Annotated in this window: 35 protein-coding genes and 3 tRNA genes (2 of these 38 only partly in view); 15 read left to right on the forward strand and 23 right to left on the reverse strand. The window is 46.4% G+C overall.

The window, feature by feature from the left end; genetic code table 11:
* Positions 1 to 286: the final stretch of a WcaI family glycosyltransferase gene (locus MYF79_RS27910; RefSeq protein ID WP_247811157.1), read on the forward strand. The gene continues 953 nt to the left of window position 1, outside the view; the window shows 286 of its 1,239 coding nt (coding positions 954-1,239); the start codon falls outside the window, past its left edge; its stop codon occupies positions 284 to 286.
* Here the strand turns inward: MYF79_RS27910 and MYF79_RS27915 are convergent.
* The 5 genes from MYF79_RS27915 to MYF79_RS27935 all read right to left on the reverse strand — a co-directional run bounded on the left by MYF79_RS27915 (position 270) and on the right by MYF79_RS27935 (position 7,769).
* The gene (locus tag MYF79_RS27915) at positions 270 to 1,004 is read right to left on the reverse strand and encodes a hypothetical protein (protein WP_247811158.1); all 735 of its coding nucleotides are present in this window, start codon (positions 1,002 to 1,004) and stop codon (positions 270 to 272) included. The genes MYF79_RS27910 and MYF79_RS27915 overlap by 17 nt on opposite strands.
* 483 nt (positions 1,005 to 1,487) lie before the next feature.
* Entirely contained in the window at positions 1,488 to 4,118 is a 2,631-nt protein-coding gene (locus tag MYF79_RS27920) for a glycoside hydrolase family 2 protein (RefSeq protein WP_247811159.1), read from the reverse strand.
* 409 nt (positions 4,119 to 4,527) lie between these two features.
* Positions 4,528 to 4,941, reverse strand: a complete 414-nt coding sequence (locus MYF79_RS27925) for a hypothetical protein (RefSeq protein WP_247811160.1) — start codon at positions 4,939 to 4,941, stop codon at positions 4,528 to 4,530.
* 92 nt (positions 4,942 to 5,033) lie between these two features.
* Entirely contained in the window at positions 5,034 to 6,455 is a 1,422-nt protein-coding gene (locus tag MYF79_RS27930; RefSeq protein ID WP_247811161.1) for a HEAT repeat domain-containing protein, read from the reverse strand.
* A gap of 48 nt (positions 6,456 to 6,503) precedes the next feature.
* Entirely contained in the window at positions 6,504 to 7,769 is a 1,266-nt protein-coding gene (locus MYF79_RS27935; RefSeq protein WP_247811162.1) for a Gfo/Idh/MocA family oxidoreductase, read from the reverse strand.
* A gap of 515 nt (positions 7,770 to 8,284) precedes the next feature.
* On the opposite strand from MYF79_RS27935, the gene MYF79_RS27940 reads away from it, so the two are divergent.
* Complete coding sequence (locus MYF79_RS27940; protein WP_247811163.1) at positions 8,285 to 8,701, forward strand: MauE/DoxX family redox-associated membrane protein; 417 nt, start codon at positions 8,285 to 8,287, stop codon at positions 8,699 to 8,701.
* A 30-nt stretch (positions 8,702 to 8,731) separates the two neighbouring features.
* A complete protein-coding gene (locus tag MYF79_RS27945; protein ID WP_247811164.1) occupies positions 8,732 to 9,778 on the forward strand; it encodes a hypothetical protein in 1,047 nt (348 codons plus the stop codon).
* A 412-nt stretch (positions 9,779 to 10,190) separates the two neighbouring features.
* Here the strand turns inward: MYF79_RS27945 and MYF79_RS27950 are convergent, their stop codons facing one another.
* From MYF79_RS27950 to MYF79_RS27960, 3 genes are read right to left on the reverse strand one after another with little or no spacing between them, the layout of a single operon-like run.
* Complete coding sequence (locus MYF79_RS27950; RefSeq protein WP_247811165.1) at positions 10,191 to 11,600, reverse strand: TlpA family protein disulfide reductase; 1,410 nt, start codon at positions 11,598 to 11,600, stop codon at positions 10,191 to 10,193.
* Positions 11,590 to 12,945, reverse strand: a complete 1,356-nt coding sequence (locus MYF79_RS27955; RefSeq protein WP_247811166.1) for a RagB/SusD family nutrient uptake outer membrane protein — start codon at positions 12,943 to 12,945, stop codon at positions 11,590 to 11,592. Before MYF79_RS27955 ends, MYF79_RS27950 begins: the two co-directional genes overlap by 11 nt.
* A 16-nt stretch (positions 12,946 to 12,961) precedes the next feature.
* Positions 12,962 to 16,501: a SusC/RagA family TonB-linked outer membrane protein gene (locus MYF79_RS27960; RefSeq protein WP_247811167.1), complete on the reverse strand. Its 3,540-nt coding sequence runs from the start codon at positions 16,499 to 16,501 to the stop codon at positions 12,962 to 12,964.
* Positions 16,502 to 16,942: 441 nt separating this feature from the next.
* Between MYF79_RS27960 and MYF79_RS27965 the strand changes: the two genes are divergently transcribed.
* A complete protein-coding gene (locus MYF79_RS27965) occupies positions 16,943 to 17,476 on the forward strand; it encodes a sigma-70 family RNA polymerase sigma factor (protein WP_247811168.1) in 534 nt (177 codons plus the stop codon).
* A 42-nt stretch (positions 17,477 to 17,518) separates the two neighbouring features.
* The gene (locus MYF79_RS27970) at positions 17,519 to 18,664 is read left to right on the forward strand and encodes a FecR family protein (RefSeq protein WP_247811169.1); all 1,146 of its coding nucleotides are present in this window, start codon (positions 17,519 to 17,521) and stop codon (positions 18,662 to 18,664) included.
* A gap of 155 nt (positions 18,665 to 18,819) precedes the next feature.
* Here the strand turns inward: MYF79_RS27970 and MYF79_RS27975 are convergent, their stop codons facing one another.
* The 5 genes from MYF79_RS27975 to MYF79_RS27995 all read right to left on the reverse strand — a co-directional run bounded on the left by MYF79_RS27975 (position 18,820) and on the right by MYF79_RS27995 (position 25,076).
* Complete coding sequence (locus tag MYF79_RS27975) at positions 18,820 to 19,029, reverse strand: hypothetical protein (RefSeq protein ID WP_247811170.1); 210 nt, start codon at positions 19,027 to 19,029, stop codon at positions 18,820 to 18,822.
* A gap of 71 nt (positions 19,030 to 19,100) precedes the next feature.
* Positions 19,101 to 20,186 (reverse strand): sensor histidine kinase, encoded by a 1,086-nt coding sequence (locus tag MYF79_RS27980; protein ID WP_247811171.1) that lies wholly within the window; start codon positions 20,184 to 20,186, stop codon positions 19,101 to 19,103.
* Between the two features lie 51 nt (positions 20,187 to 20,237).
* Positions 20,238 to 20,798: a chemotaxis protein CheB gene (locus MYF79_RS27985; RefSeq protein ID WP_247811172.1), complete on the reverse strand. Its 561-nt coding sequence runs from the start codon at positions 20,796 to 20,798 to the stop codon at positions 20,238 to 20,240.
* Between the two features lie 26 nt (positions 20,799 to 20,824).
* Positions 20,825 to 21,646, reverse strand: a complete 822-nt coding sequence (locus tag MYF79_RS27990) for a CheR family methyltransferase (RefSeq protein WP_247811173.1) — start codon at positions 21,644 to 21,646, stop codon at positions 20,825 to 20,827.
* A 16-nt stretch (positions 21,647 to 21,662) separates the two neighbouring features.
* Complete coding sequence (locus MYF79_RS27995) at positions 21,663 to 25,076, reverse strand: response regulator (RefSeq protein WP_247811174.1); 3,414 nt, start codon at positions 25,074 to 25,076, stop codon at positions 21,663 to 21,665.
* A 410-nt stretch (positions 25,077 to 25,486) separates the two neighbouring features.
* On the opposite strand from MYF79_RS27995, the gene MYF79_RS28000 reads away from it, so the two are divergent.
* The 6 genes from MYF79_RS28000 to MYF79_RS28025 are packed head-to-tail and all read left to right on the forward strand — an operon-like array spanning position 25,487 to position 35,194.
* Positions 25,487 to 25,873 (forward strand): PleD family two-component system response regulator, encoded by a 387-nt coding sequence (locus MYF79_RS28000; protein WP_247811175.1) that lies wholly within the window; start codon positions 25,487 to 25,489, stop codon positions 25,871 to 25,873.
* Between the two features lie 50 nt (positions 25,874 to 25,923).
* The gene (locus tag MYF79_RS28005; RefSeq protein WP_247811176.1) at positions 25,924 to 27,051 is read left to right on the forward strand and encodes a HEAT repeat domain-containing protein; all 1,128 of its coding nucleotides are present in this window, start codon (positions 25,924 to 25,926) and stop codon (positions 27,049 to 27,051) included.
* 7 nt (positions 27,052 to 27,058) lie between these two features.
* A complete protein-coding gene (locus MYF79_RS28010) occupies positions 27,059 to 28,516 on the forward strand; it encodes a glycosyltransferase family 2 protein (protein WP_247811177.1) in 1,458 nt (485 codons plus the stop codon).
* A gap of 42 nt (positions 28,517 to 28,558) precedes the next feature.
* Positions 28,559 to 30,055 carry a glycosyltransferase family 2 protein gene (locus MYF79_RS28015; protein WP_247811178.1) on the forward strand — a complete coding sequence of 499 codons (1,497 nt, stop codon included), beginning with the start codon at positions 28,559 to 28,561 and terminating at the stop codon, positions 30,053 to 30,055.
* Between the two features lies 1 nt (position 30,056).
* Positions 30,057 to 32,924, forward strand: coding sequence for a tetratricopeptide repeat protein (locus tag MYF79_RS28020; protein ID WP_247811179.1), 2,868 nt, complete (start codon positions 30,057 to 30,059; stop codon positions 32,922 to 32,924).
* A 20-nt stretch (positions 32,925 to 32,944) separates the two neighbouring features.
* Positions 32,945 to 35,194 (forward strand): DUF4838 domain-containing protein, encoded by a 2,250-nt coding sequence (locus MYF79_RS28025; RefSeq protein WP_247811180.1) that lies wholly within the window; start codon positions 32,945 to 32,947, stop codon positions 35,192 to 35,194.
* A 91-nt stretch (positions 35,195 to 35,285) separates the two neighbouring features.
* Here the strand turns inward: MYF79_RS28025 and MYF79_RS28030 are convergent, their stop codons facing one another.
* Positions 35,286 to 36,824, reverse strand: coding sequence for an alpha-N-arabinofuranosidase (locus tag MYF79_RS28030; protein WP_247811181.1), 1,539 nt, complete (start codon positions 36,822 to 36,824; stop codon positions 35,286 to 35,288).
* A 346-nt stretch (positions 36,825 to 37,170) separates the two neighbouring features.
* On the opposite strand from MYF79_RS28030, the gene MYF79_RS28035 reads away from it, so the two are divergent.
* Together MYF79_RS28035 and MYF79_RS28040 are read left to right on the forward strand one after the other, a co-directional pair.
* Positions 37,171 to 37,246 (forward strand) — tRNA-Gly (locus MYF79_RS28035).
* Between the two features lie 140 nt (positions 37,247 to 37,386).
* Positions 37,387 to 37,462, forward strand: a tRNA-Gly gene (locus MYF79_RS28040).
* A 581-nt stretch (positions 37,463 to 38,043) separates the two neighbouring features.
* On the opposite strand, the gene MYF79_RS28045 is transcribed toward MYF79_RS28040, so the two are convergent.
* On the reverse strand, positions 38,044 to 38,244 hold the full coding sequence (locus tag MYF79_RS28045; RefSeq protein ID WP_199652726.1) for a hypothetical protein: 201 nt from the start codon (positions 38,242 to 38,244) through the stop codon (positions 38,044 to 38,046).
* A gap of 51 nt (positions 38,245 to 38,295) precedes the next feature.
* Positions 38,296 to 39,321 (reverse strand): glycosyltransferase family 2 protein, encoded by a 1,026-nt coding sequence (locus tag MYF79_RS28050; protein WP_247811182.1) that lies wholly within the window; start codon positions 39,319 to 39,321, stop codon positions 38,296 to 38,298.
* Between the two features lie 96 nt (positions 39,322 to 39,417).
* Between MYF79_RS28050 and MYF79_RS28055 the strand changes: the two genes are divergently transcribed.
* Both MYF79_RS28055 and MYF79_RS28060 read left to right on the forward strand, forming a co-directional pair.
* Positions 39,418 to 40,587 carry a sensor histidine kinase gene (locus MYF79_RS28055; RefSeq protein WP_247811183.1) on the forward strand — a complete coding sequence of 390 codons (1,170 nt, stop codon included), beginning with the start codon at positions 39,418 to 39,420 and terminating at the stop codon, positions 40,585 to 40,587.
* Between the two features lie 65 nt (positions 40,588 to 40,652).
* Positions 40,653 to 40,736, forward strand: a tRNA-Leu gene (locus MYF79_RS28060).
* 60 nt (positions 40,737 to 40,796) lie between these two features.
* Here MYF79_RS28060 and MYF79_RS28065 read toward each other — a convergent pair.
* The 7 genes in view from MYF79_RS28065 to MYF79_RS28095 are tightly spaced (at most 32 nt apart) and all read right to left on the reverse strand, a layout consistent with a single transcriptional unit that may run on beyond the window.
* A complete protein-coding gene (locus MYF79_RS28065; protein WP_247811184.1) occupies positions 40,797 to 45,254 on the reverse strand; it encodes an amino acid adenylation domain-containing protein in 4,458 nt (1,485 codons plus the stop codon).
* 17 nt (positions 45,255 to 45,271) lie between these two features.
* Positions 45,272 to 45,955: a thioesterase II family protein gene (locus tag MYF79_RS28070; protein WP_247811185.1), complete on the reverse strand. Its 684-nt coding sequence runs from the start codon at positions 45,953 to 45,955 to the stop codon at positions 45,272 to 45,274.
* Positions 45,952 to 47,820, reverse strand: coding sequence for a class II aldolase/adducin family protein (locus MYF79_RS28075; RefSeq protein ID WP_247811186.1), 1,869 nt, complete (start codon positions 47,818 to 47,820; stop codon positions 45,952 to 45,954). The genes MYF79_RS28070 and MYF79_RS28075 overlap by 4 nt, the downstream gene beginning before the upstream one ends.
* 2 nt (positions 47,821 to 47,822) lie before the next feature.
* The gene (locus MYF79_RS28080; protein WP_247811187.1) at positions 47,823 to 54,896 is read right to left on the reverse strand and encodes an amino acid adenylation domain-containing protein; all 7,074 of its coding nucleotides are present in this window, start codon (positions 54,894 to 54,896) and stop codon (positions 47,823 to 47,825) included.
* 10 nt (positions 54,897 to 54,906) lie between these two features.
* Complete coding sequence (locus MYF79_RS28085; protein WP_247811188.1) at positions 54,907 to 56,298, reverse strand: serine hydrolase domain-containing protein; 1,392 nt, start codon at positions 56,296 to 56,298, stop codon at positions 54,907 to 54,909.
* 32 nt (positions 56,299 to 56,330) lie between these two features.
* Positions 56,331 to 56,657 carry a helix-turn-helix domain-containing protein gene (locus MYF79_RS28090; RefSeq protein ID WP_199652733.1) on the reverse strand — a complete coding sequence of 109 codons (327 nt, stop codon included), beginning with the start codon at positions 56,655 to 56,657 and terminating at the stop codon, positions 56,331 to 56,333.
* A gap of 3 nt (positions 56,658 to 56,660) precedes the next feature.
* A protein-coding gene (locus MYF79_RS28095) for an FAD/NAD(P)-binding protein (protein ID WP_247811189.1) crosses the window boundary here: on the reverse strand, positions 56,661 to 57,671 show its 3' portion. The gene runs 372 nt beyond the window's last position; the window shows 1,011 of its 1,383 coding nt (coding positions 373-1,383); its start codon lies beyond the right edge, outside the window; its stop codon occupies positions 56,661 to 56,663.

A 57,671-nucleotide genomic window follows, 5' to 3' on the forward strand; every position in this document is an offset into this window, starting at 1 on the left:
CGGCGATCTGGTCATGCCGTCAAAGCTGACCACTATACTGGCCGTAGGCGGCCTGGCAGTGGTAACTGCCAATGAACATACCAGTTTACATTCAATTGTAAAGGAGAACAATATCGGGATCGTAACAGATGCAGAAAACCCTGAGGCATTGAAGGAAGGCATCTGCCTGGCAATTAACAAAACACAAGAGCATATCACCAGGAATGCCCGGGAATATGCTCTCAATTATTTGGCTATAGATAAAATAATGTCCCGTTTAGATCAGGCCATTAAGGCTTCCACATAATGTTGGCGCCACCGGTAGTATTCGTAGCTCCGTTGTTGGTGGAAGTGAATTTCACATTACAGAAGCTCACCATCGTGGTTGTACCGTTCAGTGCTACATATACGGTACCTTCAGTAGCCGTAAAAGGCGACTGGGTGGTAACGTTGAAGGTGATCCTCGCTTTACCCCCGCTGATAGTGCCTGTACCTGATTCCACTGTGTATTGCCCTTCAGCAGGAGGCTGATTGCCGGGAAATTCAAAATTAGCCAGGGCGAGACCACCGTTGTCTGCCTGGATCAGGTAGTTCGTACCGGCTACCATTCCCTGTACCCTGGTGAAAGACACCTGCGTAACCTGGTTGATCTTTAATACGTTACTATCCAGGCCACAGGGATTCCATGGTCCGGTTACAATAATAGAGCCTGAAGAAACGGTATAGGTACATCCGCCATTTGTTACCACGCTAAGCGTATATACCTGGTTCCCTTTGGGAGGATTCGGTATTTCCGGAGCCTTCTCGTGAGATACAAAACCGTTTGGTCCTTCCCAGGTATAGCTTTTAGGTTCAGCGATACCGAAAACAGATAATTTCAGGACATCATTCTGGCCCAGGGGAGCGTTAGAATTGATAACAGGATTCTGGGTAGGACATGTGGTTTCTTTACCATTGCCTCCGCCGCCACATCCTACTAATAACGCTGAGATACCAATAATTAGTAATAAGAAATATTGCCGCATTGCTGAATATTCATCAAAACTTTTAATATTATTACGATAGTATTTCAAACAATATTTTGAAATAAGATTCCGTTTAATTGGTTTCATTGGGATACACCTGCCGCTGGCCGACCAGCTCCTGACATTCCGGATACCGGAAAAAGCTACTAAATCAGATAAAAACGACAATCTCAATGTTGGCATAATACTTGGAATAGGTGTAAACCGAGTAATAAATATAGTAAATAGTTTATTTATTAATATTTTTTTATATTAATAATACAATAAGACCATATCAGTTTACCAGACAGAAAAACCATGTAATACCTATCATTAACAATGACTTGTGAGCGCCAAAAAGGCTCATAAACTTTTTTCACTTTTAGTGGACCGGGATACCCATTCCCCGTCCAAAAAGGTAAAAAATACCCCTTTTCAGGTAAAAAACGAAAAGGGGCCGGAATGGTATTTCCGGCCCCCAGGCATCAAAAAAAGTTATCTAGACTACTTACCAATATTAATAGTTTGTTCCGCCAGGTTCCACCCGGAAACGGTAACAACTGCATTGCTGCTTTTCCCGATCGCTTCTCCACTGATTGTCACGATCTTCTCTTCACCCGGCAGGACAGATACATAGTTGTCATTATAGAAAACAGGCAGGATACGCTTCTTCGTTTTGCTATCTACCAGCGACACCCGGTTGAAGAAAGCGATCGGCCCATTGGCTGGATTGCTGATCTTCACCCTAATACTATCAGCACCAGCCTTTTGCGCTACGATCTGTACCCTGGCTGCCTCCATTTTCTGCAGTCCGGAGTAATTGCCGGTGCTGTCAGGGAACCAGTACAGGTTATCGTCAATGATCTGCTGGTCTTTGTCCCTTAAACGGGCTGACAGGAACATCCCTTCCTTCGCCCCCATTTTTTCAATCGCTCCCTTCACAGAGAGGTATTTCTGGAGTGATTTAGGGCTGATCTCAGCAAACACCTGGGTAATCTGTTTTTTCTGCCCCTTCATGTCATAGGCATTCAGTTCCAGCATTACATCGGTATAGTATCTGAAGGTATTATTGACCGTATATATATTACCATCTGTCGGATTGCACATCACATGCACCAGGGCCGCCCCTGTACGGTTACCATACAGGCAGGCATTGGGATCGAGGTAGTAATCATACATCTGTCCGCGCAAAGCAGTCCAGGGGTTCTGGGTTTTCCAGATGATCACGCCGGTGTACCAGTCCCACATATGAGCGCTGAAACCTTCCATCAGGCCGCGGTACTGGTCATAGTTCACCAGCTGCGCCTTGTTGGCAAAGTCCTTAACATCTTTGGGTTTGCCATATGGGTCTACAAAGTCGAAATAAGGGATGTACTTATGATAATCCCATACGGAGTCCACTCCCCCTTTTATGTTCTGCGGTACTTTCATATTGGCCGCCGGGATGAAACGCTCCAGTGATTCATAGTCGCCTACTCCCACAGATCCTACTTCTGAATTGAAAGGGAATGTTCTTTCGTTCCAGAAAACAGACAGGGGCTGGATATTGTAAGGCCCATCTCCATTACCACCTAAAGTATTGTAAGACATACTGTCTGTGTTGGAATAATGGAAGAAGAAGCGGGTATTATCCAGTGATGGCAACAGGGAATCTTTGATAGCTGCCAGGATATCGACCGGAGGTGTGATCTCGTTACCACCGCACCAGAAAGCCAGTGAAGCATGGTTGCGCAGCATTTTGATCTGGTCAGCCACTGATTCAATGAACAGGTTATGATCGTCCGGGTAGCGGCGGCGCGTCCACTGATCTTCTTTCTTCATAGGATCCACCCATCTGCCGTTACAATCGCCCGACATCCAGAAGTCCTGGAATACCAGCAGACCGTATCTGTCGCAGGCTTCATAAAATTCCGGTCTTTCGGTCAGGCTTCCTCCCCAGATGCGGATGAGGTTCAGGTTCATATCCCTGTGAAAACGTATTTCCGCATCATAGCGTTCCCTGCTGAAGCGGAACATGGCGTCGGAGGTGATCCAGTTACCACCCTTAATAAATATCTTCTGGCCGTTTACTGCCACTTCACGGCTATTGGTATGTGCATTCCAATAAGTCTGTATTTCCCTTACACCAAAGCTGACATCTTCTGTATCGTCCACACCGGCATTATCTGCAAATTCCAGCTGGAGCTTGTACATATCCTGCGGGCCATAACCGCTTGGCCACCAGAGCTTCGGCTCTTTCAGCTCCATATCGGGCAATTGCACAGTAGTGGTAGCATGCGGAGCCAGTGTCACCTTGCGGGAAACGGTATTGCCGGCCAGCGTATAACGCAATGTACCCTCAATGCTTTTTGCCGTTGCATTTTCCAATGTAGCTCCCACAAGGATATTGGCAGGCGCCTGTTTTCCATCCGGTAGTCTTACACCAGGCACTTTTGTGATGACCTGCGGATCTTTGATACGGACAGCGCCGGTTTTCTCAATGGTCACTTTATCCCATATACCGGTATTACGGTCACGCATTGGCTGGATCCAGTCCCATCCTGCTGTATACTGGGGACCAACATTCTTTGCAATGGTTCCATCGCCACCCTGGCCGCCATTAGGATTGCCTACCACAGCCGGAGGATATACCACCACGGCCAGGCGGTTCTTACCGTCTTTTGCCAGCCATTGCGTAATGTTATAGGAATGACGCAGATATGTTCCAAAATGGGTCTTTGCGTTCAGACGATGGCCGTTCAGGTAAATATCACAACCATCATTTACACCCCTGAAGTGCAGCCAGACCTGCCCGTCGGCGCCCGGTTGCTGTTCACTGAAATCTTTTACGAACCAGTAGGTGTAATGATCCCTGCCCGTTGTATAAATATCCGGGATCTGCTCATTATTCATCCCATAGAAGGGATCAGGCACCAACTTGTTGTTCAGCAGCGTGGTCAGCACTGTACCGGGTACAGTGGCCGGCAGCCAGCCGGAAAGCTTGTAGGATGGTGCAGAAAGCGCTTCTCCTTTTACAGTGACTTTGGCAATATTGTTACATTGCCATCCACTGTTCAGTTCATATTGGCTTTGTGCTGCCAACGGTAAAAAAGGTGCTAATAAAAGACCTGTTGCATTCAATAATTTCCGAACCATAATGTGCATGAGAGTTTATAGGTAGTGAATCCCCCTTGTTCACTATTCAGACAAAAATATAGGTTGAAAGTTCAAATTCAAAATACAGAAGGGCGAATATTGGATAGACGGTAAGAGAAAAAAACCAGGAGCAATAATGCACCATCATTTGAGAATTCACTATTACCTGCAGAAAGGATATTAAGAAAAATGCTGGTATAAGACTAAACCAGCAACTGTTTAAACCTACAACTGTTATACTATGCTGTTAAATGCATAAATAAACTTTCACAAAGATACAGCAGTATACAAGCGAAAAGCAGGCACTTTCCGCTTGTATACTGCTTACCTGAAGGTTAGCTGTTCATAGGCATAAAAAAAGGGAAAAGCGATATGATCACCTTTCCCCTTTCGTATAAACTACTATTTATTATGGAATAGGAGCCGAGTCTACAAGTACAACCTTTACAAAAGTTGTCGAATTAGGAGCGGGAATCGTAGCTCCGTCAGCGCCCTGCACCTCGAGGAAGATACTACCGGTGGTATAAGTGTAGATATAGGTAGATCCGTTGTACACATCGGGAATAGGTTCCCAGAGCTGCTTATTTCCGGATATATATACGAGTATACCACTGTTCTGATTCACATCGTCGTCTAATTCATCGATTGGAAGTTCTGCCATCCAGGTATGGGTATTGTTATTGAGTTTCCATGCTGAGGATTGTACTTCAAAAATGATAGTCCGGTTGGGTTGAACTACTTCCTGTTGGATGATTTCTTCCTTTTTACAACTAGTGAACAATATCCCCAACATCAGCATTGGCAGCAGCAAGAGTGATTTCATAATAGAGTCGATTGACAGTGATTAATATAGATTGATATTATAAACAGTTCGAGATATGATTTAAATATCAAATAGGATGCCACAAACTGGTTTTACAGTCCGATAGCCGTCAATGTTGACTTTGCAGCCTGTACTACTACCGGATCGGGGCTATTCAGCAGGAGCCGGATAAAGCGCTCCTGTCCTACCGCCTGCTTCTGTGCCAGTAACTGCAAGAGCATCACCTGTACAGATGGAGGCGCATGCTGCATAGATACCGCGATATGGCCAGGTACTTCACTACTTCTGATGGTCATTAAAACATCTCCTATTGCTTTTACCTTGGATGTATCTGCTGTTTTCATCGCCACCAGCAGAGGACTAAGCATCTCTATACTTTGTAATTGCCCTGCTGCATTGATCGCAGCCATTCTTACCTGGGGATCACTATCCTTTAACGCTTTTGTAAATAAAGATATTGCAGCACGCTGTTTACTATCTGCCAGCATATTAATGATCGCGGCTTTTTTGCCGGCATCTACACGCTCCGCTTTTTGTATCCAGCTCTCTGCATTCGCTGCATTCATAATCCTTTTGGCGAATGACAGCGCAGCGGCACTATACTCATGATCTTTACTGTCTGCCGCTATCATCAAGGTACTATTGGCATCGTAATCCAGCACATCTGCAACAATTTTCAAAGCGGCAATACGAACATGCTCCAGGCTGTCGCCCTTGCATCTTCTCAATATATTTGTAGCGGCATTCATTGCAGGAGTGGTAGGCCACTGATGTCCCAGGTTTGCGACGAACAATAAATATGCTGCTGTTGCGCCTGTGATATCATAACCATATCCTACCTTCTCTGCAGCCGCTTCCAGTACGGGCGCCGTATCTCCACCAACTATATTCGCCAATGCAAATAAAGCGGTTCTTCTCAACACGGGATTGTCAGACTTCGCTCTTTTAATAATAGCGTTTTCTGCAGCCAGATACCGCAGATCTCCCAATGCTTTTATCAGGCTGATCTCGCAGGCTCCTTCCTGCGCTTTCTCCAAGGCTGCTTCCATCGCTATCAATGCTTCCGAACCACCTATGTGCATCAATACGCGGATAGCAGCATCACAAAAACGGGGCTGTAATAAATATGGCTTCAATACCGGCACTATGCGCTTGTCGCCAAAAAACTGCAGCTGATCGATCAGGAATATTTTATTCTCTGACTGCGTAGATAATTTCAATGCTTTCGACCAGGCTGTCATGGCTGATTGACGCAGTTCTTCCCGGGAAGTTGCTGATATATATACAGCATATCCTGACAAAGCATATTGCAAGCGGGTGGTATCGCCTTTACCGGGCGCGTACAACATTAACGCCATTTCAGTCAGTCCTGCGGTACCTAAGGATCTTATCTGCATCATACAGCTGTCCAGCTGCTGCTGATTGCCTGCCGGCAATTGTTTCAGTATACGGCTGATCCTGGCTGCATAAGGATGCTGCACCTGTTGTGCATGCACACTCATGTAACCAAGCATGAAAATTATGGATAGTAATTGCTTCATCATGTTCATATATCAAACCTGCTAAGACCAGAACGTACGTGCCGGTGGATCAATTAAACTATTGGCGCCCTCGTCATGCAGGAACAATTGTTTTTCCGGATCAAATGCAAGGGAACGTCCTACCTGCAATGCGATCTTCCCCATATTCACGAGTGTGCAGGAGCGATGTCCGTTCTCTTCATTCAGTGCAAACCTGCGCCTCTCCTGCACGGAAGTAATAAAATCTGTTACCTGTGGCGGCAGGTCAGGGTAGGCAGCCAGCTTTTTCTCCAGGTCTGGTATATCTGAACGGAAACCGGGATATAACTTACCCGCGGGCCCCTCGATAAACGCGGCCTTTTCATCCTTTCCTTCCCCGTCCAGAATGATGCGGCAACCATCTTTGTAGATGTAGATAATACGCGACCAGGTACCCACCGCATCAGGATGCTGTTGGGGCGCCTCTACTTCCACAGATACAGGGCTTGTATCGTCTTTGCCCAGTATGTATTGTACAGGGTCCAGGTAATGTTGCCCCATATCTCCCAAACCACCTCCGTCATAATCCCAGTAACCCCTGAAGGTCTGATGTACCCTGTGCGGGTGATAAGGCTTGTATGGCGCGGGGCCCAGCCAGCGGTCGTAATTCAGCTCTGGTGGCACCGGCGTAGGGGGAAGAGCAGTCTTCCCTGTCCACTGCTGCTTCCAGTCAAAGCCTGTGTGGCGGCTCAGCGTTACCGTCAGCGGCCATCCAAGCAATCTTGCATTCACAAGCTTTTTGATGGGCTTTACAGGCGTATTCATTCCATAGAAATTATCCGTAAAGCGGAACCATGTATTCAGGCGAAACATCCTACCGAATTGCTGTACCGCTTCTATAACCCGTTTTCCTTCACCGATGGTGCGCGTCATCGGTTTCTCACACCAGATATCCTTTCCCGCACGGGCCGCCTCAATGGCGATTGCTCCGTGCCAGTGCGGCGGGGTGGCAATGTGTACAATATCTACTTCCGGCAATTGTATCAGCTCCCGGTAATCGTCAAAAGTTTTCACCCCCTCTCCCAGCATTTGCTTTGCCTCCTGCAGATGCAGCCTGTCCACATCACAGATGGCCACCACCCTTGTACCACCATATCCGAAATGTACTTTTCCCATCGCACCGGTGCCAATCACCCCTTTGGTCAGCTGATCGCTGGGGGCCAGGTAACCACGGCCCAATACATGACGGGGTACAATAGTAAAAGCGGCTACCGTGCCAAGACTGTTCCTCAGGAAAGACCTTCTGGACTGGTTCTTTTTCTGTTCCATCACCATGGTTAAAATTGAATACTAAATGGCAAGATATAAAAATGATTTTGCAAGTGTGAATTTCTGTGATGACCGGGATCTCCAATATCATTTACCGTAAATTTTTTCTATATTCGTCCACGTACCGAATTGTAACACAACATAGTTACGCGGTGACAAACCCTTGTAATAACCCATAAACCACATATTTCCCCGAAATCTTTCACCATTAATACACAACCCATGCCGTCTCTTATCCAAATCCCTGTTGCCCGGAAAGGGAAAGCCCTTAAAGGCAGTTCCACAGCAATGCCAGTAGTAAGTATACCTGTTTGCAAAGCCCATTTTAAAGTCCATTCCCGTCTTTATAAAACTGAAGCTGACTACCGCTATTCATGGTGGCCGCATCATGCGTTTGGTCAATATAGTGCTAAACGGGACCGCTATCAGCAATTGCCGGAGAAATGAGCTGCTACCCCTCCGTTAAGAATAGCACCGGCACATAAATACCAATTACGACAAAACATCGACTAGCTATGTTAAAAAAATCACTGCTTGAATTGCCAGCGGTCCTGCTGACGATCCTGTTTACTTATGCCAGTATCAGCAAATTGCTACAGTATAACACTTTCAGGTTCCAGTTGGACCAATCACCCTTCACAAGCGCTTACGCTGGTTTTATTGCATGGTCAGTTCCGGGCATCGAGTTAATTACCACTGTCTTACTCCTGTTTCCGGCCACAAGGTTGAAAGGGTATTATCTTTCCTATGGACTGATGTTCTTATTTACCGTATACATTTATGCGATCCTGCATTTCAGCTACTTCGTGCCCTGCTCCTGCGGTGGTATATTATCCCGCATGAACTGGGAACAACATCTTGTATTCAATATCATCTTTACAATCATCGCACTCGCAGGTATATTTACTTTTCCTTTCAGGTCCAGAGCATAAATACATCGCCATTTAAAAGACACAACTTCCATGAGAACCAGAATATCTGTAGTATTGCTTGCCACAATAATGGTATTGGGCTTAATGTTCATTATCGTCCGCAAGTCCCGTCAGCCTTACGAAATAAAACACGGTTTCAACAGGCTATTTACTTCCGGCAAACCTTTAAAGCTGATTAAAAAATTATCGGCAGCGTATCCTCTCTATAGTGCGGGTTACAACGATAGCAATATATATTTTCACACAGACGATCCGCATATCATTGCTTACACAGATACTGCATGCAGTACTATAAAAACAATTCATCTTCCGATAGACAGTACCGCCAGCAAGGGACTGGCCAATGCATTCAGTACATATGTCAGGTATCCTGAAGCATTCATTTTTGCATATAACCTGGCGGCCATCCTTGTGTATGATTTGCAGACGGGCACACAAACCACGATTCCTACGCCGTCCAATTACAGCAACGCGGTACAGATATCTGATTCCGCTTTCATACTGAAATATTTCACAGGCGACTCTACAGATCAGTCATTCTGCAAGCTTAATATTTACACCAAACAGCTTACAAAAGCGGAGCGGCTCACAGAAGACCTTTCGTCCGGCGGCATGCTGCTCTATAACGATCAGGATGTCTCCTGTTACTACATCCATCATTATAATAACCGTATCACCATATTCGACACCGCCTTCCGCTCCCTACGCGCAACCCATACCATCGATACTTTTACACAAAGCCAGATCGAATATATCAGCCGGAATAAAACAGGCAGCAGTGAGGTATTGTACAAGCCTGATGGCACACGCATGCTCATTAACTATCTAAGTCAGCTGTACAGGGGCCATTTATACGTTAACAGTCTGATCAAAGCGGATAATGAAACCTTACTGACAGATCAATCAGCAACGGTTATTGACATCTACAGTACTAATATGGACAAGTATATGGAGAGCATTTACATTCCAGTTCCCCGCAAGCAACATCTGAAATCGTTTCGTATCTTTGGCAGGAAAATACTAGCTACATATACTAACCAACTTGCCCTTTATGAGTTCCCCGGCCTGAGCAAATGAGAATGCCGAATGGCAAAAAGAGGCTTGTCCCGAATGGATTAAAAATCACTCCGGATTCATCGTGAAATCTACACGCCAGCAATGCCGTGTCAGACAAAATTATAACCCAAATGAAAAATCTGAGAATAAACCATGTCGTGGTGGTTTTATTGCTGAGTGCTGCCAGTGCATTTGCAACGCATAGACAAGCGAACGCGATCATGTTATGCAATACAATACCCAGTTCTTCCGGCCCGAGCATAGACAATGAATGCGCTTACTCACCGTCTCTCCCGTGTTGTTATATCGCCGCCGGTAGTACCGCTCAGTTTGTGATCCAAACCCAAAACGGAAACATTGTCACTATCAGGAGAAATACTTCATCTATGGTGACAATCTATGGCATCAGGCAATAGTTACCACAACCTGATGCTTACAGGTCTTCTATCAATAAAACATCAACTAATCGCTCGCCTTCAAGCAGCGCAAGCCCATATTTGCCTAATTCCCTGTTTAGTGAGGGTATATCGTTCATCCTCGCGGTTATATTTACATCCACTTTGGATGTAAAATGGGTTTCGTCCACTATGATAGCAGATTCCAGCCCGCTATAGGGCGTCGTTTTGCTGCCTTCATTAAATGTCCTGATATGCTCAGTCAACAGTGAAAAATCTGCATTCTGTAACTTTAAATAATACATATTGCCTAATACATAAGGCTCGCCACCTTTTGTTCCAAGCCTGCTACTGTCCACTAAGGAGAGAATGTAACATGACACTTTCCGCCGGATGAATTTTCCTCTGACACCAAAATACCTGTAAAGATCTTCTTTCATTTTATCCATCAGGAATCCCCTGCCCTTTCCGGCAATAATCAGGTCGTAACAATACATATCGGCGGTTGTGTCTGGCGCCTGTTTAAAGTCTACTGTCAGCTTATGTAATATCTCCGCATCTCTGACATTAAAAAAAACTCTGGGCACCGTCACTAATTCCTGCTCCCATATTTCCTTACCCATCTTCCCATATGCAAGCCGCATCATCGTTCCCAGGGGAAGGTTCCATATACGGATCCTCCTCTCTGCATAAATACCGGCGTAGTCAATCGCTGAACTGGGGGGGTACTTCCTGTTATATCCACTTAGCATAGAGTATCCTATCAATCCTCTTATGGAATCGTTCAACATAAATTTCTCCGCAATATCAGCCTCCTGGTAAGAGTATACAGCGGCATGCCCGTGAGGAAGAACATTCACTTCCTTATTTATCGCAGCCAATGATTCTCCACGGGTTAACAAAGCGATATTATCATCGTTCAGAGCTTCATATCCGGTAATGGCCTTTACTACTCGATCTTTATCTATCCAGATATAGTGTGGGATATACTTATGTGGAAATACAAAAAACAAACTATCATTTACATTGTTATCAACACCACGGGCAACGGTCAGCAGATTAAAACCCTGGTACCGGATATCCTCAAATAAACGGGCTACTTTAGGGAGGCTATCACTTGTAACTGTAATTATCTGAAGCTCATTTTTATATTTATCCTGGATATGCTGTAATTTCGGGAACTGTGCCAAGCAGGGCTGACAAAAAACAGCCCAGAAATCAATTAATAAAGCCTTTCCACTAAATGCTGATAAGCTGACTTCCGTATCCTTATAATTAAGCACCTGCTGCAGTTTATAATCCGGAACAACTGCACCAATGCCAAGCGGTGCCGATATCGCTTTATAACCTTCAAAAGGTTCCTTCTCCTGTGCAGGCAAAGACAAATAACTTAGCGACACAAGCACTGATAACAGCAAATATTTAAGCATCTCTCTCTTATCTGACATTCTGTTCTATACCACTATAACTTATTTCATCCGCGGGAATCGGATATACATAACGCACGTCATTGGGAGGTAATTCATAGACTGAACCATTCACTATCCTTTTAAGCGTTTTGGCAAACCTGGTGTCCTTGTTCAAACGTCTCAGGTCGAGCCAACGCAGCCCTCTGAACAACAATTCCTTTCTTCTTTCAACCAGTATTTTTCTCAATGCGTCATCCGGATCTGATGCTGTCATATCTGCATAAGTGCCTGTCTTCCATCTTGTTCTCAGTAAAGTATTCAGGTCTTCCATAGCATGTGCAACATCTCCCATTCTGGCATAACATTCTGCCCGGCTGATATACATCTCATCAACGCCTATTCCTCCAAAATGCTGAAAGCTATTTCCGCTATAAGTACCTTTAAACATCTTTATACCGCCCGCCCCATCTCTGAAAAAAAGTACCTTTCGAAGGTCATTATCCTGGTATTGCCTGTACAAAAGAGAGTCAACAATCATAGTAGCCATCCGGGTCAACCCATTACCTGAAAGTTTCGCATAGAACAATACGTCATCATTAAACTCATCAAAAGGCAGTCCGGCATCGGGATCAATCGTATTATAATCCAGCAGCTCATGATAAATTGACAAAGACAGGTCAGCATTTTTCAGCGCTTCCTGGTAATTTCCCAAACTAAGATATATCCTTGCCAACAAACCATAGATCACGGCTTTGGACGGCCGGGTTTTAAAAGTAGTGATATCCGGTAAAAGTTCTGCGGCAACTGCGAGATCTGACAGTACCTGTTCGTAGGTAGCCTTGACACTTGCGCGCTGATAAATTACCTCCATTTCCGATTTTAATCTTAATGGGATACCCGGATCGGTAGCCGCAGTAGCACTGTCATATGGCTTACTGAATTCTTCTGCCAACGTGTAGAAAGATAATGCCCGGAAAAACAAGGCAGCGCCTTTTACGTTATTATAAGCAGCAGTTCCTTTGCCGGTTGTCAGTTTTTCTAATCCTTCCAGGACGAGATTACAATAGTTTATCCTTACGTAACCATTAGCCCAGTCAACCGCGATATCTTTCACCGGAAAAATATCCTTTCCCCATATATACGCATTTCGATCACTGTTTAATACAAGCCCGTTGTAGGTGGCGTCTGTTATATAATAATTATCAGCACCGGCTTCTCCATAAGAGGGAATATAAGCGTTCAATATATCCGTGTAGTCAATCATTGCCTGAAAATCAGCCACTGTCTGAGGAATAACCATAGACTGATCCGGCTTTATATCCAGCTTTTCTGTACATGCCGACAATAAAATGATGGCACTCGTAAATAATATACGATTAATCATATTAACATATTAACGGTTAGAACTTTGCATTACACCCCAGGGAAAAAGTCCTTGGCGCAGGATAGCCCATTACATAATCCGGATCCAGCCCGGCCTTATTAGCCTTCCAGATAATACCGACGTTATTGGCATATAAGTATAGTTGTATATCTTTGATGCCGGTTTTACCCAGCAGTGAGGGGTTGAATGAATAACTTAATCTCAGGTCTTGTAAACGTATATGATCTCCCTTTTCAACAAGCACACTTGAGTACTGGTAGAAGTAATCTCTGCTGGGATCTCCGGGATATGTCATGGAAGGTACATTTGTATGTAGTTCATCTCCGGGCCGCTGCCAACGGGAGGAATAATCTTTATGCGCTCCCGACCAGCTGCTAAATAAACTATTGTACAGGATAGAAGACCGTTTGAAATAATATCTCAGCTTATAAGCCAGGTTAACCGATAAGGTGAAATGCCGGTATGAAACCGTATTGCGCACTGCACCAAAAATTGTAGGACGTGCAGAACCATGATAAAGAATATTACTTTCATCTTCGCTGCCCAATATTGCATTGTAATCTTTGCTTACCTTTCCGGCCAGATAACCCTGTGGATCCCCATTATGTGGGTCCAGCCCCGCCCATTTATAGCTGTAAACACCATACACAGGCTTACCAACGAATGGAATTAAAACAGATCCTGTACCATCGCCACTGTAAACAGCTCCCCTTATGCCTTTAAAATAATTGTACCGGGTTATTTTATCCCAATTATAACTAAACAAAAAATCCGTTGTCCAGCTAACCCTCCTGTTGATGTTATAGGATGTCAGGCTGATATCCACTCCTCCTCCGCTCATATCAGCAAAATTCCCTTTGAACATGGTTGTTCCGGTTTGCATTGCAATAGATTGCTCCCCTATCAGATCATCTCCCTTTTTCCGGTAATACTCAATACTGCCACTCAGCATCCTGTTCCTCATTTCGAAGTCTACTCCAACATTGAGTGTTCCGATCTTCTCCCATCTCAGCCTTGAATTTGGACGATTAGCAATACCAGCCTGCGGTAGTCCGGCTATATTGCCAGTATTCCTGTATATTATCGCTAATTGCCCATAAAGGCCAGGATCAAGGTTCCCGTTATACCCATATGTTGTCCTTATTTTCAGATATGGCAGCCAGTCAGATTTGTAGAATCGCTCCCTGCTTACTTCCCATCCCACGCCAGCAGACCACAAAGGCACTCCTTTCTGGTTGGTATTTACGCCCCAGATATTGCTCTGATCAAGACGCATACTGGCTGAGACAATATATCTTTCATTAAGCGTGTAAGCGGCGTTACCAAAATAAGAAATAAAGTCATTGTTGTAGCGGGTCGTTATGCCTCCACCGGGAATATATCCTCCTGCTCCAAGGTAGCGGTAGGCGTCATAATATCTGGTGTAATCAATCTGATTATTGTAAGAAAGATTCTCTTTGTTGTACCCGTAATAAATATAACCGTTTTCCTTTGTAACCGTTTCTCTTTGTTCAAAACCGGCAATAGCGGCAACATTATGCTTCCCTGCAAAGGTTCTGTTGAAATTCAGTTGCGCCCTGTAGTTATTGCTGGTAAGCTCTCTGTTACTTTCTTCCAAGATGCCCCCAATGGGTATAGGGTGTGTCACATTATTTGCATCAACCTGCGTGAACAGATTGATCAGGTTCCGGGTATAATATGTTTCCGTGCTATTATAGTATTCTGTTTTGCCTATCTGCTTTTCAAACTGGTATCTTATTTCTGCATTTAGTCCTTTGACGATATTTATTTTCATCCCCGGATTAAGCCTGATATGATATCTTCTTTCCGCATTGTCAATTGTCTTCAGTTCGTCCAATGGCCGGTATGTCCAGTCTAATAAACCGTCGCCATGCAGCTGACTGATAAAGCTATACCGGAAATCTTTAGGCAAGGGTAAGGCATTACCATTAGCATCTGCCAGTTGTGCGTATGGATAATAAAGGTCTTTCCCTCCCGCCGGAGTAATAGCAATACGGCCTATGTCCATGTTTGCTTTATTCATTACAAACGAAACACCTGACGATAGCTCTACCCTGTCCCATAAATGAAACGTGCTGTAATTATTGATCGTAAAACGGCTGGATGCATCTGTTACTTTATTGTTCAATATCCTGTCATACCCTACTGACAGCAGGTAAGCCGATTTATCTCCTCCACTGCTGATGTTCACTGCATACTGCTGACTGACGCTGTTCCTGTAAAAATATTTTTTGTAGTCCCTTCTGATATCATTCTTCTTAAGCTGATCAATGTCTGCATCTGCTTCGGCCGCAGAGATCAGCCCACTTCTCTTTTTATCCAGCAGGTCCACAACAGGAGAAATAACCGGATAGCTGTAATCATTGGAAAGATCCGCATCATAAAATCCCTTGTCGAACAAATACTTTTCAACATCAATAAATTCACTGGAACCCAGGAAAGCAGGATTATAAAAAAGGTTGGGCTTAGCGCCTATGGTAACATTCGTATTTGCTTCCACCTTCAGTGCCTGATGCAGTTTTCCTTTTTTTGTAGTGATCACGATCACGCCATTGCCTGAAAAAGCCCCCCAGATAGAGGCTGCAGCCGCGTCTTTGAGGATCGTGACGTTTTCAATATCATTAGGGTTCAGCAGGTTAATGTCGCCGGTGAAAGGAAAATTATCCACTACTATCAGGGGCTGTGCATTCGCAAGAATGGTGCTTCTGCCCCGTATTGAAATGTAGGCTTCATTCGAATAAGGCGGAATATTCTTATTAGGGAACAACACACCGCTGGTAACACCTTCCAGCCGTTCAAGTATAGTAGGGCCTACCCTGCGGTTCAGCAACTGATTGTTTACCTGCACGAAAGACCCCGTTGCCCTTTCAGCAGGTATCTTTTGATAGCCATTGCTTCTGACCGCCACCACAGCAAGATCGGTGATCACAGGCTCTAATACGACACGAAGCACAGCGGCAGGTTTTATGCTGATCGCCCGGGTTTTAAACCCCGTATAACTGATCCTCACAATACTGTCAGCGCCGGTATTATTCAAATAAAAAGCGCCTTTCTCATTCGTTCTTGTTCCGCTCTTGCCGGCGCCGGGTATATTTATAGTAGCGCCTTCCAGGGGCGTACCATCCGGCATGGTAACAATTCCGCGGATGGCTGGTGCTTCATTTTTCTTTGCAGGTGCATCCTCATCTGCAGCTTTCTCTTTTCTGAAAATACCGATCCTGTTCATACGTACCTCCCAGTCATAACCACGGGACGCCAGCAATTTCTCCAGCACTTGTGTCAGGGACACACTGCTTTCATGCACGCTTATTTTGATCCGGTCATTAACAGTTTGATTATTGTAGAAGAAAGTATATCCGGTTTCACGGCTTATGATATTGAAAAGATCAGCAAGAGTAATGTTCTCATATTGCAGGGATATTTTTCGCTGAATGTTTTTATCCTGGGCATGGACAGGAAGAACAGTAAAAGGGGAAATGAGCAAAACAATGACCCAGAGGCCATACTTTATATGGTCCCGACAACAGTGAGACATAATCATCAGTAATTATAGTGGTCAATAAAACGTTTACTACAATTGCACAATGCCTGAAACTGACTAACGCATAAGTATTGTAAATTTAGTGTGACATCTTATCCAAAAAAGCTTTAGTGGCCGGATAGCTTTTTTTGAAAACGAGAAAACCGCTAATTTGTTTTTAGCGTATATGTACTCAGTGCCATAACAATCTCAATAAAAGACATCCACGATTCCAAAGCGCACGCAAGGACCTAAAAGACAAGCATTTACAGCACGGTAGCATTGTTTACGTACTTATCTCAACGACACATTCACAAATCATTAACATGAGTACCCATAAGTTAATTTCAAAATAACATTTATGTCTTTAGTACTTTCGCCCCACTTTCTTAATAAAAAAACAAACTGTATCTGGGGGATCAGCATAACATTCGTAAATAGTAAAGGGTTTATATAATGCGTCATGCGAATACTAACGATCTGCCTCTTGCAGACGATAATGTTACATACGAGAATATATTTCAGAACCATGCAAAGGCACTGTGGGCCGAAGCCTACCGGCTGTTAAAAGACAGTCAGGACGCCAAAGACATTGTTCAGGAGCTGATCATAGAAATATGGGAAAAGCGCTCCCTGTCGAATGTACAAACCAATGTACGCTCCTACCTGTTCCAGTCCCTCCGTTATAAATGTTACCGCTATATTAAAACGAAGGACACAGAGGAATGTAAAAAAGATGCATGGTCATTCTCGCAGGATTTTGCTACCAAAGCAGAAACCAGCATAGAGAAGGAAGAGTTGAAACGCATCATCTCTGCTGCGATCAAAACACTCCCTTTGCAGTCGTCCAACATTTTTACCCAGGTTTTTATTGAAGGTAAAAAAAGAAAGGAAGTAGCACTGGACCTGGGCCTCTCCATCAATACCGTCAATGTTCACATCTTTACTGCCTGTAAAAAACTACAGGAGAAACTGAAAAAGATCCTGTAAGCACTAAAGCTTTTATACTGGTATTGTCACAATGAGAAGTACATGGAGAGTAGATCTGACATACATGAGTTATTAATGCTTAAGCTGACAGGCGGTCTGAGTAAAGACCTGCAGGAAGAAGTCGATGCATTGATTGAGGGAGACCCTGAGGTAAAAGCAGCCTGGAAACATCTCCGGGAATATTACCTCCTGCATGCAGCACGCAGGGCGGATTTTGACAGTATCTCGGCTGACGATATCATGTCTGGTGTAAAGGACAGGGTATTTTCCCCGCAGCCCCGGCCCGCCGTCCGTAGCGGGAAATGGATCATAGCCGCGGCAGCCGCCCTTCTTGGTGCAGGAATATTCATATACGCCATCACAAAAACCAACCATTCCTCTAAAGTCCTGTCTGCCGTTCATAAGAACATTCCCGCCAAAAGTGTTTACCTTGAGCTGCAGAATGGCCAGATTATCGACCTCTCCGGCGGCGAACAATATCAAAAGACGGAGGATGGGCAGGTTACACTCAATAACAGCAGGAACACCCTCACGTTCATAGCAGACAGGAACAACAGCGGACTGAATAAACTGATAGTACCCAGCGGTAAAGAATATTCCGTAAGGCTCTCTGATGGTACGGAGATCCGGATGAATTCCGGCAGTACCCTGCAGTTTCCCTTCGGATTCGCAGGTAGCTCCAGGGAAATATCCATTACCGGGGAAGCCTATATAAAAGTTGCGGCAGCGGCAGCCCAACCCTTCACAGTGCACACGCCTGATGCCACCATACAGGTATTGGGCACGGAATTCAATGTTAACACATATAGTCCGGGTAAAGCCGCCGTATCCCTTATCCAGGGCGCGGTGAAGGTACTTGCAGGCAGGCAGGAAGCCATACTTCAACCAGGGTTCCAGCTGGAATATACTACTCAAAATGGCATCAATACGCATCCATTTGATAAAAACGACGTACTTTCATGGCTGGAAGGAAGATACGACTTCAGGGAAACACCGCTTAGTGAGATAATACCTATACTGGAAAGATGGTATGACGTAAAGATCGTGACAGACCATCCTGCTGTAGCTGATAAGACATTTACTATGCTGATCAGAAAACCAGAGGGGATTCAAGCCTTCCTGGAAATGCTGAAAGTAATCCGTGGTGCAGACTATTACTATAAAAATGATACTATACATATTAAGTAGTACCGCCAGGCCATAAGGCCCCCAGCGAATACTATTACCTTCGTTTACGAACAATGCAAAATGAAATACCGGTACTTTATTCCTTTAGTGCCGGTTTTTTTTGCCCTTTTTTGTCCTGCCGTAAACGGTATATCTTAATACTTATTCCAGTAATATCAGTAAGCGGGAGGTTTTTTAGAGGATTCCTCAGGATTTTCCAGGCGCTCATCCAGCTGCTCGTCGCTCAATTCCCACTCTGCCTCGTCGGTGGCTGACTCCGTTTCATCAAAAGCTCCTCCGGACCCGGTATGTACTATTTCTTCTTCTTTACCGGTATCTGTTGACTGTTCATTGTCCCTGTCCTTAAATAAATAAAAATCTATCATACACATGTTGAATTGGCTATTCCTATCATTCAACATTTAATTTATGAAATTTTTTCCTTACCTGATAGCTTTTATCGCCTCCATTGGAAATAAAAAACACTTCCCTCCCCCAGTTTCGACTCCACCCATACCTTTCCGCCCTGGGTTTCCACCAGCAATTTCAGGATGTTAAGGCCTATACCAGTGCCTTTGTCGTCGTCATTGTCCACTTTTTCGAACAGGCGGAAAATGCGCTCATTGTCCTTTTCCTCGATGCCGGGACCATTATCCTTAACGAAAAATTCATAAAAATCCCCGTCCGGTCTTCCCCCTATATAGATCTCCCCTGCCGGTTTGTCGCCATATTTAATTGCGTTCGTCAGCAGGTTCTGGAACACCTGCTGCAATTTCTGCCTGCTGGTATGGAGCACCGGCAGCCCCTCCTCTATCTCGATCTTGATGTGCGGTGGCGGGAACAGGTATTTAACCAGTTGCTGCAAGAGCTCTCCGACATCCACATCTTCTTCCATATGCCGGAACTGGTGCTCCCGGCTGTAATCCAGGATGGCCGTGATCATATCCGCCAGCTGGGAAGTGGCGTTGATGGCCATATTCGTATATTCAGTCAGGAAAGGCGATTTGCAGATATCTTCTTCCTCCTTCATCAGCATCAGCAGGCCGGTGATGCCGGAAAGCGGCGATTTCAGGTCGTGCGCCACCACATGCATAAACCGCTCCAGCTGACCGTTGATCAGCTCCTTATCTTTCAGGGCCTGCCTTAATTCCATCTGGTACAGGTACAAACGCTCAAAGACATCTACTTTGGCGCGCGTCATATTGATGTCTAAAGGTTTATACAGATAATCCACCGCCCCTTTCTCAAATCCCTTCAGCATATGATATTCGTCCTTGTTGATGGCGGTTACAAAAATGATCGAAATATCCCGCGTTTTTGGATTTGTCTTTAGCAGCCGCGCTACTTCAAATCCATCCATATCGGGCATCTGCACATCCAGCATGATCAACCCGATCTCTTCGTTCCTTAGTACCTGTTTTAATGCCTCATTTCCGGATGTGGCATGCAGAAAAATCCTGTTTTCAGCAAGCAGCATCTGTTCTAATGACAGCAGGTTCTCCATTCGGTCATCTACCAGCAGAATCGTAAATTTCTTAGTCATCTCTTATTCTTTTAACGGCTACACTGAGGGTATATACGAAATAAGCCACATTTACGTTTCACCAATTATGATTTTCTTAATGTCTTCAATAGATAATGCCTGCACGCCCTCACACATTTCAATGGCCGATTGCGGCATCGCATCAAATGCTGCCGTCTGAGGGTCCTGCACAATACCCTGTCCTCCGGCGGCAATGATCTGACATAAACCAGCAGCGCCATCCTTATTTGCTCCGCTGAGCAAAATACCCAGTGTTCCCGGACCATAAACATCGGCAACACTGCTAAAGGTCATATCAATAGAGGGACGGCTATAATTGACCAGTTCGGAATAATCCAGCATGAATGTCTTCTCTGCTTCCACCATCAGGTGATAATTCTGCGGGGCAAGATAAATACAGTGTTCCTTCACCGGTTCTTTATCTTCCGGCTCAATGATCCTTCTTTTGGACGATAATAAACGTCCCATCTCACTCCGCACGTTACGAAGACGATGTAATACAATGATTACAGGGGCTGCAAGATGATGGGGCACGGCGTCGAGTATATCAGACAGTACAAGCAGACTGCCGGCTGAGCCTCCGATGGTAATAACGTCAAATCTTTTCTTCATAAAGTGACTGTCAATAATAAAGCCTGCTACTCTCTGCGCCGGTATATCTTATGATGTGCATGCACTGTCTCAAATTTACCATGAATGTCAGCAAAACGCATCGTCTCTTTCAGTCCCATTGCCAGGTAGCCCCTTGAGGACAAACTGTCAAAAAACAGCTGCAATACCGAGTTCTGAAGTTCCCTGTTAAAATAAATAAATACATTTCTGCAGCAGATCAACTGGAACTCGTTAAAAACCTTGTCTGTTACCAGGTTATGCTGAAAGAAGGCAATGTGCCGGCGCAGTTCTTTTTTAATAAGCACATTATCGTACCGGGCCGTGTAATAATTGGAAAAGTCTGCCAGGCCACCTGACTGAATATAGTTCTGGGTGAAATCCTTCATATTATCCAGGGGCAGAATCCCTGCTGCTGCCCGTTCCAGGTTAGCGGGGTTCAGATCTGTTGCATATATCTTTGTCCTGCTTAACAATCCTGCTTCCTGTAAAAGGATCGCCATCGAAAAAACTTCCTCTCCGGTAGAACAACCTGCATGCCATATTTTAATATTGGGGTAGGCAGCAAGTTTAGGTAACACCTGTTCACGTAAAGACCTGTAAAATCCGGGGTCCCTGAACATTTCCGTCACATTCACCGTAATGTACTGTATCAGTCGTGAAAATAGCTCCTGATCGTTTACCAGCCTGTGTTTCAGCTCAAAAACGGATTCCAGCCGCATATGTCCCATGAAACGGAGCAAACGCCGCTTGATGGATGCCTGTGCATAGCCGGTGAAATCGTACCCGTATTGTAACTTAACAATGTTGATAATATCCAGGAAATCTGCATTTGAGATAACCTCCTTCATAGGAAACAATAAGGTTTTACACCATCCATACACGTATTAAAGACAACAGCTTACTGCTATCGATCGGTTTTGCAATATAGTCGGAAGCGCCCGCTGCAATACATTTCTCCCTGTCGCCCGCCATCGCTTTGGCCGTCAGCGCTATCACCGGCAGCTGTTGATGGCGTATATCGGCCCTGATACGCCGCATGGCCTCATAACCGTCCATCTCCGGCATCATAATATCCATCAGCACCAGGCGGATATCCTTATGCATTTCCAGTTTTTCAAGCGCTTCCTTGCCATCGGCGGCTGTGATGACATCCATACCCTGCTCCTCCAGCAGCGCACTAATTGAAAAAACATTCCGCATATCATCATCGGCCAGCAGTACCTTTTGTCCTGACAGATCCTTCTCGGATACCGTTATGCCTCCTGACTGCCGGGGAGTTACTTCCTTCAGTTTGTACAAAAAGAGTTCCAGCTCGTCCATCAGCCTGTCGGCAGAAAAGGTAGAGTTCCTTACAATAGCTGCTGCTTCTTTTTTCAGTTTCAGCTCATCTGCTTCTGAAATATCATGATCAAGATATACAATTATAGGCATGCCTTTGTTGCCTGCCAGCTGCCTCAGCTTGTGCAGTTTTCCGATGCCGGCCTCTATATCCGTTCCTGCATCCAGTATCACCGCATCATAGCTCTTCTGTTGCAGCTCGCTGGCTGCGGCTTCCTGGTTTTCCACATGATTGTATTGCGTCTGCAACTGCCGTTTATCGCTGAGCGACTGTAAGGAAGGATGATGCAGCAGTACGCCGTCAGACACGACCAGCACCTTCTTAAAACGCGCCTGCAACTGCTCGCTGATACCGGAGAACACCGACTCCATATCAGTTACCTGCAATGGCTTCTGCGTATAACCTTCCACCTTATCCCTGACCTGGATCGATATTTCTCCTGCCGAGATAACGTGTACGAGTATATGCTTAAGATCTTCATTGCTCTTCAGGATCTTCAGGATACTATTCCCATCTATCAATGGCAGGTTCATATCCAGCAGAATTGCCGCCGGCAGGTATTTGCGCGCAAAGAACAGGCCGTCATTACCGTTCAGGGCCACAATGGTCTTATATCCTTTCTCACGGGCAAAGTCGCGCAGGATCATTGCAAAATTGACATCATCTTCTATGATCAGAATGAGCTTGTCCTGCTTGCTGAGCCCATCCCTGTCATCTTCTACAAGGGCTGTTTCCGGAGCCGCCTGCACGGGAAGCGCAATAAGTTGCGGGTCCTCATGTACCGGCAACAGCGCTTCATCTTCTGTGGCGGCCACCGGCGCCGCTACGCCATTGGTCCTCATCACCACGGTGAATGTACTTCCTTTCCCTTCCTCGCTTTTCAGCCTGATCTCTCCATCCAGTCTTTTCATCAGTTCTTTGCTGATGGAAAGGCCCAGCCCTGTTCCGCCATACTTACGGCTGGTAGAACCATCTGCCTGCCGGAAAGCTTCAAAGATAAGCTGTTGCTTTTCTGCAGGAATGCCCGTTCCTGAATCGATGACCGCAATATGCAGGCCATCCGGCTTTGACATCAGGCGAAGCTGGATGCTTCCTCCCGCAGGCGTAAATTTGAAGGCGTTTGACAGCAGATTCTTGATCACCTGTTCCAGCCGCTGCCTGTCCGTAGGAATTTCCTCCGGCACGCCCGGCAATATTTCTGTTGTAAAACGAATGTTCTTCTCTTCCGCTACCACCAGGAACAATTGCTCCAGGTCATCGATCATATTCTTTACAGATACCGGCTCTATGTTTATTTCTATCTTACCGGCTTCTATCTTGGAAAGGTCAAGGATATCATTGATCAGTTTCAGCAGGTCGGAACCGGATTTATGAATGATACCGGCATATTCTACCTGCTTGCTGCTCAGGTTGCGCTCTTTATTTTCTTCCAGCAGCCTCGCCAGAATTAACACACTGTTGAGCGGTGTTCTCAGTTCATGAGACATATTTGCCAGGAACTCTGACTTATACCTGCTGTTCTGCTCCAGTTCTTTCGCTTTCTGGGAAAGCTCTACCCTGGCCATTTCCAATGCCTTATTCTGTACGCTCATTTCGTCGTTGACCTGCCTGAGCTCTTCTTCCTGCACCCGTAGCTCTTCTTCGGAAGTCTGCAGGATCTCTGACTGGCGTGTGAGCTCTTCATTGGACTGTCGCAATTCTTCCTGCTGTGTTTCCAGTGTTTCTTTCTGCTCCTGTACCCGTTCCAGTAACTGCATGATCCTGGTTCTGGCATCAGCCGCATTGACGGCAACAGCTATTGCATTACTGCTGGTGCGTAACAGTTCCAGCATGCCCGGGTTCACCTCGCCAAATACCACCAGCTCCATCACTCCCAGCAGGGCTTCATTATGCCACAGTGGTAAACATACAATGGCACCCGGTAAAGCACTTCCGCTGCCGGCTTCAATATTCCAATAACTGGCGGGAACATTCTCTATAACGGTCAGTTCCTTTTTTGTGGCGGCATATCCCGTGATCCCTTCTTCCAGTGCATATTCCCGCTTTACGCCTGCCGGCAGGGCAATTCCTGCACATAATTTCAGCAGGCCGGCTTTGTCATCAAAGACATAAAGCGCGCCCGCAGGTACTTTCAGGTAATTCACCATCACATCCAGGCATCTTTTTGCCAGTACGCCGATCTGCAATTCTCCGCTCAGGCTTTCATTGATCTTCGACATGCCCGTCAGCAACCAGTTCTTACCGGTCGTTATCTGGTGAAGATCTTCCACATCTTTCAGCTTCCTGCGCAATTCCTGCTGGATGGTCATCCTGCTGCTTAGTTCACGGAATGATACCACCATCAGGGTGACGGATACTAACAGAATCAAAAGATTATTCACAATGAGCGCGTTCATCGCTCTTCTCACAGAGGTCTTACTGGAAGCTACCCGGTCGGTAAGCAGCGCTCTTTCTTCCGAAATGAGCTCTCCGATGATGCTGTGTACCGTATCTACATATTTCAGTTCTTCCTGCGTTATTATCGACTGGTTCGCGAACAAATAATCGCTGTCGCGCACCTGGTACAGCTCCTGCCAGTAATTCAGCAATGCGATCACACTGGTTTCCAGTTTGCTGGCCCGCCTGAACTGTGTTGTGTTATCAGCTACCAGCTTCCGTAGATCCTCTGCCAGGGGCAATACACGGGAATTGCTCGCAAAATATGGCTCCAGGAATTTTCTTTCCTGTGTACTTCTGTAGGTCACACCAGCCGTTTCTATTTCAGATATATACCGGTTTAGTCGTTGGGTAGTGGTGATCACCTCGTACGAGTGCTCCACCCATTGCCCTTCAGCCTGCTGATGCCTGAAGGTGAGGTGCGAAAAAATACCTCCTGCGGTTACAAGAATAAGGGCGATAGCAAAACCTATATATAAACGGAGTTTTAAGGTATTTTTCATGGTGATGGTATGCAGCTTGAACAGCCAATAGGATTTATGACAACTGGAATCGCAAATATAGGGAATTGTAATACGTCAGCAGCGGAGGTGGCCACGGCCCACATATATTTCTGAACCTAATATGGGCCATCTTTGGAACAGGCCCCTTAACTTTGATGCAGCGTCAGGAAAAGCAGTGCGTACATATTATACACCTACGATAAGTAATAATAATTCATCATGTGAACAATAAGAATTCTCCTTAGTGGAAAATCCCTGCAAGCGGATTTTCAGTATATAAGATATGTGAAAGATTGTCTTGTACAAACTGATACAACTGAAATACACTATTATACTTTCATGCTTAAATACCTTACCAATGCTGAAAGACCATCTTCCACCCGTGCGCATTGCACAAAAAAGCCGATTTTATGAGTAACAGGATCCTGCTCGTCGAAGACGATGAAGTAATGCCTAAGATAATGGAAAGGATACTTCATAGGGAAGAATATAAGATAGAACATGTCACCAACGGGAAAGAAGCTTTTCAGCGTCTCGAAGACACCAATTATGATTATGATCTGATCATTACAGATATCATGATGCCATATGCAAGTGGCTTTGAGATACTCAGCAAGGTGAAAACAAGAACAAACGGTAAACCAATTCCAGTTATTATTGTTTCTAATGCAGGTAACGAAGAGATGATCCTCGAAGGTTTCAAACTGGGAGCAGACGACTTCCTTAAGAAACCGGTCATTCCGGGCGAACTGCTCATACGGGTAAAACGCCTACTGATGCAGTATGGGGCCAGATAAGACATTGTTGTTACTGTCCACTTGAACCTTGATCAATTGACCAGTCCTGTATGGAATATAACCTATATGATTTCAGGGGCTCTTCCCTGAATATTCAGATCGCAATAATATTTATCATCATTGCGGTATCCTTCACGGTCATTGCCTACCTGTCCATACTTACCGGCAGGTACAGGGCCTACCAGCGGGAAAAGAAGCTTGCCAGCCTTCATCCCATCATAGATAACCTGCTCATGGAGCACATCCTACTCAATGACGAGCTGGCCGGTGATGTTCCGGCCGACCAGGTTGCGCTGCCCATAGAAGTGTTCCGCCTGCCCGTTTTTGAGCACAGATGGGCCAGGCAGGCGTTAATAGACAGGCTCATTGACTATAGGAATAATGTAAGAGGCGCTATGGGGGAGCAACTCCGGAACCTTTACATACAACTGGAGCTGGACAAAGATTCCCTCAAAAAAATGAAGTCCCGCAAATGGGACAAAAAAGTACAGGCACTGGCAGAACTCAGTAACATGAACATGTCCATTGCCGACGTAACCATTCTTCCCCTTACCAACAGCCGCAACCGCGAGTTGCGCGCTGCCGCCAGGCACGCTTATATCAAGCTGAGTAAGAACGAACCCTTCAAATTCTTTGACGTCGTAACAGAACCGCTCCTGATGTGGGACCAGGTAGAACTTTTTAAGATCATTTCTACCACCGAGCGTATCGCCATTCCCAACTTTGCGCAATGGATCACCTATTCTTCCAATAAAAGCATTGTCTCTTTCTGCCTTAAACTGGTAGTTCACTATAACCAGATCAGCGCCGTTCCGGCCGTTGTAAAACTACTCGACACCAAAGACCATTACCTGCGTGCAGATGCCATCAATTGCCTTGGTAAACTGAAAATGGAGAGTGTGGAAGACAAGCTCATCCAGATGTATGACAGTCAGCCGCTGAACTGTCAGCTGGAGATCCTGAAAGCCCTTGGCCGTATCAGCAGCGGCCGGTATGTCGATTTTCTCCGCCAGGAGTTCCTGCATGCCACTGATTTTGATGTTCGTAAACATGCTGCCAAATCCATCATCAACAATCAATGGGCGGCCAAAGGCCTTATTGACGAACTGGTAGAAACCGCTACTACGGAAAATAAACTGATCCTGAAACATAGTATGAACCCTTTAATTAAATACTGACCGTGAGATGGGTAATATCTGGGAAACGATAGGAAGATTTTATGAAACCACTGTTTTTATTTACGGTACAATACTGCTGGTCACCTACGCCCTGCTGGCCATCTTTTCCATGATCTCTGTCAGGGCATATGCCAGGAAAGACAAGTTCAATCAGCAAAACACCCTGCTCAGTTCTCCACTCGCTCCCGGCATCACCGTACTGGCGCCTGCCTTCAATGAAGGGCTCACCATTATCTTCAATGTGCGCTCGCTGCTCACGCTGAACTATCCGAAATATGAGATCATCATCGTCAACGACGGAAGTACAGACAACAGCCTCGAACAAATGATCAATGAATTTGAGCTCGTACAGGTTGACTTCGCCTACAATATTAAAATACAGACCAGGCCCGTCAGGAAGATCTTCAAATCGACCAACCCCGCCTATTCCAAACTGCTGGTCATCGATAAAGTGAACGGTAAAAGCAAGGCAGATGCAGTAAACGCTGGTATCAACGCCGCTTCCTATGATCATTTTGTGTGTACGGACGTGGACTGCATCCTCGACAAAAACACCCTGCTGGAGCTCATTAAACCGGTGATGCAGGAAGAGAAGAAACGTGTTATCGCTACAGGCGCTACCTTACGCATTGCCAATTCCTGTGAATTTGATGAAGGCGTAATGACGCGTATGCGCCCTCCCCGCCAGCTGTTGCCCCGCTTCCAGGAAGTGGAATATATCCGTGCCTTTGTGTTGGGTAAAATGGGCTGGAGCCTGCTCAACTGTGTACCGAACGTGTCTGGTGGCCTGGGATTGTTTGACAAGGAAATTGCTATCCGTTCCGGCGGTTACGACCATAGCTCTTTTGGTGAGGACATGGAACTGATGACGCGCATGTGCCGTTATGCATATGACAATAAGATAGATTATGCCATCCGTTATATTCCGAAAACACTTTGCTGGACGGAAGCACCGGCCAGCGTCAAGATATTCAACCGTCAACGTACCCGCTGGGCAAGAGGACTGGCACAATTGATGTATGCACACTTCAGTATGTTTATGAATCCCCGTTATGGAAAAATGGGCCTCGTCATCATTCCATATAATTTCTTTTTTGAACTGCTGGCGCCCATCATAGAATTTACCGGTATTGTTTACTACATCCTCATGACCTGCCTGGGCCTCATTAACTGGCCAACAGCGCTGGTACTGCTGCTGTTCGTATATACGTATTCTGTGATGATCACGACAATGGCCATCCTGTGGGACCAGCTTACGTTCAGGTATTATAAGACATGGAAAGAGGTGGCCTATCTCTGCTTAACACCCTTTATGGAATTCTTCCTGTACCATCCGCTGATAGTAGTATTCGCCATCCGTGGTTATTACTACTTCCTAACAGGTAAAAAGAGTACCTGGGGAAATATGCAGCGCAGGGGCTTCCAGACTACGCAGAAGGCGACAGCTACCGTTACGGCAAAGTAGCTGCGGACTTGTAATTATCATCTATAAAAACCAGGAGATATCGTGCAATTGTTTAGAAACTTTTTTGAAGGCTTTGTTTTTATATATGGCAGCGCCATGCTGCTGATGTATGCCCTCCTGGCCCTACTCTCCCTGCGCGGCATTATCAGGTTCCAGCGCAAGAACAGTTATGTGGACTATACTAAAATGCTCCAGTCACCATTGGCCCCCGGTATATCCATTATTGCACCTGCTTTCAATGAAGGCGTAACCATCATCCAGAACGTCCGTTCACTGCTCACGTTAAACTACCCCCGCTTTGAAGTGATCATCGTCAATGATGGCAGCACAGACGATACCCTGGAAAAACTGGTCAGGGAATTCCAGCTACAGGTAGTGGACTTTGCCTATAATGAACGTATCAAATCACAACCGGTAAGAAGGGTCTTCAAATCGTCCAACTCTGCCTACGAAAAACTAATGGTGATCGACAAGGTGAATGGAAAGAGCAAGGCCGACGCATCCAATGCAGGTATCAATGCAGCCGCGTACGATTACTTCCTTTGTACGGACGTGGATTGTATCATTGAAAAAGATACACTGCTGCGCATGATCAAACCATTTATGGATGAAGAGCACAATAAGACCAGGGAAATAGGAGAACCCTGCCCTGAGTGCGGTTATGTGCATATCGTGGAAGACAGCATCCGTGTTATTGCTACGGGCGCCACTTTACGTCTTGCCAACTCCTGCGAGATAGACGAAGGTGTGATCACCCGTGTACGGCCGCCGGAGAAATGGCTGCCACGCTTCCAGGAAATGGAGTACCTGCGGGCGTACGTATTGGGAAAGATGGGATGGAGCGTGATCAACTGTGTGCCCAACGTATCGGGCGGGTTGGGCCTGTTTGATAAAGAGATCGCTATCAAGGCGGGTGGTTATGACAGCAAATCCTTTGCGGAAGACATGGATATAGTAACGCGGATGTGTACCTATATGATCGACAATAAACTGAAATATGCGATCAGGTACATTCCCACTACACAATGCTGGACAGAAGGCCCTCCCACCATGAAGGTGTTCAGTCGCCAGCGCACCCGCTGGGGACGTGGCCTGGCAGAGATCATCACCATACACCGCAAAGTGATCTTTAATCCGCATTATAAGCGGCTGGGGATGATCGTGCTGCCCTATAACCTGCTTTTTGAATTCCTCGCTCCTATCATCGAGATCACAGGTATTTTTTACTATATCTACCAGATCGTTACCGGTAGTATCAACTGGCACAATGCACTGATCCTGCTGGCATTCGTGTATTTCTATTCTGTCATGATCACTACCCTGGCCATACTATGGGACCAGATCACCTACAAACAGTATAAGACCTGGAAGGAAGTGATAGGCCTGGCTTTAATGGCCTTTCTTGAACCTTTCATCTATCACCCCCTGATCGTATTCTTCGCGCTGAGGGGATATTTCCATTTCATCACAGGGCGGAAACATAGCTGGGGGAACATGCAGCGCCAGGGATTTGGCCAGCGGAAACCTGCAAATACTTAAGATGATGTCGTTATTCAAATATATACTATCCGGCGCCGTACTTTGCCTCTCCCTGCAGGTACAGGCCCAGATCTTCAGCAAAGGGAAAGATGCGGATGAGCTCTATGAAGAAGCAGTAAAAGAAACACGGCTGAATCATTACGAAAAAGCAATACAGCTCTCGAAAGAAGCCCTGCAGAAAAGACCGGACTTTACAGACCAGGAGCTATTGCTGGGAAGATTGTACATGCTGACAGGCAATACACAGCTGGCAAGACGGTATGTGAAACAGGTACTGACTAAAGCACCTGCATATTACGACGCCTATCTGTATGCTGTCAATATTGAGCTGGGCGCCAAAAAATATGAGGAAGCTGAATGTTATGTTGACGAAGGACTGTATCAGTTCCCGGGCGATAAAACGCTGATGCTGAAAAAACTCAGTATACTGGATGCATCTGAACGTTTCTTCCAGGGGGGCAATTATGCCACTGCCCTGCTGGAAAAATACAGCACCGATACCAGCGTTCAGCGGGCCTACACCGGCCACTTCCTGCTGGCAGGACGTTACTATCAGCTCAGGAACAATCAGCTGCTGGCCATGCAGAATTATGAAAGGGCATTATTGCTCGATTATAACAATGAGGAAGCCAAGTCGGCCATTACCGCCATGTATATCAAAAGCGGCAGCTATACAAGAGCAATTGAACAGGTGAATGCCGAACTGGCGGGCAATCCGGGTTCCTATGAACTGATGATGCGCAAACTGGGCATCCTGCAGGAAATGCATGATTACCCCGCCGCCATCGATCAGCTGCAACAGATCCTGAAGCGCTGGCCGGGAGATGCGAAAGCGCACAGCATGGAAACGCCCCTGCGTATGGAAGCGGCGGCATGGTACGCCAATACAGATCCTTACCTGCTGTACCAGGGCGTGCTGGAAAAAAATCCGGGTAACCGGGAAGCGCTGGATAAAGTAATTGGCCTCAGCATGTCAAGGGGCGCCTACCGGGAAGCCCTGGCCTGGATCAACAGAGGCCTGAAGAATAACCCGAACGATCAGAAATTATTATCGCTCAAACTGGATGTACTGGAAAGCGACAGGAAGTTCTCAGAGGCCGCATTACTGGCCGAGAAGCTGTATGCCGCTAACCGGTCCAGCGCAGACCTGAAGAGTCGTTATACCGCCTTAAAAATAGCCAGCGGGCGTGACTATCTGTCCCAGCAGCAATACGACCTGGCGCTGGCAGAATTTGACAAGGCCCTGCAGACAGACCCGCGGGATACGACCGCGCTGGACATGATGGCCAACACCTACATCAATCAGAAAGACAATATACATGCCCTGCAGGTATTGGACAGAGCGCTGGCGGCTTACCCGGACAACAGCCGTTTTCTCCTCAAAAAATCCGGCATACTCGCGGCTATGGGCCAGTACGATGAAGCGGCAACCATTGCAGCACAGCTGCTGCGCCGCTCTCCGGCTGATCCGAAATACGCGGCCAACCTGACGGAACTCCGCCTTACGGCTGGCCGTACGCTAATGCAGGCGGAAGAATATGATATGGCCGCCAGGGAGTTCCGTGCAGTACTGGCACAATCGCCCGATAATATCGACGCCCTGAACTATCTCATTAACCTGCAGCACGCAGTGGGTCAGGCAGACAGCGCCCTCTTGTATGCGAACCAGGCATTGACCTATTATCCTGACAATAAAGAGCTGCTGCTAAAGAAAGCCGGCATACTAACAGAGATGAAGCGGTACAACGAAGCCAATGCCCTCTCCTACCAGCTGATGCAACGTTATCCTTTCACGGCTAAATACAGGACCGCATATACCGACGGGCTCCTGGCTGCAGGTACCGCCTACCAGGGGAACAACGCGCCTGACAGTGCCCTTGCCATTTACCGGCAGGTGCTTGGGCTGAACCGGAGAGATTCCCTGGCGCTGCTCTACAGCATTAACCTGCTGAGCGACAAAAAAGAATACGACAGTGCTCTGGCCTACGCCAACCAGGGTATCCGTTTCTATCCCGACAATGCATCTTTCATACAGAAAAGAGCTGTCTTGCTGGAGAATAAAAAGCTGTATGCAGAGGCGGCGCTCGCGGCCGACTCTGTTACAAAGCTGAACCGCAGCGCGGAGAATATGGACTATGCGGATTACCTGCATAGTAAAACCATGAAGAACCAGTTTGGCATGTTCTTCCTGCATTCCAGTTACGATTACCAGGATAATTCCTATAACATTGCCACCCTGGAATACCGCCACTTCTTCAAACGGGGCTCTTATGCCGCGCGGCTGAACTATGCGGGACGGGAACAGGGCACAGGTTTACAGGGTGAAGCGGAATTGTATTACACACACAATCCGAAGTTGTACTCTTACGCCCTTGCCACCTATTCCAATGAGATCGTCTTCCCCAAAACGCGATTGGCTTATTCCCTCTTCAAAACATTCAAACATGATATAGAGGGAGAGCTGGGCATCCGCTACCTGAGTGCAGACAGTACCAACAGCATATCAGGAGTGGCCTCCATTGCAAAAACATGGAAGGAGTTCTGGGTCAATTTCCGGGCATATTTTATCAGCGATTCCCCGGAGTTTTACACCTCTTACAACCTGACGGCCCGTTACTACATGAACCGCCAGCAGGACTTTATTGCTTTCAACGCGGGCTTAGGTACTTCTCCCGACGACAGAAGCCGGCTCATACAATTCCCCAAACTTGCGGGACTGCTGACACGCAGTGTGGGGGCAGGATATCAGAAAACATTCAAATACCGTACTACGGCAGGTATTTTCGGTACCTGGATCAACCAGAAGATCAGTTCCACTGTTTTTCAAAACCAGTACGATATTTATGTAACCCTGCAACGTAAATTTTAATCACGCTATTCATGTTCAGGATGATGCACACTTTATTGTTGATAATGACCCTGCTGACCTACAACAGTTGCCAGTCTCCCAGGGGCAATATTACGCTCGTATCCAATGGCAGTTCCAGGTATGTGATAGTCTTGCCGGATGAGGCCACGAAGCATGAAACAAAAGCCGCCAGCCTTTTACAAACTTATATAAAACGGATCTCGGGCGCATCGCTGAACATTATACAGGAGAAAACATATAAAGAGCAGGCTGCTATTTTCATTGGCAACACTGAACATGTAGAACAGTTCAGAAGTGGTAAGCTGAAAGGAGAAAGTTTTTTTATTGCTACAGACAACCAGGACCTGTACATCAGGGGAGGAACCGGCAAAGGTATTCTTTACGGCGTATACACGCTGCTGGAGAATTATTTTGGTTGCCGTAAATATGCTGCGACAACTGTTACCATTCCCTCCAGCAAAAATCTACGCTTACCACAGCAACTGATGGATAAACAGGAACCCGTTTTTGTATACCGGGAAACATATTACCCTCCAGCATTTGACGATGAATACCTGGAATGGCACAAGCTGCATCGTTTGGAAGACCTCTGGGGTGTATGGGGGCATTCCTTCTTCAAGATCCTTCCGCCGAAAACATACTTTACCTCCCACCCGGAATATTATGCACTGGTGAATGGTAAAAGACAGGCTACACAGTTATGCCTGAGCAATGAAGGTGTATTTAATACGATGGTGGAGTACTTCCGCAAAGCTATTGCAAACAACCCCGATGCATTGTACTGGTCTGTTGCCGCAGAAGATGGCGGAGGCTTCTGTACCTGTGACGAATGCAGTAAAGCCAATGCAGAAGAAGGCGGCCCACAGGGCTCACTCATACGTTTTGTGAACAGGGTTGCAGCGGCATTTCCTGATCAGCAGTTCACCACACTGGCCTATCAGTATACTGCACATCCACCGCTTAAAACAAAACCGGCAGCCAATGTATACATCATGCTAAGCAGCATCGATGCTTACCGGCAGGAGCCGCTGAGTACCACGCCATCTGCTGCTGCATTCAGAAAAGACCTGGAAGGATGGGGCGCCATCACCGATCATATTTTCCTCTGGGATTATACCACGCAGTTCACCAATTACCTGGCGCCTTTTCCCGACTACAACAACCTGCAGCCGAATCTTCAGTACCTGTCAGCACATAAGGTAAGTGGCGTCTTTTCCCAGGGCAGCGGGGACACCTATAGTGACATGGCGGCCTACAACAGTTATCTGCAGGCTAAACTGCTGTGGAACCCTTCCCTGACTACGGAGGCCATCAGCAACGATTTCCTGAATGGCTATTATGGCAAAGCGGCCCCGTTCATCGGACAATATCTGCAGGCCCTGATCACTACTATGCACAACACCAAAACGCAGCTGGATATTTACGGCAATCCTGTCAACAATTATAAGAACTACCTTTCACCGGCGGCCATTGATCAGTACTCCGGTCTCCTGGATAAGGCCGAGCAGGCAGCAGCAGGTAACAATGATCTGCTCACAAAGGTTTACAATGCGAGGCTGCCATTGGAGTACACGGTATTACAGCAATCCCGTTTCTTTGGTACTGAAAAGTTTGGCTATCTTATTCCGGACAGAAACGGCTATGTTGTGAATCCGCGCTGGCCGGAACGTGTCAGGAAATTTGTGGCACAATGTAAACTGGCGGGTGTAAAGGAACTATCGGAAGGTGGCGGCAATGCAGATGCCTATCAACAGGAATGGGACACCATCTTTGCCCGCAAATGGATCAACAGCCTGGCCTTCGGGGCAAAGGTATCGCTGCTGCATCCATGGTCGGATGAGTATCCTGCCAAAAGAGAGCGCACCCTCACCGATGGTTTGCAGGGCGATAAGGACTTCAGCATCAACTGGCTGTTCATCTATGGAAATGACCTGGTAGCAACTATCGATCTTGGAGAAGAAAAGATCATTACGCAGGTGCAGATGAACTTCCTGCAGGACGCCCGGCATTACATATTCAACCCATCTGATATTGTGATAGAAACCTCTGCAGACGGCATTAATTTCAAACCAGCGGGACAGCAGCAACCTTCCTCCCTGGCTGAAGAAGATTATACGGTGGCGGTACGCAATTTCCGCTTTCGCTTAGCGGCTGTCCATGCGCGTTTCGTACGCGTTACCGGCCGTTGCCTGCAGGAGGTGCCGGCATGGCGGGAAGCACCGGCCGGCAAAAAGGCAGCCGTATGTTGTGATGAAGTATTTGTGTTGTAAGATGATAAATACCTTTTCACGGAAACTATAAAAAAAGTGGCAACTGCTGTTTGCAATTGCCACCCAAGGATATTGATCAGGATATGTTATGCTATTTCAGTTCCAGCATTACTATTGATGCCGGAGGCAGTTCCACTACAAGGTTATCACCCTGTTTCTTAGCTCCTGAGAATTTCTCGATATGCACTTTATTAGGCTGTTCAAATGTGTTGATGTCAGTTACTTTTGCTGAAGTCAGCACTTCGCCGCTCACTGTTTTCCATTTTGCCTGCTCAAAGCTGGTGCTGATGCTGATCTTCTGGGAAGGGTTTAAGTTCACGAGGGAGATATGTATGGCGCCGGTAGAATCCTGCGAAGCAGAAACATTCACCGCCGGAATCTTTTCATTACCGGAAGTGTAGTCAGGACTGTTCAGTTTAACAGGCAGGTATTGTGCATCGTGGTGTGCTTTATACAGGTCAAACACATAATAGGTAGGCGTCAGCAGCATTTTCTCCTTGTCGGTCAGGATAAGGGCCTGTAACACGTTTACAGTCTGCGCCAGTTCGGCCATTCTTACACGGTCGCTGTGATTGTTGAAGATGTTCAGTGTACTGCCGGCTATCAGGGCATCGCGCAGGCTGTTCTGCTGGTACAGGAATCCCGGATTGGTACCTGGTTCCACATTTGTCCAGATACCCCATTCGTCTACTACCAGGGCTACACGTTTCTGCGGGTCATATTTGTCCATGATAGCGGAATGTTTGATCACCAGGGAATCCATCGCCAGGCATTTTTTCATGGTAGTGAAATATTCCTGTTCGCTGAAGCTGGTAGCAGAGCCTTTATCGTTCCATGTTTTAGGTACGGTATAGTAGTGCAGGCTAAGTCCCCACATTTGTCCCAGTGGTATCTGTTTCATGCAGGTTTCTGTCCAGTTGAAATCAAAATCGCTTGCACCACTGGCGATCTTTTTCAGAGGCGCTCCCGGATAGTTACGCGCATAGGTAGCATACCTGCGGTACTGGTCAGCATAAAATGCAGGTGTCATATTACCACCGCAACCCCAGCTTTCGTTACCCACGCCCAGGAAAGTTACTTTCCATGGTTTTTCGTGACCGTTCTGTTTGCGCAGGTTACTCATAGGACTGATGCCGTCGAAGTTGAAATATTCCACCCATTTTGCCATTTCTTCTACGGTACCACTACCTACGTTAGCAGAGATATAGGGTTCTGTTTTCAGCAGTTCACAGAGTTCCAGGAATTCGTGTGTACCAAAGCTGTTGTCTTCCGTTACGCCACCCCAGTTGGTATTCACCATTTTAGGACGTTGTTCCCTTGGACCGATCCCGTCGCGCCAGTGGTATTCGTCGGCGAAGCAGCCTCCCGGCCAGCGGAGGTTAGGGATATGGATCTTTTTCAGGGCCTCTACCACATCCAGGCGTATACGGTCCTTTTTAGGCACGTTCAGTGAAGGGTCAACCCAAAAGCCATCGTAAATGCAATGCCCGAGGTGCTCTGAGAAATGTCCATAGATATGACGGCTGATGGTATGATCAGATTTGGGCTGAACCACCAGGCTTGCCGTATTTTGTGCCTTTGCCGCGTAATTGAAAAGCACCAGTAACAGTAGCGATAGCTTCTTTTTCATAATTTAGAATTTATGTATTGTCTGACTTATCAACATGTGTGAAGACGTGGAACAGGCACAAGATAGAAAAAATAACTGTCAATCATACAACTATTTTCCTTCTCTTATAATGCATGCTGCTGCCGCATTTCATCATTATCAAATATCAAACATCACGATTGTTTGTTCAGCGTATTAAAAAGTGCCTCAACTTTTTTTGAAAAAAAGGACCCAAATATTTTGCGATTTCGGACAATGTTGTACATTTGCAATCCCAATCGCGAATAACGCAGGCGGGAAGTAAAAGTTCTTAATTAAAGAGGTCAGTTTAAGCAGACAATCCTGAATAAAATTGCATCTCAGATATGCGGAAGTAGCTCATTTGGTAGAGCACGACCTTGCCAAGGTCGGGGTGGCCGGTTCGAGCCCGGTCTTCCGCTCCACAGAGAAGTCCTGCTGTAAGTACACCAGGACTTTTTTATTGCTTCGGGCTTATAAGCATATTAAACGAGGCACAACAAGTTCTTAATTAAAGAGGCCGGTTTATATTCGCACTAGCTGAATAAAACTGCATCTCACATACGCGGAAGTAGCTCATTTGGTAGAGCACGACCTTGCCAAGGTCGGGGTGGCCGGTTCGAGCCCGGTCTTCCGCTCCACAGAAAAGTCCTGGTGTATATCACACCAGGACTTTTTTTTGCCCTGTACCCAGGAAACTTCCATTGATCTGTCCCGCTTTAAATGTTCCCCTCCCCTGCCTCAAACGTCCGGTCATATCCGGCAGAGGGTATGATGTTCCAGATCATCGACCCGTTTTTTGCTCCAAATATTATTGCCCGGTGACCGACTTCTGCCATTATGCTTTTTCCCTCTGAAGGATGGGTTTTTCTGCTTAAAACAATCTTATACAAATACATAGCAATACGAAAAGATATTAATTATCATCGTATTACAAAATATTTATTTTATACAATCCTGGCAACCGTGCTACCATAGCTTATTCCCGGAGATAACCCATATATAACCCATATATAAGCCATATATAACCCATATATAACCCATATTTAAGAGATATGGGTTATATATGGGTTATATATGGATCAAGAATGGTTTACGTATGGGTTACAGAGGGGAACGGGACGAAATAAGAACCTTTTCAGCAGACCGGGCAGGACGCCTGAAAACAATAAAAAAGCCCCCTGGTCAGACCAGGGGGCTTTCGCCAATATGATTAAGTCGCTTATTTATATTTTGGATTGTACAGGGTGTTTTCCGGTACAGCTACTTCAGGTTTACCCTTATAGCGATGTTTGAACAGGTTATAACAACCTCCCAGTACAAAGCACAGAAGGCAGAAGATTGTCACATAAAACAGGAAACGGGAAGATGATACCCAGCTACCGGTAAAGTCATTCTTATTTTCAACAGTATTGTGTTCCATAGCTAAAAATTTCGCATTGCAAACTTACGTCATGTCAAATAATAATGCAAGTTATTTTTCCAGGGTCCCGAAAGTCTTACGGTTCAGGAAATAATACCTCCAGATCATGATCCCATGGAAGACGCCGGTCATATCGAGCAGCTTTTTCTGTGGCAAGCGATCTTTCGAGAACTGGTACCTGCGCCTCCAGCGGAAATAGTCCCTGTAAGCCCTTAAAATGGCCTGCATATCTTTCGGCTTACCTGCCACCAGGCTTTTTACGGCGGCCAGCAGATCCAGGAAAAAACGCTGGAATAAGATGATCCAGCGGTCGGCCGGGTGCAGGTTCTTCCAGAGCATCATCAGGTTATTCCGGAAATTCAGGTAGAGCTTACGGGGATTGCCCTGTGGCAGGCTGCCGCCTCCTACATGATAAACCACCGATTCCGGGCAATAACAGATCCTGTACCCTGCCCTTTTCAGGCGCCAGCAGAGATCCACTTCCTCCATATGTGCGAAGAAATCAGCATCAAAACCACCCACTTCATGGAAGCAGGCCGAACGTATGAAGAGGGCAGCGCCGGTAGCCCAGAAAATATCCTGGGCATCATCGTATTGTCCGCGGTCTTCCTCTGTCGTATACAGTATCCTGCCCCGGCAGAAGGTATACCCCAGGATGTCCATCCAGCCTCCCGCGGCCCCCGCGTACTCGAATTCGGTCTTCTTATCATAAAACCGCAGTTTCGGCTGGCAGGCAGCAATATGGTCGTCCGTCATCATCTGGGCCACAACCGGTTCTATCCATCCCGGTTCTACTTCGACGTCCTGGTTGAGCAATACATATATATCGGCCTTTACGTGCTGCAGGGCCATATTATAGCCACCTGCAAAGCCGTCATTGGCAGGATTCTGAATAATCTTAACTTCCGGGAAATTAGCACGCACGAACGCCACGCTATCATCTGTCGAAGCATTATCTGCCACATACAATTGCAGATTCCCGTAAGTGGAACTGCACACCGAAGGCAGGAACTTTTCCAGAAAACTACGTCCATTCCAATTCAAAATAACAACAGCTACCGATGGTAATACAGACAAAAGCAACTCTTTACGCGTGAATAATAATTTTTGCGTTACAAATATGCAACAAATTATAATAGCTTCGGAGCACCTTACTTACACTAATAACGGTTTATGCTTAATTTAGATGCCAGTATGTTTAAACAGGTCATAGGCTGGAAGTTTGTGCTTGTATCTACCGCGGTGATCATCATTGTGGGTACGATCTGGTACGTAAGCAGCATCGCCGGCAAACTGGAAGAAGAAGAAACAAAAAAAGTGGCTACCTGGGTGGCCGCCAACCGCGAATTGCTCCAGGCTTCCAACGAAGCAAACCTCAACCTGGCCGTCGAGATCATTACAAATAATACCAGCATTCCCGTTATTATCACCAATGAAAACGGTCACATTATAGACTCCCGTAACCTGGACACCACCAGGCTTTCGCGCAATCCCCAATACATGGAAGAAGAACTGGCCACTTTCAAGAACCAGCACCCTCCTTTCATTATGGAGATCGATGCAAAAAATAACCTTTACAATTATATTTATTACGGCGATTCCCTTATTCTCAAACAGGTACGCTATTACCCTTATATACAACTTATCGTGGTAGCCCTGTTCATCAGCATTGTGCTGGTAGCGCTCTCCACTTCCAACCGCGCCGTCCAGAACCTTCTGTGGGTGGGAATGGCCAAAGAAACAGCCCACCAGCTGGGCACTCCCCTCTCCTCCATAGAGGCCTGGATAGAGATCCTCAAGGACAATGAGGCCAATGAACTGGTTGCAACAGAACTGCGGAAAGACGTGGACAGGCTGAAACTCATCTCCGAACGTTTCTCCAAAATAGGCAGTGTACCACAATTGGAAGAACGGGATGTGGTGAGCCAGGTGGAAGCAATGGTGACCTACATCCGGAAAAGAGCACCGCAGAAAGTAGTGCTTACTATGCACTGCCAGGAACATGAGATCCCCTCTATGATCTCCCCCCAATTATTTGACTGGGTCATTGAAAACCTGCTGAAAAATGCCCTGGACGCCATGGAAGGGAAAGGCACCATTGATATTTATATCGAAAATCATCCGGCCAATATTGTTATAGACATCACCGACAGTGGAAAAGGCATCCCGAAAGCCAATTTTGAAAAAGTCTTCAAACCCGGGTTCAGTACCAAAAAAAGAGGTTGGGGACTGGGACTTTCACTGGCAAAACGTATTATAGAAGAGTATCATAAAGGCAGGCTGACAGTGCGTTCATCCGAGCTTAACAAGGGAACTACCTTCAGGATCCTGCTGAGAAAATGACAATAGTTATTAATTAAATTTGTTCATTATCAAAAAGCGCTTAAATTTGCACCCACTTCAGACCTGCGGAGGTGGCGAAATTGGTAGACGCGCTACTTTGAGGTGGTAGTGCCTGAAAGGGCTTGGGAGTTCGAATCTCCTCTTCCGCACAAAAACGGAGAAGAATTAATTTCTTCTCCGTTTTTCTTTTTATAAATGATCCCGTACCATTAAAGATCCAGGTCTATACTCACCACCGGCGTCAACACCGCCTTTTCAAAATCCAAAAGCAGATCGAGGCTGTCGAGCTTTTCCCGGGGATCTGCAATAACAGCTCCCACAAGCTGCTGAAACCGTGCTACAAGTATTGCTATTGTTTCGGGTAAAAACAGGTCTGAATTATATTCTACTTCACAGCTCAAAGTATCTCCTCTCTGATAAAAATTGAAAACAAGCGGAAAACGGCTTACACTTTGCATAAGCGGACGACGTTTAATGATCGCATCGCCAAAACCGCGGATGTCTTCCACGGCCGTACCCTTGCTTTGTAAAACTATCAACACATCAAAAAGGCTTTGCCTGCCCGATATGTAGGGATACTCCTGGTATGCAAACCCATTCAACACTACTGTCCTGACTTTTTGCAAGAGCTGCAGGAAATTGTCATCCTTTTCAAAAGTTGTGCGCAGGGCAAGTGTGTTTATATATAATCCTATCTGGTTCTCCAGGTAGGGATGTTCCCTGCCTGCAACCGGAGTGCCGATGCAGATATCCCGCTCACCACTTTCCCTAAAGAATAAGGCATTCATACCAGCCAGCAAAGCCATAAACAGGGTTGCATTGTGCGCTGATGCAAGCCCGGTCAGCCCTGAAGCAATGGTGCTTTCAAGTTCAAAATGTACCATTGCCCCGTTAAAAGATGTTTGCACCGGCACTTCTTTATCCGCTTTTAATATTGGATGCGGATCTGCATTCTCAAACTGTCTGGACCAATATTGCTGATGTTTTTCAAATTGCCCCTTCTTAAGCCGCTCCAACAACCACATCGTATAGTCCTTATATTGAACCGGAAGTTGTGGCAGCTCAATACCCTTACCTTTATCATATTCATGGTATAAGCCTGTAACTTCGTTCAATAACACATCTAAAGACCAGCCGTCGGCCACTATGTGATGCAGCACAAGTATCAATATACTCCTGTTGTCACCCGCATTGATCATGTCCACTTTTATAAGTGGCGGCCTGTCCAGCTCAAAGCGGTATTGCACCAGCGCATCTGCCAGCAGGTCGGGCGTTTCGCTGTGATGAAGGGAAATATTAAAACAGACCTGGTCCGGTGAAAGTATTGTTTGTTTTACCTCACCATTTTGCTCTGTAAATCCTGTCCTGAGACTTTCATGCCTGCATATCACCGTTCTGATCGCGGCCTCCAGCGCGGGCACCGACAATGGTCCCTCTACTGAATAGACGCCTGTCATATTATAGGCGAGTGCCCCGTGGTTTGCCTGGACGGCCATCCAGATCCCTTCCTGGTTAGGAGATAAAGGATAGGATGGCGCTGCCGGCGCCGCTGGTATTGGCTGAAAGCCCTCTCTTCCCTGCTCCGCCAGGCATTTTGCCAGCTGCCGGATAGTTGGCTGCAGGAAAACCGATCTCAATTTTAGCTTTATTCCCAAAAGCCGGTAGACGTCGTTGATGAGCTGCGTGGCATTCAGCGAATGCCCACCCAGGGAGAAAAAATTATCAGATACTCCTGGTGCCTTTATGCCCAGGATCTTTTCCCAAAGTGCCTGCAGGGCACTTTCCATTTCACTGGCAGGCGCTTCATAAGCGGCTGTTGATACCACACCTGCAAGCTCCATAGCCCCCAGGGCCTTCCGGTCTACTTTTCCATTTGGCGTAACCGGCATCACATCTACGACAATAAAAGCTGAGGGGATCATGTATTCAGGCAGCTTAGTGGCCAACGCCGCACGTAGATCGCTGTCATTCACTGCTTTGCCGGATACAATGAACGCAGCCAGGAACGTGCGCTGATCATCGCTCCTGCGAGCCACTACCACAGCCTGGTTTACTCCTTCTATCTCCAGGAGTTGCTTTTCTATTTCACCCAATTCCACCCGGTATCCCCTGATCTTCACCTGGTTGTCTTTCCTTCCCAGGAAGCTTATTTCTCCATGATGCAGCCATCTTCCCACATCACCGGTCCGGTATATTCTCTCTCCTTTTTCAAAAGGGCTTTGAATAAAACGCTCTGTTGTAAGGTCATCCCTCAAACGGTAGCCTTTTGCGAGACCGGCGCCACCGATATAGATCTCTCCTACGGCTCCAACCGGCACAGGCTGTCGCCAATCGTCCAATATGTAAACCCTTGTGTTACCTATGGGTGTTCCGATGATATCAACATCTTCCGGGCGCTTTATTTGCTTTATTGCAGACCAGATCGTAGTTTCCGTAGGGCCATACATATTCCATAATTCTTTGCAGCGGGTCAGTATTTTCTGCCCTGTAGCATGATCCAAAGGTTCTCCTCCGCAAAGCACTTTCAATCCGGTATTGCCCTGCCATCCGCTTACAAACAGCATATGCCATAAACTTGGCGTTGCCTGCATGATGCTCGGCTTTACGTCCTCCAGCAGCCGGATCAGGGCCTCCGGATCACTGGTCATTCCTTTATCAGCAATGTATACAGTAGCTCCTGCTACCAGCGGGAGGAAGAATTCCAGCACAGAAATATCAAAAGAATAAGTGGTAACCGCCAGGAGCTTATCAGCCTGTGCAATCCCCGGCGCTATCTGCATACTGGTCAGAAAATTAACTACCGACCGGTGGGTGATCTCGACGCCCTTTGGTTGCCCGGTAGAACCGGAAGTATATATAATGTATGCGAGGTCTCCGGCAACTGGTTTATATAAAAGATCCGTTTGTTCCATAGCACCATCCTGCAGATCTTCCGCCCTGATGATCGTCAATGCCGGCTTACCTGCAAAGAGGTCCATGTATTGCTCATCTGCGATCAGCAGGCGGCAACCGCTCTGTTCAACGATATACTCCAGACGTTCTTTCGGGAAAGAAGGATCCAGCGGTATATACGCGGCCCCAGATGCGAGTATGCCCATCATTGTGATCAGCATTTTCCCCGAACGGTCCATCATGATCCCCACAGGCGTACCCGCACCTGCCAGGTACTGCTGCTGCAGATAAGCGGCCACCCTGTCCACATATTGTCTTAGTTCCCCGTAAGTATAAGAGCACTCAGGGCCCATAACAGCAACACTGGCAGAATACACCGCTGCGGCGTCATACACCAGGTCCACAATAGTCTTTTCTTCCGGATATGTCAGTGCTGTATCGTTAAATACATGCAGCAATGTGGACAACTCCGTGCTATCCATAAAATCAATTGCGTATGCTGGTTTAGCCGGATCATTGATCACTTCTTTCAACAGCTTTCCCAGATGCCGGACCAGCATGTCCGCATCCGCTTCGTCGAAATAACCGATGTTATAATCAAGATCTACTTTTACATCTTCCTGTTCATCAAATTCTCTTACATATATCGCAAGTGCAACCCGCTCAGATTCATGCGTGAAGGGTATTACCCGGGTATCCGTATTGTGAAAAGGATGTGCATAGTCATGCTTTTCATAGGAAAATGTTACATTAAAGAGCCGGTCCTTTTGCTCATACAGTTGCAACTGCTGAATGATATGTCCCAGCGGAAAACTCTGATGGCGGTAATCCTTCCTTAGTTCATTCTTAACCTGTTTTACAATTTCCGTAAAACTACTTTCAAAATCCATGGAAACTCTTAAGGGAGAAACTCCCATGAACAAGCCCACGGTTTGTTTAAACTGCCTGCTTCCCCTGTTGAGCACCGGCAGACCTATTGCAAAATCCCGGTTGTCGTATACCCTTCCCAGGTAGATATATACACATGCCAGCAGCACATGGAATGTCGAGGCATCATTAGCCCTTGCCAACTCATTTAGCTTATCATAATCCTCCCTTTTAATATTCAATACTTTCCTGGCGCTTATATGATCACCCGGCCTTCCATCTGTATTTTTTCGTGGTATGAGCGATTCCGGCAGCGAAACGAATTTCTCCCGCCAATAAGCGGCATCATCGCGATAACTTTCGCTTTCCCTGTATTGGAGATCCTTATCAACATAATTAGTATACGGATAGTCATACCTGTGCTGCACACTACCCGTCGCAATAATATCATTATACAATTCCGTCAGTCGCTGGAACATAAGGGAGGTTCCCCAGCCATCTGTAATAATGTGATGACAAACAAAAAACAGGTAATGAAGATCTTCTGTTACCCTGACCAACCCAAACCGGTGCAGGGGCTCTCCTTCCGAAAGATCAAACGGGGTCATAAATATTTTACGCATACGCGTTTCAGCTTCCGCCTCCGCATTCGTATGCGTGCAAAGGTCCATTACCTGTAAATAGGGGGTATACTCTTCCTGCACTTTTAACTCCGGCCCATTGCTTCCTTCTGTCAGGCAGCTATGGAAAATGTCATGCTGGCTGATCAGGTGCATATAAGCCTGATTTATTGCCTCAAGGTCCAGGGCGCCCTTTATTTCGATCCGGGCGCCTATATTGTAAATAGGCGCACCGGGAAATAACTGCTGCTCAAAAAAAATATCTTCCTGCTGCAAAGTTAGTCTCATAAACTATCAGTAAGATTTTACATTAACAAACCAACAAAGTACCTGCTGAAATAGGTTTGATGCCTGTAGATGAAAAAGTGATCGCCCGCTACTTCTTCAACGCACACTTCATCATAAGACAGATGCTTCCATTCGTTGACTTCCTTTTCATTGATACCTTCATCACTTCCATAGAATACATCTATAGGTATGGAAATAGGCGCTTTATTTTCATACCTGAACTCTTCTATACTTTTAAAATCTGCCCTCAGCACAGGTTCAAAAAACTCCATCAGCATCAGCTCATCTTTTAATTCCTGCGGAATACCACCGAGAGCCATTACTTCTTCCCAGAACTGCGCCGCAGGGAGATGGGCTATTCTGCGCTGACGCCTTACAGTAGGCGGGTTACAGCCGGTAACCACCAGCTTCAGGGGTTTTCTGAATCCTGCTGCCTCAATTTCCCGGCATACGAGAAATCCCACCAGGCCTCCCATACTATGGCCATAAATAACGTAGTCTTCATTTCGTATACGTTTCTTCACCTGTTCAAATGCATCTTTTACTATTTCTTCCAGGGTATACAACAGAGGATCGTCGATCCTCATGCCTCTTCCAGGATATTCCAGTACAGTAAATTTTATAAATTCGGGAAGCATTTCCTTTAAATATGCGAAGGAGTATTTCCCTCCTCCTGCAAATGGGAAGACGATCACTTTCATATTCGCTTATATTGGGTTAACTCGGGGTAGAGACGCTCTACTTTACGTTGCAGGGCATCAAATTCAATTTTAAAACCTATGGGATTGGCAATCCATTCTTTTGTTGTACGTGCCACCTCAGCATCTATCAGGCTGAAAGGGCCGGTTTGCCGGCACAGGATATTTATCCTGCAAGCCCTTTCGAGCGCCACCATATACATAACAGCCGTTTCAATGCTTTCCCCACAGGTAATGGCGCCATGATTGGCCAGGATCGCGGCGCTCTTGCCATTCAATGCCCTGGCCAGCTTCATGGAATCTTCCACTTCGTTGACAGGGCCATTGTATTCATTATAAAGGGCCAGGTTCTCGAAAAACATACAGCAGTTCTGGTCTACCGGTTCTATAAGGCTGTTCAGCGCGGAAAAGACCGTTCCCCAGGGAGAATGCGTATGCACAATACAGTTCAGTTCCGGGTACATTTTATGGATAGTAGCATGTATGCAGAAACCAGCTACGTTGACCGGGTGGTCACCGTCTACAATAATACCATCTTCATTTACCATAATCAGGTTATCCGGTGTCACTTCTTCAGACAGCATGCCGAATGGGTTCACCCAAAAGAGGCCTTCCTTACCCGGTACTTTAAAACTGATATGACCACTGATACCACCTTCTTCCAGGTGCAGGGCTGCCATGATCCTGTTGGCTACGGAAAGCTTGTATTTTAACGCTGCTTCACTGCTCTCTGTATTTAACCTGTTCACATAATGTGAGGCGGTCCTCATCCTGGAATCTGCTACTGCCTGCTGATCTACCAATAAACCCTTATCCGCTTGTTTAAACTGGTTAGCATGTTCTTCCGTCATAGCTACAAGGATGCTGCGGCTACCCTTGAAGGGAGCACGCCCATGAGAGTAAAGCATATTATCGAGCATGATCAGGTCACCCTCCTGCCAGTCGAATGAAAAGGCGGCTTTATAATAGGCAGCCTTTATCGCTGTCAATGTATCGACTGGTATAGCACTATGATCACCGTAGTAAGCATTCCTCGGAAGCTGTTCTTCTCCGTATTCCTCTAACAGGTATTCATATACCTCCTTTTGCAGGTTGGTGTAATGAAAGAGGTGCGCCTGGTTAAACCAGACCTTTTCCCCAAGTACAGGATGCAGCAGCACTCCCTGTGCCAGCTGCATGGTCCTTAACTGCCCGTCCCCTTTCCACTCCAGCTGTATCCCTCTCTTTTTGCAGTATTGTTCTACCTCTTCCTTATTCTCAGTCTGGAAGAATTGCTTCCAGCTGATGTCCATTTCATTAGTGAAATTCCGTACATACAATACCCCATGTTCTTCAAATTTCCTCCTTGTTCCCTCATCAAGAAGGCGATACACGGCGCGGCTGTCACATACAGGTGTTTGTCCACCTTCTGCTGCAGGCTGCTCGCAATAGAAGAATATCTTCCCTGCCCAATGGTCACTGTATGAATGCTCATTATGCTGTACTATGGCATGCTCCTGAGGGAACTCTGTGGAAGTATATACCTTCGCTTCCAATTGTGTTCTGGGTGTGGAGGGTTCTGTATAATTCAGCAGTTCACTCCCCGAAACAGCGCGGGCAATATCGGAGAATTGCCGCCTGTCCTCCAGGGGCTTAAAGCCCCTGAACAGTACTATTCGCCCTTCCTCAAATACGCTTTTTACATAATCAAGATTATCAGTGATCCATTTGTTGAGCGTAAGACCCGGCTTTTTGCATTCCAGCACAGTGATCTTTGTATATTCATTTCCTATGCTTTTCCTTTCACTGTCTTCAATACTACTTTTCGGTACGAATACTTTTGGTTTGGTACTTAACAAACCCTCTAAACTATTTTTGTTTACCGCCATGGTTATTTGATTTTAGCCTTATTGAAATGTTGCATTTTCTTAAGCAGGTCCTGCTGTAATCCTTTTTTGTGGTCAACCATTTGTTTCTTATATGCAGGGGTATAAGTATCAAGATCGCTAACAGTGCTATCCGGATCTTTCGTTACGGCTTCAAGACATTGGATATAAGCTGCCACAATTAATTGGATGACCTCCTCCTTAAAAAGCGCCGAGCGGTATTCCACGGTGCCCGACAACTGTTTCTGTCCAGACCTCATCACCAGGCTCAGGTCAAACTTAGAATTGATCTCCCCGGGCACTACCCTTGCCACCTTCAATTGTTCCTGCTCCAGTTTACGGAAAGCGTCATCACCGTCATTATTCAGTACGAACCTGGCCTGAAAAAAAGGATTAAGGCCGGGCTGCCTTTCATAGGACAGATGATTAACCAATTCTTCAAACGGCATATCCTGGTGGGCAAAATCTTCCAGCAACTCTTTACTGCTGCGTTCCAGCAGGGTGGCAAATTTCTCTGATGGATCTATCGATGTCTTCAAGACGATCGTATTGACAAAAAAACCGACCACGGGTTCCAGGTCACTGTGCCTGCGACCGGCAACAGAGGTACCCAGCATAATTTGCCGCTGGTGGCTGACATGGTACAACAATACATTAAATGCTGTCAGTAAGACGGAGAATAAGGAGGTCCGTTTTTCAACAGCCAGTTCCTTTACAGCTTCATACAATGACAGATCTACCGAAAAAACAAACCCTTTACCTGCAGAAGATGTAGTGGCCGACCTGCCATTGGACAGCGGCAAATGTAAAACCGGCATCTCACCATCCAGTCTTCTCTTCCAATATGCGATTGTGTTTTCGAATGCCTCACTGCGGAGAAAACTATTTTCCCATTCTGAGAAATCGCGGTATTGGAGATGAATAAATGGAAGTATGGGCTCCTTCCCGGCGCTTAACGCATAATACACTGCTATCCACTCCCGGATAAGTAGTTCCATTGACCAGCCATCGCTGATAATGTGATGCATGATCAACATCAACAAATACTTATTCTCCTGCAATGCCAGTACTTTCAAGCGAAACAACTGCTGATCATAAAGCTCAAAGGGAATACTGTTTTCCCTGTTTATCAATTGCTGTACGGCCGCGTCAGAAAACATTTCATTGGATGATGCGAATTCAAAGTTAGTCAGCCCTGTGGCCAATATTTTTTGCCTTGGCAGTCCTGCTCCATCTATAATAAAAATGGTCCTGAGACTTTCATGCCGTTGCACAAGATGCCGGAAGGCCTGCTCCAATATGGGGATCGACACCTCGCCTTCTATCATTAATCCTCCTGAGATGTTGTATGACGCTTCGTTGCCCGGCACCTGGGCAGCCATCCATAACCTTCTTTGATTGGGAGACAATTCATAATCGTTCCTTTCCAATGCTTTTGGAATGACCAGGTGCCCATCTTCTTTCTGCTTCTCAATAACAGCGGCCAGCCCCTGAATATCAAAATTATTGAAGATGTCCTTCAATCCGATTGTCCTGTTCAACTGCCGGTCGATCCTGTTGATCAAACGGATGGCAATAAGACTGTTACCGCCCAGTTCAAAAAAATTGTCGGTCACACCTATCTGCTGTCGTCCCAGCAAATCCTGCCATATTGCTACAAGTTGCCGTTCCAGTTCATTACGCGGAGGTACAGCTGCTGAAGCAGCGCTATGTATTTCCTGCGGTTCCGGCAAGGCACGCCGATCAATCTTTCCATTAGATGTGAGTGGTATTTTTTCCAACTCTATGTACAGGGAAGGGATCATATAAGCGGGTAAGCACGCTTTCAGGAAGGAATGAAGCGCGTCTCTCGTATAGTGGGGCGTTGTGACTATATAGGCCACCAGCTGATTATTCCCCAATACATCCTGCTTTGCGAGCACTGCACATTGCCTGATACCATTATGCTTCTGAATGACAGTTTCTATTTCTCCGGGTTCCACCCTGTAACCTCTTATTTTGACCTGGGAATCAATGCGGCCCTTAAACACTATGTTTCCGTCGGCCAACCTTCGTACGCTATCACCAGTACGATAAAGCCTTCCGCTCCCGCTGAATATATTGTCAATAAACCGCTCCCGGGTTAGCTCCTCCCTGTTAAGATATCCTTTTGCTACGCCATCGCCCCCTATTAAAAGCTCACCCCACACGCCAACCGGGCATAGCGAAAAGTTGCTATCGACTATATATGCCTGGCTGTTTGAAAATACCTGTCCGACCGGCACTGACCCGTAATTCCTGCCGGGTTCCACTACGTGCAGCAATTTACCGATGGTTGTCTCCGTAGGCCCGTAGTGATTAATGATCGTCAATCCGGGTGCAGCTTTATGAATGGCCCTTACGATCGCACCACTCAACTCCTCCCCGCCAAATATGATCATCCGGGCGGGCAACAGCAATGCTCCATCTGTTTCAAGCGTCTTCCAGTAAGAAGGTACTATCTTGATACAATCAACAATATGGTCTTTAAAATATTGATGGAGACGTCCCGGATTTGTCAGCATCTCTTTCGGGAACAAGTGAAGACTGCCTCCTGAAAGCATGGCGCTGAATATGACTGTGTTTCCAAGATCAGTGGAGATCGTAGACATCAATCCAAAAGTGCCGTTGGACTTAATGGTTGTTTTGGAAAAAATCCCAAAGGTATAGTCCACTACGTTGCGGTGCGTGACCATCACGCCCTTGGGCTGGCCGGTGGAACCTGAGGTATAGATGACATAAAGGGTATCATCCGGCGCCAAACTAAGTGCCGGCGACCCGGCAGGTATATCCCAGGTTACTTCATCATCTATCCGTAGCACCTGCAACGATGCATGATGGTTCAATGCAGTACATGCCTTATTACTTACGGCCACGCTGGCCTGCGTATCTGCAATGATATAATCAATCCTTTCGGCAGGATAATCCGTATCTACAGGTACATATGCAGCACCGGCCTTCATTATTCCTAAAATGCCTGCCAGCATCATCTCCATGGCATCATCCAGGCAGATGATCACCATATCACCTTTTTTAACGCCTTGATCCACCAGGCGATGTGCAAGCCTGTCGGAAGCTTCCTTTACCTTGCGGTAGGTAAGCGATCTGTCTCCAAACACAATAGCAGTTGCATCAGGAACGCGGAGGGCCTGCTCTTCAAATAATGTGACGATGGTCTGCTCCCGCGGATAGTTGTTTTGAAAGTTGTTAAACGTGAAGCGAAGCTGTTGCTGCTCTTCCTTTGTAAGGATGGTAAGCTCCGCTGATTTCCCTTCAGGACGCCGTACAACATCATGCAGCAAAGTCCTGTAATGCGCAAAAAGGCGGTCTATCGTTTCTGACAGGAATAGTTCAGTACTGTATTGGATGGCAACCTGTAATCCCTGTGCTTCTTCTGTTATATTAAATGCCAGGTCGAAGCGACAGGTCTTTTGCACAAAAGGCAATAAAGAAAAATTGATATCTCCTGTTGTCCATTTGTCTACCCGCTCATTGTTCTGCAGTGCGAACAATACCTGGAAAAGGTCTGCCTGGTTAAAGTTCCTGTCTCTTTCCAGATTACCAACTACTTTTTCAAAAGGCACATCCTGGAAATTATATGCTTCCAGTGTAGTTTCCTTCACTTTGGCCAGCATTTCCCTGAAAGAAATTTGTCCATCCAGGCTACTGCGCAATACAATCGTATTTACAAAAAAACCGATCAGGGGCCCGATCTCCAGTTGGCCACGGTTGGCTACAGGAATGCCCACTGCAATATCTTCATGGCCGGAATAGCGGTATAGTAATATTTTAAAAGCTGTGAGCAGGGTCATAAAAAGAGTTACATTCTCTCTCGCTGACAGATCTTTCAGTTGTTGGGTCAGCTCCTTTTCAATGCTGAAGTAAAGTGTATTTCCTCCTTCTCCTCTTGCACCATATCTTTCAGCATCAGCAGGAAGAGACAAGGGTTTCATTCCATTCAATCTATCCTTCCAGTAAGCGAGCTTCCCATCCAAAAGCGATCCTGAATAGTATTTCCGCTGCCATACTGCATAGTCCCGGTATTGAACCGCCAGCGGCTGCAGCGCCGGAATGCGTTGTTCTTTCTCAGCCTGGTAGTATTCAATCAGCTCCCGTACAAATATTGGCATGGACCATCCATCTGCTATCATGTGATGCATCACAATGATCAGGATGTGCTCCTGTTCAGATATGGCCAAAAGGCAAACACGGATTAAATAGTCCTTTGCGAGATCAAAAGGCTTTTGCAGCGCTTCTTCCACAAGCGTGTCATAAGCGCCTTTAAACGCCGGGATATATTGCAACTGCCAGTTACCTGCTGTTATTATCTCCTGGAAGGCCTCACCTTTCTCTGACCTGATCACCGTTCTCAGTATTTCATGTCTTTCTATCAAATCAAGAAACGCTTTTTCAAGCAGGGCCTTTTCCAGTTTTCCTTGTAGCTGCAGTACGACCGGTAAGTGATATGAAAGGCTACCTTCCAGCTGATGGATCAACCATAGGCGCTCCTGTGAAAAAGACAATGGTATCTTTTCCGGACGTTCCTGCGGCAGGATATGGGGAAGCACAGCCTTAACAGCATGCTGCTTTATATAATGCCCTAAAAGCCTGATGGTTGGATTTGCAAATAAGGTACTGACAGGTATATCTATTGAGAAGTCATTCCTGATAGCCGATCCTACACGGGTGATCATCAGGGAATTTCCTCCCAGTTCAAAAAAATTGTCGGTAACGCCCACCTGCCCCAGGCCCAGTATTTCCTGCCAGATAGCAGCCAAATGTTGTTCTGTTTCCGTTTCAGGAGCGCTATAGGCCTTCCTGATAACATCCTGACCGCTTACATCCGGCAAAGCCTTTTTATCTACTTTTCCATTGGGGGTAAGCGGCAGCGCTTTGATCTTCACAAAAAAAGAGGGGATCATATAGTCCGGCAGCAGCTTCATGAGCTCCTGCCTTAACCAGGCTTTATCAATGAGCTCTGAAGAAACGTAATACGCTACCAGCGAAATCTCTCCTTTTACCGTACGGGCCATCACAGCCGCCTGGGTGATAGCCTTTGAAACCCGGAAAAGCGCATCCTCAACTTCTCCCGGCTCTATACGGTGGCCTCTTATTTTCACCTGGTCATCCGCTCTTCCGTAAAATTCAATGTTGCCATCCTTTAACCATCTTCCCATATCGCCGGTATCATACATCCTTTCCCCCGCTGCAAAGGGGTTGGCAATGAATTTCTCACGGCTGATCTCAGGTTTACCCAGGTACTCCCTGGCCAGGCCCACCCCGGCCACATATATCTTTCCAATGATACCGATAGGTACCGGTTGCAGGCTGTCATCAAGAATATATACTGAAAGATTTGCAATGGGCTTCCCTATCGGAATGTTCACACTATCCTGGTCCTTATCACCGACCCGATAGGTAGAAACACATACTGCACATTCTGTAGGTCCATAAGCGTTAAAATAAGCCACCTTACGTGCAGTGGCAACTGCTTTAGCCGGACGGGCAGCCTCACCAGCGGTAATGATACACCTGAGGCCCTCTATATCGTCTTCACTCAGCAAATCCAGGAAGCTCGGGGGAAAAGTAACCACACTGACTTCCTTTGCCTTCATATAACGGATCAGGACATCCTTATCCTTTATCATCTTCTCATCCGGTACTATGATCGCTGCGCCGCAATACAGGGCCATAAAGACCTCAGAGATTGATGCATCGAAAGAAAGCGGAGCGAATAACAATACCTTGTCGTGCTGCGTTACAGAAAATATGCGGATCTGGTCCAGCGACATATTTACATTGCTCCGGTGTGCGATCATTACCCCCTTGGGGTGGCCGGTTGAACCTGATGTGTATATAATATAAGCAAGGTGGACGGGCCTGATGCTTATGTCCAGGTTTTGCTCAGGCTCCTGCCGGAGATCGATAAGGTCATAATTTATCCTTGTAATACCAGCATCAGCTGCATCCATTTCAATTCCCGAAAGGGTCAGCAATAGTTTCACCTTGCTGTCACCGATGATATACCTGATACGATGTGCGGGGTAATCTGTGGCTATGGGTAAATAGGTTGCCCCTGCTTTCAGAATAGCTAATATTCCTATAACGGTTATATCAGACTTAGGTATCATTAATCCAATGATCTCCTCCGGCTGAATTGAAAAATGCGTCTTGAAGTAATGCGCCAGTTTATTGGCAGCGTTGTTCAGAGAAGCATAGGTATATACTTTATCCTTATAAACAAGTGCGGTTGCATTGGGAGTTTTCAACACCTGCTCTTCAAAGATGTCTACTATTGTTTTCTCTTCGGGAAAAGGATATTGCGTTTTATTAAATTCAACCAGGATGGTATTCCGTTCGGCATCAGATAATAAACTCAGCTGATCGTACCTGGTGTTGATATGCTGTTCGAGGTTTGTAAGCAATGCACCGAAATGTTGCAGAAACTGGTCTGCTATAAAAGGCGCTACATCCCGTACGTCGCTTGTCAGTGTTATATGCAGGTCATGCTGATCATTCACCGCGATGTGCATCCCGATCCTATCTACCTGGAGCAGATCGGCATATGGATGGATAGGGCTAAAAGAAAAACCGTACTGCAAGTTGCCTGCCAATGATCGACCAAGTCCTGCCAGCCGTTGTTCCAGGACGGCAGGATCATAGTCCTTAAACTTCAGCACTTCCTGCAGTTCTGTCTTGACCAGTCCTGTAATGTCCCTGAGCGTATTATCATTTGCAGTAACTGTTTTGAAATACAAATAGCGCTCTTTTAAGGCGCAGAAAGATCCATGTTCAATGTCGGGGGTTACAATAATGTTCTGATACGCCGGAAAATATTTCCTCAGTAGTGAATGATATAATGAATGATATATTACAAACTCCGACAGGGGGTTGCCTTTTGTCCTGGAAACAATATACTGAATGTCCTTCCCGCTGATGATGTGATCATAGCGCGCGTGCTTCCGGGCATGTTCTGCAGGTACTATATTATTTTCACCGGGTAAGACCTTTGCTACCCAGTAGTCTGTGATGTATTTCTTTGAAAGCGCTGTATCGTGCATGTCTTATATTTTAATGAATTGCCTGAAGGATCATATTTAGTGACTGGTCTGCACGATAGCCACCTGCCACCGTTAATCCCATGCGCACTATGACAAGATCTTTCGAAGGGATAATAAATACATTTTGTCCCTGGAACCCATTTGCATAGTACATATCATCAGGCGCATGCGGGTATGCGCGGTTGGCCGCTCCTTTCTTCTTTCCCGTGTTCAGCCAGAACAGGTAGCCATAGCGGTCAAAGTTCTGTGCCGCAGCAGGAGTTACAGATTGCGCTATCCAACTGGCCGGCAATATTTGTTCATCATTAAAATATCCTTTATTCAGGTACAGCAATCCAAACCTGGCCCAGTCACGGGCTGATGCATATATATAAGAGGAGCCTACATAAGTACCTGATGCATCTGTTTCCCACACAGTATTGTACATTCCCAGCTTATAAAACAATTCCCTGTATGGCAGCGCATGATAATCATGTATTCCCACCACCTTTCGTATGAGATCCGAAAGGATATTTGCATTGCCGCTTGTATAGCTGAACTTTGTACCCGGGGTTGTTGCCAGCGGTAAATGAGCTGCATAAGCCCCCATATCTGCTTTCTGGTACAGCATAATTGTAGCGTCTGCGCTCTTCGAATAGCTTTCTTCAAAAGAAAGGCCGCTGCATTGTTGTAAAAGGTTCTTCACGGTAATTGCATGGCGGGTATCTTTTTCATTATTCCACTCATTGATAGCAACGCAGGTGTCGGGGTTAACCAACCCTTTCTTTACCAGTAGTCCAATTACAGCACTGGTCACACTTTTCGCCATGCTCCAGCCCAGCAACCTGGAGCTGCTGGTAAATCCAGGTGCATATCTCTCCGCAATGATCTGCCCTTTATATACTACCAGCACGGCCCTCGTCTTCTTCAGCCGTTTCGTATTCTGCTCAGCAAAAAGAAAGTCGACCGCCTCCCTGATCTTTGCTGTATCGACATTCGGCGGAATCGTATCTGCTACTTTATCGCCAAGTGGCCACGCAATGTCATGACGGTCTGTCAATGGGCGGAGGGGCAGGCTAAATGCCTGCCTGCGGATATCATTTTCGCTCAGCTCACTGACAAGTGTAGCACCGCGCCCCGAAACGAAGAAGGCTTTCCGGCTGTACAGTCCCCATACGGATGCAGTCACCGATGAATCTTTATAATTAACCTGACAGGTGCTGAGGCTCAGCGGAAATGAGCGCAGGTCTTGTTGGGATACATCTGCAGGCGACCGTCCTCCGATAAATACTTCAGAGCACATCATCTTTGCGCTATAGCCATTCACAATAGGCAGGATCTTATTACAATAGATCACCAGGACAATTAGTCCGGAGATCAATAAGGTCAGAAGGCATAAAGAGACTATTTTCCTGGTTTTCATATTTTCTTATTTCGCGGGTGTATTAACAATGACTATAACATCTCCTGCTTGTCTTTATACTGATTTTGCGCCTGCATCAATAATTGCAGGTACCTGTTCTGCTCTGCGAGCAATTGCAGGATCTTCTCTCTGCGGGCGGTTTCATTTACAGGCATTTCGCTGTTGTCAGTGCTAAAAAATTCGGCGACCGGGGTATTGGTATATTCTGCTATTTTCACAAGATCGTCCACATATATTCTCGTACGGTTGCTCTCGATCTTTGAAAAGTAGGATTGAGAAACATCGAGCACTGCAGCCAGTTCATCCTGTTTAATACCTAGGCAAATGCGGATTTTCCTTATCTGGGTTCCAATTTTCATATTTCACATTGTTAAATGATGATAGTTTGATCGCGCTATGTTAGCTTGCATCAGCTTATTTGCCAGGTTTGACGCCTGTACGCGTAATTCGGGCACTGCAGTCGTTTCCCATAATACTCCCTTTGCAGGAGCGCCTATGGTATAAAAACAGCCGGACGTAATACCATCACTGTTTACCAGGGCACCATCTTCCTGGCATTGAACGCCCAGGCGCATGGCATCTGTGATCAATAAGCCTTTCCGGAGTAAATTCTTCACCAGTACATGTTGTATCCGGTTATAATCCGTAGCCGGCCCCATACAATTGATGATCACCTGCGCTTCAAGGCGCTGCGTATGCCTGGTATGTCTCTTCCGGTAGGAAATTTTGAACTGCCCCTCTTCCGCAAGCGCTATCTCTTCGATCCTGCCACCCATTATAATCGCCTTCTCTTCCGATAGCCACGGGAAGATGATGTCGGCGCTGGACGGAGGCATACGATGCCTTGCCGTATCCCACCAGTGACGTAAATGCTCGATAAAGGCCTGCTTCTCGCTACCCGGCAGCGATGCCCATAAACGCTGGTTAAAAGGCCTCAGTGAGTCGATCACTGCACGCCAGTCCGCTCCTGTCTGCAGGTGTTTCCTGACTGTCTTAAACATCCCCAAAGCTGTGCTATGGCCTTCCATCTCTTCCCCGAATGATGGATAAACACTACACGTCTTATGCACTGCGGGCAACAATCCATGCTTGGACAAAGCATATATCTTTCCATTATGTCCTGCATTATGCAAACTGATCAGGGTATCTGTCATGGTTAAGCCGGTACCGATGATAAAAATGCTTTCATCGCCGCGGAGACGATCGGGGATATTGACTTCCCAGGCAGAGTGATAATAGTTGGGCGACTGTTGGTAAGTGGTATCCTTCAGTGGTAAATGTGCTGACGCAAAGGTGCCCGTAGCGAGGATAAGCTTATCAAAATACACCAGTGCCCCATCTTTCAGCAGCACAGCTTTGTGCTGCATATCCAC

It is taken from the genome of Chitinophaga filiformis (assembly GCF_023100805.1).
Taxonomy (GTDB): Bacteria; Bacteroidota; Bacteroidia; order Chitinophagales; family Chitinophagaceae; genus Chitinophaga; species Chitinophaga filiformis_B.

What these genes read in the sequence shown, in the direction of transcription:
- MYF79_RS27925 (WP_247811160.1), bottom strand. Translation starts at nt 4,941, where the DNA reads ATGAAATCACTCTTGCTGCTGCCAATGCTGATGTTGGGGATATTGTTC.
- MYF79_RS27960 (WP_247811167.1), bottom strand. Translation starts at nt 16,501, where the DNA reads ATGTCTCACTGTTGTCGGGACCATATAAAGTATGGCCTCTGGGTCATT.
- MYF79_RS27920 (WP_247811159.1), bottom strand. Translation starts at nt 4,118, where the DNA reads ATGGTTCGGAAATTATTGAATGCAACAGGTCTTTTATTAGCACCTTTT.
- MYF79_RS28065 (WP_247811184.1), bottom strand. Translation starts at nt 45,254, where the DNA reads ATGAGACTAACTTTGCAGCAGGAAGATATTTTTTTTGAGCAGCAGTTA.
- MYF79_RS27945 (WP_247811164.1), top strand. Translation starts at nt 8,732, where the DNA reads ATGAGAACCAGAATATCTGTAGTATTGCTTGCCACAATAATGGTATTG.
- MYF79_RS27995 (WP_247811174.1), bottom strand. Translation starts at nt 25,076, where the DNA reads ATGAAAAATACCTTAAAACTCCGTTTATATATAGGTTTTGCTATCGCC.
- MYF79_RS28090 (WP_199652733.1), bottom strand. Translation starts at nt 56,657, where the DNA reads ATGAAAATTGGAACCCAGATAAGGAAAATCCGCATTTGCCTAGGTATT.
- MYF79_RS28080 (WP_247811187.1), bottom strand. Translation starts at nt 54,896, where the DNA reads ATGCACGATACAGCGCTTTCAAAGAAATACATCACAGACTACTGGGTA.
- MYF79_RS27985 (WP_247811172.1), bottom strand. Translation starts at nt 20,798, where the DNA reads ATGAAGAAAAGATTTGACGTTATTACCATCGGAGGCTCAGCCGGCAGT.
- MYF79_RS28070 (WP_247811185.1), bottom strand. Translation starts at nt 45,955, where the DNA reads ATGAAAGTGATCGTCTTCCCATTTGCAGGAGGAGGGAAATACTCCTTC.
- MYF79_RS27980 (WP_247811171.1), bottom strand. Translation starts at nt 20,186, where the DNA reads ATGACTAAGAAATTTACGATTCTGCTGGTAGATGACCGAATGGAGAAC.
- MYF79_RS28010 (WP_247811177.1), top strand. Translation starts at nt 27,059, where the DNA reads ATGGGTAATATCTGGGAAACGATAGGAAGATTTTATGAAACCACTGTT.
- MYF79_RS27915 (WP_247811158.1), bottom strand. Translation starts at nt 1,004, where the DNA reads ATGCGGCAATATTTCTTATTACTAATTATTGGTATCTCAGCGTTATTA.
- MYF79_RS27970 (WP_247811169.1), top strand. Translation starts at nt 17,519, where the DNA reads ATGGAGAGTAGATCTGACATACATGAGTTATTAATGCTTAAGCTGACA.
- MYF79_RS27930 (WP_247811161.1), bottom strand. Translation starts at nt 6,455, where the DNA reads ATGCTTGGTTACATGAGTGTGCATGCACAACAGGTGCAGCATCCTTAT.
- MYF79_RS27965 (WP_247811168.1), top strand. Translation starts at nt 16,943, where the DNA reads ATGCGTCATGCGAATACTAACGATCTGCCTCTTGCAGACGATAATGTT.
- MYF79_RS27950 (WP_247811165.1), bottom strand. Translation starts at nt 11,600, where the DNA reads ATGTCAGATAAGAGAGAGATGCTTAAATATTTGCTGTTATCAGTGCTT.
- MYF79_RS28025 (WP_247811180.1), top strand. Translation starts at nt 32,945, where the DNA reads ATGATGCACACTTTATTGTTGATAATGACCCTGCTGACCTACAACAGT.
- MYF79_RS28075 (WP_247811186.1), bottom strand. Translation starts at nt 47,820, where the DNA reads ATGGCGGTAAACAAAAATAGTTTAGAGGGTTTGTTAAGTACCAAACCA.
- MYF79_RS28045 (WP_199652726.1), bottom strand. Translation starts at nt 38,244, where the DNA reads ATGGAACACAATACTGTTGAAAATAAGAATGACTTTACCGGTAGCTGG.
- MYF79_RS27955 (WP_247811166.1), bottom strand. Translation starts at nt 12,945, where the DNA reads ATGATTAATCGTATATTATTTACGAGTGCCATCATTTTATTGTCGGCA.
- MYF79_RS28030 (WP_247811181.1), bottom strand. Translation starts at nt 36,824, where the DNA reads ATGAAAAAGAAGCTATCGCTACTGTTACTGGTGCTTTTCAATTACGCG.
- MYF79_RS28000 (WP_247811175.1), top strand. Translation starts at nt 25,487, where the DNA reads ATGAGTAACAGGATCCTGCTCGTCGAAGACGATGAAGTAATGCCTAAG.
- MYF79_RS27935 (WP_247811162.1), bottom strand. Translation starts at nt 7,769, where the DNA reads ATGGAACAGAAAAAGAACCAGTCCAGAAGGTCTTTCCTGAGGAACAGT.
- MYF79_RS28020 (WP_247811179.1), top strand. Translation starts at nt 30,057, where the DNA reads ATGATGTCGTTATTCAAATATATACTATCCGGCGCCGTACTTTGCCTC.
- MYF79_RS27975 (WP_247811170.1), bottom strand. Translation starts at nt 19,029, where the DNA reads ATGATAGATTTTTATTTATTTAAGGACAGGGACAATGAACAGTCAACA.
- MYF79_RS27940 (WP_247811163.1), top strand. Translation starts at nt 8,285, where the DNA reads ATGTTAAAAAAATCACTGCTTGAATTGCCAGCGGTCCTGCTGACGATC.
- MYF79_RS28055 (WP_247811183.1), top strand. Translation starts at nt 39,418, where the DNA reads ATGCTTAATTTAGATGCCAGTATGTTTAAACAGGTCATAGGCTGGAAG.
- MYF79_RS28085 (WP_247811188.1), bottom strand. Translation starts at nt 56,298, where the DNA reads ATGAAAACCAGGAAAATAGTCTCTTTATGCCTTCTGACCTTATTGATC.
- MYF79_RS28005 (WP_247811176.1), top strand. Translation starts at nt 25,924, where the DNA reads ATGGAATATAACCTATATGATTTCAGGGGCTCTTCCCTGAATATTCAG.
- MYF79_RS27990 (WP_247811173.1), bottom strand. Translation starts at nt 21,646, where the DNA reads ATGAAGGAGGTTATCTCAAATGCAGATTTCCTGGATATTATCAACATT.